The sequence below is a fragment of the Trueperella sp. LYQ143 genome, assembly GCF_046599595.1.
Lineage (GTDB): Bacteria > Actinomycetota > Actinomycetes > Actinomycetales > Actinomycetaceae > Trueperella.
Genome location: NZ_JBKIWR010000009.1, coordinates 1 through 57,671, shown reverse-complemented (window position 1 = coordinate 57,671; position 57,671 = coordinate 1). Strand labels below are relative to the sequence as shown.

The 57,671-nt window shown below is 54.6% G+C and carries 42 protein-coding genes; 11 read left to right on the top strand and 31 right to left on the bottom strand.

The features are described 5' to 3' along the window. Positions 1 to 313 precede the first annotated feature (313 nt). Positions 314 to 1,969, bottom strand: coding sequence for a glucose-6-phosphate isomerase (gene pgi / locus ACLHIL_RS04485; RefSeq protein WP_411296755.1), 1,656 nt, complete (start codon positions 1,967 to 1,969; stop codon positions 314 to 316). Between the two features lie 78 nt (positions 1,970 to 2,047). On the opposite strand from pgi, the gene ACLHIL_RS04480 reads away from it, so the two are divergent. Continuing rightward, on the top strand, positions 2,048 to 4,342 hold the full coding sequence (locus ACLHIL_RS04480) for a 6-phosphofructokinase (RefSeq protein ID WP_411296754.1): 2,295 nt from the start codon (positions 2,048 to 2,050) through the stop codon (positions 4,340 to 4,342). A gap of 604 nt (positions 4,343 to 4,946) precedes the next feature. Here the strand turns inward: ACLHIL_RS04480 and ACLHIL_RS04475 are convergent. The 9 genes from ACLHIL_RS04475 to ACLHIL_RS04435 form a co-directional block, all read right to left on the bottom strand. Beyond that, entirely contained in the window at positions 4,947 to 5,288 is a 342-nt protein-coding gene (locus ACLHIL_RS04475) for a DUF3017 domain-containing protein (RefSeq protein ID WP_411296753.1), read from the bottom strand. A 28-nt stretch (positions 5,289 to 5,316) separates the two neighbouring features. Further along, a complete protein-coding gene (locus tag ACLHIL_RS04470; protein ID WP_411296752.1) occupies positions 5,317 to 7,455 on the bottom strand; it encodes a bifunctional phosphoribosylaminoimidazolecarboxamide formyltransferase/inosine monophosphate cyclohydrolase in 2,139 nt (712 codons plus the stop codon). A gap of 72 nt (positions 7,456 to 7,527) precedes the next feature. After that, positions 7,528 to 8,646, bottom strand: coding sequence for a DUF6350 family protein (locus tag ACLHIL_RS04465; RefSeq protein WP_411296751.1), 1,119 nt, complete (start codon positions 8,644 to 8,646; stop codon positions 7,528 to 7,530). A gap of 116 nt (positions 8,647 to 8,762) precedes the next feature. Continuing rightward, a complete protein-coding gene (gene sucD / locus ACLHIL_RS04460) occupies positions 8,763 to 9,689 on the bottom strand; it encodes a succinate--CoA ligase subunit alpha (protein WP_411296750.1) in 927 nt (308 codons plus the stop codon). 7 nt (positions 9,690 to 9,696) lie between these two features. After that, positions 9,697 to 10,869: an ADP-forming succinate--CoA ligase subunit beta gene (gene sucC / locus ACLHIL_RS04455; RefSeq protein ID WP_411296749.1), complete on the bottom strand. Its 1,173-nt coding sequence runs from the start codon at positions 10,867 to 10,869 to the stop codon at positions 9,697 to 9,699. A gap of 177 nt (positions 10,870 to 11,046) precedes the next feature. Further along, positions 11,047 to 13,308 carry an acyltransferase family protein gene (locus tag ACLHIL_RS04450; RefSeq protein WP_411296748.1) on the bottom strand — a complete coding sequence of 754 codons (2,262 nt, stop codon included), beginning with the start codon at positions 13,306 to 13,308 and terminating at the stop codon, positions 11,047 to 11,049. Positions 13,309 to 13,311: 3 nt separating this feature from the next. Continuing rightward, positions 13,312 to 16,161 carry an ATP-dependent helicase gene (locus ACLHIL_RS04445; RefSeq protein WP_411296747.1) on the bottom strand — a complete coding sequence of 950 codons (2,850 nt, stop codon included), beginning with the start codon at positions 16,159 to 16,161 and terminating at the stop codon, positions 13,312 to 13,314. Between the two features lie 130 nt (positions 16,162 to 16,291). After that, a complete protein-coding gene (gene guaA, locus ACLHIL_RS04440) occupies positions 16,292 to 17,872 on the bottom strand; it encodes a glutamine-hydrolyzing GMP synthase (RefSeq protein WP_411296746.1) in 1,581 nt (526 codons plus the stop codon). Beyond that, positions 17,844 to 18,800, bottom strand: a complete 957-nt coding sequence (locus ACLHIL_RS04435; RefSeq protein ID WP_411296745.1) for a pseudouridine synthase — start codon at positions 18,798 to 18,800, stop codon at positions 17,844 to 17,846. The genes guaA and ACLHIL_RS04435 overlap by 29 nt, the downstream gene beginning before the upstream one ends. A 143-nt stretch (positions 18,801 to 18,943) precedes the next feature. Between ACLHIL_RS04435 and pta the strand changes: the two genes are divergently transcribed. From pta to ACLHIL_RS04420, 3 genes are all read left to right on the top strand, one after another. Beyond that, positions 18,944 to 20,566, top strand: coding sequence for a phosphate acetyltransferase (gene pta / locus ACLHIL_RS04430; protein ID WP_411296744.1), 1,623 nt, complete (start codon positions 18,944 to 18,946; stop codon positions 20,564 to 20,566). Positions 20,567 to 20,679: 113 nt separating this feature from the next. Then, positions 20,680 to 21,861, top strand: coding sequence for an acetate/propionate family kinase (locus ACLHIL_RS04425; RefSeq protein ID WP_411296743.1), 1,182 nt, complete (start codon positions 20,680 to 20,682; stop codon positions 21,859 to 21,861). 245 nt (positions 21,862 to 22,106) lie between these two features. Continuing rightward, complete coding sequence (locus ACLHIL_RS04420; protein ID WP_411296742.1) at positions 22,107 to 22,535, top strand: GNAT family N-acetyltransferase; 429 nt, start codon at positions 22,107 to 22,109, stop codon at positions 22,533 to 22,535. Between the two features lie 366 nt (positions 22,536 to 22,901). Here the strand turns inward: ACLHIL_RS04420 and ACLHIL_RS04415 are convergent, their stop codons facing one another. Continuing rightward, positions 22,902 to 24,332, bottom strand: coding sequence for a class II fumarate hydratase (locus tag ACLHIL_RS04415; protein WP_411296741.1), 1,431 nt, complete (start codon positions 24,330 to 24,332; stop codon positions 22,902 to 22,904). An 88-nt stretch (positions 24,333 to 24,420) separates the two neighbouring features. Then, complete coding sequence (locus ACLHIL_RS04410) at positions 24,421 to 25,521, bottom strand: GuaB3 family IMP dehydrogenase-related protein (protein WP_411296829.1); 1,101 nt, start codon at positions 25,519 to 25,521, stop codon at positions 24,421 to 24,423. Between the two features lie 265 nt (positions 25,522 to 25,786). Here ACLHIL_RS04410 and ACLHIL_RS04405 point away from each other — a divergent pair, with 265 nt between their 5' ends. Continuing rightward, complete coding sequence (locus tag ACLHIL_RS04405) at positions 25,787 to 26,476, top strand: exonuclease domain-containing protein (protein ID WP_411296740.1); 690 nt, start codon at positions 25,787 to 25,789, stop codon at positions 26,474 to 26,476. Positions 26,477 to 26,747: 271 nt separating this feature from the next. Here the strand turns inward: ACLHIL_RS04405 and guaB are convergent, their stop codons facing one another. Then, entirely contained in the window at positions 26,748 to 28,253 is a 1,506-nt protein-coding gene (gene guaB / locus ACLHIL_RS04400) for an IMP dehydrogenase (RefSeq protein WP_411296739.1), read from the bottom strand. A gap of 225 nt (positions 28,254 to 28,478) precedes the next feature. Between guaB and ACLHIL_RS04395 the strand changes: the two genes are divergently transcribed. Continuing rightward, positions 28,479 to 28,763, top strand: a complete 285-nt coding sequence (locus tag ACLHIL_RS04395) for a WhiB family transcriptional regulator (protein ID WP_411296738.1) — start codon at positions 28,479 to 28,481, stop codon at positions 28,761 to 28,763. Positions 28,764 to 29,054: 291 nt separating this feature from the next. On the opposite strand, the gene groES is transcribed toward ACLHIL_RS04395, so the two are convergent. Beyond that, a complete protein-coding gene (gene groES / locus ACLHIL_RS04390) occupies positions 29,055 to 29,351 on the bottom strand; it encodes a co-chaperone GroES (protein WP_411296737.1) in 297 nt (98 codons plus the stop codon). Between the two features lie 193 nt (positions 29,352 to 29,544). On the opposite strand from groES, the gene ACLHIL_RS04385 reads away from it, so the two are divergent. Beyond that, positions 29,545 to 30,879, top strand: a complete 1,335-nt coding sequence (locus tag ACLHIL_RS04385) for a THUMP-like domain-containing protein (RefSeq protein ID WP_411296736.1) — start codon at positions 29,545 to 29,547, stop codon at positions 30,877 to 30,879. A gap of 98 nt (positions 30,880 to 30,977) precedes the next feature. Next, positions 30,978 to 31,805, top strand: a complete 828-nt coding sequence (zupT, locus tag ACLHIL_RS04380) for a zinc transporter ZupT (RefSeq protein ID WP_411296735.1) — start codon at positions 30,978 to 30,980, stop codon at positions 31,803 to 31,805. 105 nt (positions 31,806 to 31,910) lie between these two features. Here zupT and tsaD read toward each other — a convergent pair whose 3' ends face one another. The 10 genes from tsaD to ACLHIL_RS04330 all read right to left on the bottom strand — a co-directional run bounded on the left by tsaD (position 31,911) and on the right by ACLHIL_RS04330 (position 43,890). Continuing rightward, positions 31,911 to 32,954: a tRNA (adenosine(37)-N6)-threonylcarbamoyltransferase complex transferase subunit TsaD gene (tsaD, locus tag ACLHIL_RS04375; RefSeq protein WP_411296734.1), complete on the bottom strand. Its 1,044-nt coding sequence runs from the start codon at positions 32,952 to 32,954 to the stop codon at positions 31,911 to 31,913. A gap of 195 nt (positions 32,955 to 33,149) precedes the next feature. Continuing rightward, positions 33,150 to 34,100, bottom strand: a complete 951-nt coding sequence (locus ACLHIL_RS04370) for a sugar phosphate isomerase/epimerase family protein (protein WP_411296733.1) — start codon at positions 34,098 to 34,100, stop codon at positions 33,150 to 33,152. Between the two features lie 26 nt (positions 34,101 to 34,126). After that, positions 34,127 to 35,134, bottom strand: coding sequence for a LacI family DNA-binding transcriptional regulator (locus ACLHIL_RS04365; protein WP_411296732.1), 1,008 nt, complete (start codon positions 35,132 to 35,134; stop codon positions 34,127 to 34,129). A gap of 11 nt (positions 35,135 to 35,145) precedes the next feature. Beyond that, complete coding sequence (locus ACLHIL_RS04360) at positions 35,146 to 36,261, bottom strand: ABC transporter permease (RefSeq protein ID WP_411296731.1); 1,116 nt, start codon at positions 36,259 to 36,261, stop codon at positions 35,146 to 35,148. Beyond that, entirely contained in the window at positions 36,258 to 37,250 is a 993-nt protein-coding gene (locus ACLHIL_RS04355) for an ABC transporter permease (RefSeq protein ID WP_411296730.1), read from the bottom strand. Before ACLHIL_RS04355 ends, ACLHIL_RS04360 begins: the two co-directional genes overlap by 4 nt. Further along, positions 37,250 to 38,797 carry a sugar ABC transporter ATP-binding protein gene (locus ACLHIL_RS04350; protein ID WP_411296729.1) on the bottom strand — a complete coding sequence of 516 codons (1,548 nt, stop codon included), beginning with the start codon at positions 38,795 to 38,797 and terminating at the stop codon, positions 37,250 to 37,252. Before ACLHIL_RS04350 ends, ACLHIL_RS04355 begins: the two co-directional genes overlap by 1 nt. Positions 38,798 to 38,870: 73 nt before the next feature. Further along, positions 38,871 to 39,899, bottom strand: a complete 1,029-nt coding sequence (locus tag ACLHIL_RS04345; protein WP_411296728.1) for an autoinducer 2 ABC transporter substrate-binding protein — start codon at positions 39,897 to 39,899, stop codon at positions 38,871 to 38,873. A gap of 556 nt (positions 39,900 to 40,455) precedes the next feature. Beyond that, the gene (locus tag ACLHIL_RS04340; protein ID WP_411296727.1) at positions 40,456 to 41,199 is read right to left on the bottom strand and encodes a succinate dehydrogenase/fumarate reductase iron-sulfur subunit; all 744 of its coding nucleotides are present in this window, start codon (positions 41,197 to 41,199) and stop codon (positions 40,456 to 40,458) included. Further along, positions 41,196 to 43,166 (bottom strand): fumarate reductase/succinate dehydrogenase flavoprotein subunit, encoded by a 1,971-nt coding sequence (locus ACLHIL_RS04335; RefSeq protein WP_411296726.1) that lies wholly within the window; start codon positions 43,164 to 43,166, stop codon positions 41,196 to 41,198. The genes ACLHIL_RS04340 and ACLHIL_RS04335 overlap by 4 nt, the downstream gene beginning before the upstream one ends. A 10-nt stretch (positions 43,167 to 43,176) precedes the next feature. Next, positions 43,177 to 43,890, bottom strand: coding sequence for a succinate dehydrogenase cytochrome b subunit (locus tag ACLHIL_RS04330; RefSeq protein ID WP_411296725.1), 714 nt, complete (start codon positions 43,888 to 43,890; stop codon positions 43,177 to 43,179). A gap of 786 nt (positions 43,891 to 44,676) precedes the next feature. Here ACLHIL_RS04330 and ACLHIL_RS04325 point away from each other — a divergent pair. Together ACLHIL_RS04325 and ACLHIL_RS04320 are read left to right on the top strand one after the other, a co-directional pair. Further along, positions 44,677 to 45,402: an ABC transporter ATP-binding protein gene (locus ACLHIL_RS04325; RefSeq protein ID WP_411296828.1), complete on the top strand. Its 726-nt coding sequence runs from the start codon at positions 44,677 to 44,679 to the stop codon at positions 45,400 to 45,402. Further along, positions 45,396 to 47,927: an ABC transporter permease gene (locus ACLHIL_RS04320; RefSeq protein ID WP_411296724.1), complete on the top strand. Its 2,532-nt coding sequence runs from the start codon at positions 45,396 to 45,398 to the stop codon at positions 47,925 to 47,927. Before ACLHIL_RS04325 ends, ACLHIL_RS04320 begins: the two co-directional genes overlap by 7 nt. On the opposite strand, the gene ACLHIL_RS04315 is transcribed toward ACLHIL_RS04320, so the two are convergent. The 6 genes from ACLHIL_RS04315 to ACLHIL_RS04290 form a co-directional block, all read right to left on the bottom strand. Next, complete coding sequence (locus ACLHIL_RS04315) at positions 47,924 to 48,493, bottom strand: GNAT family N-acetyltransferase (protein ID WP_411296723.1); 570 nt, start codon at positions 48,491 to 48,493, stop codon at positions 47,924 to 47,926. The two genes, ACLHIL_RS04320 and ACLHIL_RS04315, sit on opposite strands and share 4 nt — an antisense overlap. An 11-nt stretch (positions 48,494 to 48,504) precedes the next feature. Continuing rightward, a complete protein-coding gene (gene tsaB, locus ACLHIL_RS04310) occupies positions 48,505 to 49,254 on the bottom strand; it encodes a tRNA (adenosine(37)-N6)-threonylcarbamoyltransferase complex dimerization subunit type 1 TsaB (RefSeq protein WP_411296722.1) in 750 nt (249 codons plus the stop codon). A gap of 111 nt (positions 49,255 to 49,365) precedes the next feature. Beyond that, positions 49,366 to 50,238: a hypothetical protein gene (locus tag ACLHIL_RS04305; RefSeq protein ID WP_411296721.1), complete on the bottom strand. Its 873-nt coding sequence runs from the start codon at positions 50,236 to 50,238 to the stop codon at positions 49,366 to 49,368. Continuing rightward, complete coding sequence (tsaE, locus tag ACLHIL_RS04300) at positions 50,235 to 50,753, bottom strand: tRNA (adenosine(37)-N6)-threonylcarbamoyltransferase complex ATPase subunit type 1 TsaE (protein WP_411296720.1); 519 nt, start codon at positions 50,751 to 50,753, stop codon at positions 50,235 to 50,237. Before tsaE ends, ACLHIL_RS04305 begins: the two co-directional genes overlap by 4 nt. Then, positions 50,750 to 51,874, bottom strand: a complete 1,125-nt coding sequence (gene alr / locus ACLHIL_RS04295) for an alanine racemase (RefSeq protein WP_411296719.1) — start codon at positions 51,872 to 51,874, stop codon at positions 50,750 to 50,752. The genes tsaE and alr overlap by 4 nt, the downstream gene beginning before the upstream one ends. Beyond that, the gene (locus ACLHIL_RS04290) at positions 51,867 to 53,738 is read right to left on the bottom strand and encodes a bifunctional ADP-dependent NAD(P)H-hydrate dehydratase/NAD(P)H-hydrate epimerase (protein ID WP_411296718.1); all 1,872 of its coding nucleotides are present in this window, start codon (positions 53,736 to 53,738) and stop codon (positions 51,867 to 51,869) included. Before ACLHIL_RS04290 ends, alr begins: the two co-directional genes overlap by 8 nt. A 144-nt stretch (positions 53,739 to 53,882) precedes the next feature. Here ACLHIL_RS04290 and coaA point away from each other — a divergent pair, with 144 nt between their 5' ends. Continuing rightward, a complete protein-coding gene (gene coaA, locus ACLHIL_RS04285; RefSeq protein ID WP_411296717.1) occupies positions 53,883 to 54,821 on the top strand; it encodes a type I pantothenate kinase in 939 nt (312 codons plus the stop codon). 610 nt (positions 54,822 to 55,431) lie between these two features. Here the strand turns inward: coaA and glmM are convergent. Further along, positions 55,432 to 56,760 carry a phosphoglucosamine mutase gene (gene glmM, locus ACLHIL_RS04280; RefSeq protein ID WP_411296716.1) on the bottom strand — a complete coding sequence of 443 codons (1,329 nt, stop codon included), beginning with the start codon at positions 56,758 to 56,760 and terminating at the stop codon, positions 55,432 to 55,434. Between the last annotated feature and the right edge of the window lie 911 nt (positions 56,761 to 57,671).

Genomic DNA, 57,671 nt, shown 5'->3' with positions numbered 1-57,671 from the left:
AGATCAGAAAAACTGTTCCCTTGGTCCGATGTTCACCCGCCGCGCAGTGCAATTGCGGCTATTACTTTGCGATTATTACCTTGCGACCGTTAATCCGCGAGCGCATATCCGGTAGCACAACACGTCCTGCCTCAGCCCCATAGTTTGGCTACTGCACCCCACATGCACACGTGTATCGGCGCCCTAGCGGCGAAGTAAAAGAATAATAATTGCCTACTAACCGCATACATAAGCGGTGGTTGCCACCCGAAATGCATGGCAACCACCGCTATATAAATGGTCTGCACCCTCGCTATCGCAAGGTTATCCCCCACTACTTATCGCGATGCGCCCGATAATAATCAATCAGCCCTCTGGTAGATGCGTCCTGCTCGGCAAGCGCCTGCGGATCACCAGCAATCGCACCCGTCAATTCTTTTGCCATCTGTTTGCCGAGTTCGACTCCCCACTGGTCAAAGGAATCAATCCCCCAAACCACACCTTGCACGAAGGTAATGTGCTCATATAGCGCGATCAACTGCCCGAGCACACAAGGCGTCAAAGCTGGAGCCATAATCGACGCAGTTGGCTTATTTCCGGGGAACACGCGGGCACTTACTAGATCCTCTGGCGTCCCCTCGCGGCGCACTTCCGCTGCCGTCTTTCCAAACGCCAAGGCTTTCGTCTGGGCAAAGAAGTTCCCTAAGAACAGCTCATGCTGATCGGATTGACCGTCACACAGTGGATACTGCGGCTGAGCGAAAGCAATGAAATCAGCCGGAACAAGCTGCGTTCCTTGATGAATAAGCTGGTAGAAGGCGTGCTGCCCATTCGTTCCCGGTTCTCCCCAGAATACCTCACCCGTCTGGGATGTTACCGGAGTGCCATCCCAACGCACTCGCTTACCGTTCGACTCCATTGTGAGCTGCTGCAAATATGCCGGGAAACGGTGCAGATACTGCGAATATGGCAAAACCGCATGAGTGGGAGCAGCCATAAAGTTGACGTAAAAAACGTTCAATAATCCCATGAGTAGCGGCACATTATCTTCCGGTGCGGCTGCCAAGAAATGCTCATCCATCATCCGGAAACCAGCAAGGAATTCCTCAAAACCCTGCGGACCGATCGCCATCGCTAAAGATAATCCCACTGCTGAATCAACGGAGTAGCGCCCGCCGACCCAATCCCAGAAGCCGAAAGCGTTCTGCGGATCAATACCGAACTCTGCCACCTTTCCCAGATTCGTTGACACCGCAACAAAGTGCTTCGCCACTGCCCCGTCGGTGCTGATCCCTTGCGCCTTGAGGCTATCAAACAACCAAGTGCGAGCTTGACGGGCATTCGTCAACGTCTCCAAGGTGGTGAAAGTCTTGGAAGCAACGATGAACAGTACCGTCTGCGGATCAACTCCGCGTAGTTTCTCGCCGATGTCCGTCGGGTCGATATTCGATACGTATCGACATTCCAGACCATCTTGCACAAAGGGACGCAAGGCTTCATAGGCCATGACCGGCCCTAAATCCGAACCACCAATACCAATGTTGACGATCGTGGTAATGGGTTTACCAGTCACCCCGCGCCATGCCCCGCTACGAACCTGATCCGCACAGGCATACATCCGATCCAGGACCTCACGCACGTCAGCGACGACGTTACGCCCATCAACAACCAGCTCATCGTCAGGTGCTCGGCGCAATGCGGTATGTAAAACCGATCTATGCTCAGTGACGTTGATCTTCTGCCCACAGAACATCGCTTCCCGGCGAGCCGGCAAGCCAACTTCCTCTGCCAGATCCAACAATGCCGCTTTAACGTCGGCAGTTAAATAGGATTTGGATAAATCAACATAGAGATCTCCGGCACTAAAGGTAAAATCCGAAGCTCGGTTCGGATCGGTAAACCAGGACCGAAAATCGACAGTTAGTTCCTTGCTCAGCGCTGTTAAGCGCTCCCACGCAGCGGTGCGCGTGGCATCAACAGGTGCAGACATGACACTCCTCAGTGTTTCTTCACAGCGTAGCTAGTCTAGCGCGTTATGGCGCCCACAAATATGAGAGTATGGGAAGCAATGAGTTCGAGTAAGGGAGTTATCGTGACCGAACAGTCATCACCTGCATCCTCACAGGTTAAGATCGGTGTTTTAACGTCCGGTGGCGACGCACAAGGCATGAACGCTGCAGTTCGTGCTGTTGTTCGCACCGCCTTGCAACTAGGCGCTCAGCCTTACGCCTTTTTTGAGGGCTGGCGTGGTCCGGTAGAGGGTGGCGACCTCATCAAGAAGATGGAATGGTCAGATGTATCCTCCACAATTAATCGCGGCGGAACCGCAATTGGAACGGCCCGTTCTGAGGAATTCCGGCAGCGTTCCGGGATTAAGAAAGCCGTGCGAAATATTGTTGCCCACGGGATTGACCGCCTTGTCGTTATTGGCGGCGATGGCACGCTCTCCGGTGCTGACGAGCTGCGAGAATTGTGGCCTGAACTGTTAGAAGAGCTGGTTGCAGAAGGGGAAATCTCTGCCGAGGTGGCTCATACCCATGCCAAACTCCATATCGCTGGCGTGGTTGGATCAATTGATAATGACCTTGTGGGAACCGATATGACGATCGGGGCAGATTCTGCACTGCATCGCATTATCGACGCCATTGACGCCATTGCCGCAACGGCAGCTTCCCATCAGCGCACGTTCATTATTGAAGTGATGGGCCGACGCTGTGGCTATCTGGCGTTGATGAGTGCTATCGCCGGGGGCTGTGATTATGTGTTTATCCCGGAGCTACCCCCAGAAGAAGGCTGGGAGCAGGGCTTATGTGACAAACTTCGGCGTGGGCGCGAAAACGGCCGACGGGATTCGCTGATTGTCGTCGCCGAAGGAGCCACGGACCGCCAGGGCAATCCGATTACTGCCCAGCAGGTCAAAGACGTTCTCAGCCAGGGACTTGGCGAAGATGCCCGTATCACGTCCTTAGGTCACGTCCAACGCGGTGGTACTCCCTCGGCATACGACCGCTGGATGCCTACCCTATTGGGATACACCGCAGCTTGGGATATGGTCCACGCGACCGATGAGAGCGAACCGACAATCATTGGCACGCGCCACAATAAGATCATTCGTCTGCCCATGATGAAAGCGGTGCAGAATACCCGAGCCGTCAAAGAGTATCTCGCCAGTGGAAACTGGCAGGCCGCTATTGATTCTCGCGGATCTGGCTACCGAGACATGATTAATTTATTCGAAACGCTCTCCTCGCCCGAAGCCCCACAGCGGCAAGAGAATTCGCCGCGCGTCGGTATTGTTCACGCGGGCGGGCTAGCGCCAGGAATGAATCCGGCTGCGCGGGCAGCAGTCAAATTGGGGATGGATCGCGGCTACACGATGGTCGGCGTTGAGGGCGGTTTCCCTGGTTTACTGGATGGGAAGATTCGCGAGCTAGCGTGGTCGGATGTTGAAGGCTGGGTAGAGGACGGAGGCGCGGAGCTAGGAACTCGGCGTACCATTCCCGAGCTCGATCAGTATTACGCGCTCGGGCGCGCCATCGAAGAAGCCCGCCTGGATGCACTCCTGGTTATCGGCGGGTTCAAAGCCTACAAGATGGTGTATAACATGCTTGCAGAAAGCTCCCGCTATCCGGCGTTTAAGATCCCGATGGTGCTCGTTCCGGCTTCTTTGGATAACAATTTACCGGGCTCAGAGTTCTCTATTGGCGCCGATACGGCCTTGAATTTCAATACGGAGACGATTGACCGTATCAAACAGTCCGGTTCCGCATCACGGCGCTGTTTCGTCGTGGAAACAATGGGGCGCAAGTGTGGATTCTTAGCGTTGATGAGTGCGCTAACCACAGGAGCTGAACAGGTCTATCTGTATGAAAACGGGATTAATTTGGCGCAGTTGGCACAAGATACGGCCAAGATGATCCGTTCATTCCAATCTGGACGCCAGTTCTACCTGGTGGTGCGCAACGAGGACGCATCAGAGTACTACAACACGGAATTCTTGCGTGCCATCTTTGAAGAGGAAGGCGGAGATCTATTTGATGTTCGGGCCACCGTCCTCGGGCATGCCCAGCAGGGCGGCAATCCCTCTCCTTTTGATCGGACCTTGGCAGTGCGTTACGTCAATAAGGCCATGCAGGTCCTTGACGAGCAGCTCAGCAGCGGGAAATCAGGCATGTATCACGTAGGGATGATTGACGGATCGCTGGAGGCGCGCCCAGTGGCGCATATGAATGAGCTCATTGATATGGAAGAACGCCTCCCCTACGATCCGTGGTGGCTATCTTTGCTCAATGTCGTATATGTCGTCTCCGATCATAATGCTGACGGCGAGCTGGAGCAGTTGAGTATCGTCACCGAGGAGTAAACCGCAGCGGATAGGCTGTTGCCGGCGGGTGGGTGTCTATAATTTTTCCTAGACACCCACCCGCCATTTTCTTTGGCCCGCCACATTTGCACTCTGCCCTTGCCTATCGCCATCACGCCGCTTAGCATGGCTCGCCTCTTATCCAGCGCGTATCTGCCGCACTACTCCAAGGGCATATGCACCCCGTAGATACTGCGCCCTACTCGCCGCGTTTCCCTGATCCTTTACATATTTTCTCTCCCGAGTTTTAGCGGCGTGCTGCACCTACCACGGCTGCCTAAAACCTTAGCTAAAGTGGCAAGCCATAGACCGCACACATCAGCACAACAGGTATCCCTGCTAATCCGTCTTTTCTAACAGAAGTAAGCACATATTCATGCAGGATCAGCTTCGTAGCCTGAGTAAACTCAACTTAGCTGCATCCCCAGCTCACTAACATTAGCTAACATAAATCGCTTCTTATCCAGCGGGTATCTGCCGCACTACTCCAAGGGCATATCGCTAAGGGCAGCTCAACCACCGCAAATGTGGCGGACATTAAGACCATACACGGATCTGTATATATCAGCAGCACACCGCCTGGACTCCCCTGCCCTTGCACCAGCTAGATATGCGGGGTATTGCCCCAGTGCGCCAAGATAAGCAAAATCACCGCAAAACCGAGGTACATCGTCGCATCGAGGGAACGCCGCCGAATCCGCGGGATATACCCGTCGGGCAAAATAATTCGCAGTACTGCCAGCACAACCATCGTCATCGCTAACGCAATGCTCGCCGTTGCCGCACCCCACTGCACAGCGATCAAAATGAGCACCACAACCCAACCGAGCAGCACCGCGTAATACCACACCGTCGGGAACTTGCGGGCACGCGCATCTCGGCGCGATCGCCACCGCGCAATCGCCTCCCGCTGTCGGCTCATTGTGGAATGTGGTTCAGTATTCATCTCCCCATAGCCTAGCTGGATTACATATTTAATGTGCGAAGTGACGGACGCCTGTCAGATACATTGTTATCCCCGCCTGTTGAGCTGCAGCGATAACCTGCTCATCTCGAATGGATCCACCAGGCTGGACGATGGCACGGACACCAGCCGCTACTAGTACATCAACCCCATCTGGGAACGGAAAGAATGCGTCCGAAGCGGCCACCGCACCCGTTGCCCGCTGTTGACCGGCACGTTGGACTGCCAGGTGGCACGCATCCACCCGATTCACCTGCCCCATACCAATGCCACATGTGACCTGATCTGCACAAATAACAACCGCATTAGATTTCACCCCGCGCACTACTCGCCAAGCGAAAAGGAGATCGCGCAGTTGCTGCTCATCTGCCGCGCAGCCAGACACGAGCCGCCAGGTGGTCGGATCATCCCCAGTGGCAGCCAGTGAATCTCGCTCTTGGACGAGCACACCTCCAGAAATAACCCGCATATCTAGCTCGTCATGCACGCCATACGCTGAGGACTTTATCTCAACACTCTGCGTACTTCGCGGCCATTCGCCTAAGGCATCAGGTATTGATCTCGGCACACTTAGCGGTGGATGTGCCGCCGAACCATCACATAAATGCTGGCCCATACTTGAGGAATTACTCATTGTGCCCGAAGATCCAGCAGCCCCGATATTTCCTCGCTCGCTTTCCCAGGTGGTATCAGCACACGCCAGTATCTCGCCTCTCGGATCACCATCCCCTAATTCGCTGGTGTTTCCGCCCCTGCCAGCCGGCGCGATTTTCGCTTCCTCGTTCGGAGTACTAGCACCAGCAGAAGAAAGGTCACATAACGGTGAGTGCGCGAGAGGAATACGCAAGATCCGCAACCGAGATTTACCCCGCAGAATCTCTAGAGCTTCCGGCGTAAAATCTGGGGCAATCACAACTTCCATAAATACGCCACTGAGCGCCTGAGCCATAGCGTGATCGACGGTCCTATTTGCCGCGACGATACCGCCAAAGGCTGACTGCGGATCACAGGCATAGGCTGCCTGGTACGCCGCGCAAATCTCTTCTCGCACCGCTATCCCACAGGGATTTGAATGTTTGACGATAGCAACAGCGGGGCGGTCATGATCCCCCACCGCTCGCCACGCCGCTTGGGCGTCGAGATAGTTATTAAAACTCATTGGCTTTCCGCCTAGCTGCTGAGCATAGGCTAATCCCACGCCAGATCCATCACGGTATAACGCCGCACGTTGATGTGGATTTTCTCCGTATCGCAGCAGTTGCGTTCGCGTCCAATATGGGCGGAGCTCCTCCGGCAATGCCGCACTCGCCTCAGCCCCTTCATTGCCAAGTTCATTGGCATGCTCACCCCTCGGCCCAGCAAAATACTCTTGATCTGCCTTCGCGCTACGCTCCTCGCCAACATTTCCAACGCCCTCCGTATGCCGCCCCTCGCTCACACTGAGGGCGCGCGTGCTGCGATCGCTGCCACTACTATCCGGATCTGATGGATACATCTGCCCACGAAAGGCCGCCGTATCGCCCTCCGGTCCAACATCACCGTTTCTACGGCTCATCCATTGCGCAATATGCGCGTCATATTGCGCCGTATGAGCAAATGCGCGTGCCGCATAATCACGTCGAATCTGTGCCAGCATTGGTGCCTTATCTACCGGCTGGGGCACTCCGAGCGCAGCCGAGAAGGAACGCGTTAGCTCAATTACCTGGGGATAATCAGCCGGATCAATAACGACGAGCACGTGATCTATATTTTTTGCTGCCGCCCGAATAAGAGCCGGACCTCCAATATCAATCTGTTCCACACATTCTTCCGTCGAGGCGCCACTGGCTAAGGTTTGTGCAAAAGGATACAGGTTGACGACAACCAGATCGAAAGGCGAAATCCCCAGTTCCGCCATTTGCTGCCCATGACGTTCAGGGCGTGCCAGAATCCCGCCGTGAATGGCTGGATGCAGCGTCTTTACCCGACCGTCGAATGCCTCAGGGAAACCCGTCACCTCCGATACCGCACGAACTGCAATGCCGGCGTCTGTTAAAAGACGGAAAGTGCTTCCGGTGGCAACAATCTCGCAACCACTGTGCGCCAAGACCTGAGCAAGCTCAAGCACGCCACTCTTATCCGAAACCGATATTAAAGCTCGGCGGAACATTATTTCCTCCCTGATCGCGCCGACGTTCCACGCCTAACTTATCGGTGAGCAATCATCTGCCAGAGGATAGTGTTATCGCGCGAGACGCTGGCGAAGCCGCTGGATGACCTGCCGATGGGCAGCCATCGATCCGAGAATATATGGAACTCCTCCGAGCAGGAGCACCCACCCCACCATGTGATACGGCACTGGTCCAACTGTTGACATGCGCCCAGGCCCAAGGGAACCACTGGCGAACAGCGCGAGCACCCCTAGACTCACAGCGATAACAAGCGCACAGACCACGGCTCGAATTAGCGTCTGGCGCAAACCTACGGCGCCATCCTGAGATTCTTTACGAGTCTGCCACGCCCCAAGCACAACCGCCCCAAGGACAACAAAAATCACCAGCCATCCTAATCGCAATCCCACAGGGGGCAAGGCACCAAATATTGGAATAGCTGGCAGCGGAGCACTCGTCGTACCGAATATCGAAAACTGCGTGTCAGTGCCGACTGAGAATCCCGCACCGAAAAGCCATGCTAAGGCCCAAATGCCGGCAACAGGCAGGTAACACATTTGCAGGATTACTAGACTAATCGAACCGACTAGCCCGGTTAGGTAGTACCCGTGAATATGAGCGATGCGCGACCACCCACACAGCGCAGCGAGAATGAACAGCAGGGCACTGCAGATGGCTAAGACGCGCGCCGTAGCACGGATGCGGGTGCGCGCGTGTCGAATATGCTCAGCAGGAACAAGTTGCGGCGCGCTAGCGAGGGCAACGCTGGCTGCGCAGAAGAAAGAGATAAAAATGGCGAGCCACCACGCGCCAGCTGGCCGAATCAACAGGCCAATGATGGCAACGACGCCAGCATGACCCAGCCCGCAAGCAACAACCTCTCCCCAGGTTTCCATCTGGCAACGGCGGAAACGCACGTAGTGGGTGTAACAAGTAATAGCTAAAATGCTCAACGGCATGACGGAAATTGGCGCACCAGAAATTTTCATCTGCCCGCCGGTGCTCGTCATCCACCATCCAGTAGCCAAGCGAGCCGCGTCATGCCAGGTACTATCAGCTAACCCGGGCGCAGAAGCCGTCACCACATAGCTGGCCAGGACGACAACGACCATCGCTAACCACGTGAAAAAGGGCGCGGCAAGGGCCGCCCGCACTGCGGCTAATTCGCGAGAAAGATCAATGGTCCGCACGTTTCTATCGTTCCTGGTTCTTGCGCGATACACAGCGAGATGGCTCGGCGTGTTGTTCACACCGAGCCATCTTCACCTCAGCTCGTCATCCGAGCGCCTCTTCATCTAGATACTATCTAGGCGGTTGCGTTGAGGATCTCCCGAGCAATTCGCGCTGTTTCGGTTGGGGTTTTTCCAACGCGCACCCCTACCGCTTCAAGGGCGTCTTTCTTTGCGGCGGCAGTACCGGCCGATCCTGAAACGATAGCGCCCGCATGCCCCATCGTCTTTCCTTCCGGCGCAGTAAATCCAGCAACGTATCCCACAACAGGTTTCGTGACGTTATCCCGAATAAAGGCCGCCGCTCGCTCTTCTGCGTCCCCGCCGATTTCTCCGATCATAACGATCAGCTCAGTTTCCGGATCGGCTTCAAATGCCTTTAGCGCATCAATATGAGTAGTTCCGATAACCGGATCGCCACCAATACCAATACATGTAGTAAAGCCAATATCCGACAGCTCGTACATCATCTGGTAGGTTAATGTGCCAGATTTCGACACCAGGCCAATCTTGCCAGGGCCGGTAATATCTGGCGGAGTGATCCCCACGTTAGACTGACCTGGCGTAATAATACCTGGGCAGTTCGGGCCGATGAGTTGTACCCCGCGCTCCTGGGCATAGGTGAAGAATTCCGAGGAATCCTTTACCGGAATTCCTTCCGTAATAATGACCACCAAGCGCATGCCAGCATCGACTGCTTCAATAACTGCGGCTTTAGCAAAAGCTGGCGGCACAAAGATAACTGATACCTCTGCGCCGGTGGCTGCCTTAGCCTCAGCTACTGTTCCATATACCGGAACAGAAACTGTTCCTGCTGAACATTCCTGCGCACCGTAGCCAATCGGCGTCACGTCAAAATCGACGCTCTGACCGGCTTTTCGTGGGTTAGTTCCGGCGACGATATTCGTTCCGGCGCCGAGCATACGGCGGGTGTGCTTTTGCCCTTCTGCTCCGGTCATGCCCTGGACGATGATTTTGTCATTCTTGTCTAAGAAAATCGCCATCTGTTTCTCACTTCCCAGCCAGTTCCGCAGCCTTTGCGGCAGCGCCGTCCATTGTTTCTTCTAGGATGACTAACGGGTGGTTAGCCTCGCGCAGGATACGGCGCCCTTCATCCACGTTGTTTCCGTCAAGCCGGACGACAATCGGTTTGGAGGCATTATCACCGAGGATCTTTAAGGCAGCGACGATTCCTTCTGCTACTTGATCGCAGGCAGTGATGCCGCCAAAAACGTTGACGAATACTGAGCGCACATCTGGATCTCCAAGGATGACGTCAAGACCATTTGACATGACGGTGGCGTCTGCTCCACCACCAATATCGAGGAAGTTTGCTGGGCCGACGCCGTAGGCCTCGCCAGCGTATGCCACCACATCCAGAGTTGACATCACTAAACCAGCGCCGTTGCCGATGATACCCACCTGGCCCCCGTCAAGTTTGACGTAATTCAGACCTAGTGCTTTAGCCTTTGCTTCCAGCGGGTTTTCCGTGCGCTTATCGACGAGCGCAGCGTGGGATTCATGGCGGAATCGGGCGTTATCATCGACAGATACCTTGCCGTCAACTGCAATGATCTCTCCGGTCGTCGTTTTCACGAGCGGATTGACCTCTACGAGAGTGGCATCTTCTTCGGTGTACACCTCCCAGAGTTTGACGATAGCTTCAGCCACCTTTTCGCCACATTCTGCGTCAAATCCGGCGGCTTGGGCGATGTGCTCAGCCGTGTGCGCATCGATTCCGGTAATCGGGTTAATGGGAATTCGGGCAAGTGCTTCGGGGCGTTCTACTGCTAACTGCTCGATTTCCATTCCGCCTTCTTTGGAGCACATTGCCAAATAGCGGCGTTCTGAACGATCAAGCAAGATTGAGAAATAGTATTCCTCGGCAATATCAGCACCCAGAGCAATCAGTACGCGATGGACGGTATGCCCTTTAATATCCATTCCTAAAATAGCCTGCGCATGAGTGCGGGCTTCTTCGGCAGAGCGGGCGAGTTTAACTCCTCCGGCTTTCCCGCGCCCTCCCGTCTTTACTTGAGCTTTAACAACGACGAGATCGCCGTGCTGTAGTAATTCTTCCGCTGCGCAGTATGCTTCTTCCGGCGTTGCAGCTACCTTACCGGGGAGCACGGGAACGCCGTGCTCGGCAAACATATCGCGAGCTTGGTACTCGTAGAGATCCACGCTGGGTCCTTTCGCTCGGCGGACTACCGAATAATAAATTGTCTCGGCGTCGAGACATCTCTTTGAGCATACCGAAAAATATCGTCAGTGACACGGTTTTCGGCAAAATTGCGATGGGATGTCATTAAGGAAAATCGACAGCCGCCATATCGAATCCCCTAATGCAATGCCACCAGCCTAGCGCTTCGCCCGAGGTAACGTGGCAAGATGTTCACCGGCTTGTCCGATTGACTGCCGAAGAAGAGCCGCAAAAGCAACATTTCCCTCCGGCAACGGATGGATGGTATCAATCTTCAAAAACTCCGGATGTTCAGCGATAAGCCCATGCCAGTCCACCACAAAAACATTCGCATAACCGGCAGCAATATCACTCAAGGTGCGATTGGCTGAATCCACATCCTTACTCGTCGTACCCACATTAACGAGGAATACCCACCTGCGGCATCCCAGTTGCTCGATATTACGACGCACCTCATTCGGATCGGGGACACCACCATTCGTTCCATATTCCAGCACCACTACCCGACCCACATGCGCCGTCGCCCGATGCTGAGCAATAAAGGCATAGGCCTCCGCCCACGTCATCCCCGGCTGAGCATAGACCTGAGCTCCCGGCATCTGGGCCGTCAGTTCCGCGCCTGCACCCGCAGCAATAGAATCCCCGAAGATCGTCACATCTTTCCATTGCGGTTTCGAAGCATCAAAGGCTGAGCACAACTGAGCGCCTGGCGCTGGTTCATCCCCGCGATGCAGCGCATCACCGCCACTGTTAGGCGCAACTGCAGGCTGAGAAGGAGTCATATTCCCCTGCGCCGACGAGGGATCGCCACCAGCTTTCGAACCGCCGATCTCACCAGCAGTTCCTTCGGGCTCAGCCGCCACCTGCACTGGCGCCGAAGAATCAGGAGATGCGCCCTGCGCCAGCAAAACCGGATTCCGGATCAGCACTGCTATTGCCCCTACTGTTACCAGGCTCGCTCCAATGGCAACAATCCGATAGCGGAGGGAACGACGAACTGCCAACACCGCACGAGCACACGCCACGCTTAGCCCATACCGGCGAATCGGACGCATTATGTAGCGATACGTCAGTTCCGCACATGCAAAACACACCATGAGAGCACACATATCGCGCACCCCGCCTTGCCACCCTGAGGCATGCCAACAAGCTGCAGCGATCACCAGGAGCGGCCAATGCCACACATATAGGAGATAGGCCCGCTGACCAAGCCAACGCAATACCCCAATCTGCCCAATCAGCGAAAAAATAGAATGAGGAATGACGATAGTTGCTAGCACGATCCCTGCCAGCAGTGAAACCAACAGCATCCCACCCATGTACGCCCAAGGCCCATCCATCGGAATGATGAATAAAAATACAACGAGCATACTCAAGGCTGCCCAGCCGTACCACGGGTAGGTACGCCGCCAATGCACAGCACCTAAAATGCTGGCCTGTGGATCTGCCCATATAATGGCCAGCACAATGCCCAATGCAACCCCAAACAGATGCGTATGTGGGCCGTAGAGCAAAGCGACGGAATTCTCCCCGTTATAGAGCACCATCATCAGGCCAGCAGAAAAAACAACCACGACACTAGCCACGAGCGCCCGTAACCGCCATGAATCAAGCAAAGCCAGCATCACCAGGGCAATGAGAGGCCACAACAGCATAATCTGCGCTTCCAACGCCACGTACCATAAATGCGAGAACAAGCGACCCGAGCCAGCATCGCGCACATACCCCTGGCAAATATCAAACCAGTTCGTTGAGTAGGTCAGTGCCCCCAGAGTTTGCCGACGAATATCGCCTAACGTGCTCCGCGCAATAATACCGGCCAGCGGGATCACCGTTACCACCAGCACTAAGAGCGGAATAAAGCTGCGAGTAAAGCGGGTGCGATAGCATGACAATACGTCAATATATCCACGGGTGCGATCGGAACGTAGCAGCGTCATCGTCACTAAAAATCCCGATATTACGAGGAAAATATCAATCCCTAAAAAGCCCCCACGAACAACACCTGGCATGAGGTGATGAGCCAAAATCGCTAGGATAGCCACTGCGCGCAATCCGGCAATCCCCCAGAGGTACTCCCCACGGTCCGTCATATCCGAACGCGATAACCCCGTTGGGCTTTCACTATCGTGCTGAGGTGGCTGCTGGTGCACCCGAGAAGCACCTGCCCCCGAAGCACCGCCACGCGAAACGGAATACAACGATCCTGACCGCTGTTTCTGCGCCACCGGCTTTTGCGTATTTGCCCGCGTAGCAGGATCGGCAGTGCGAGAAGAGAGCGCACTATCCCCAGACCCTTGCGGCGATGATTCAGCTTCCTGATTACCAGACCGCCCCTGAGCCCCTGCGTGCGGTGAGCGCTCCGACCGCCCTGATTGACCAGGTTGCGGGCGTACAGTACGTAGCCGGTAATCCGTCATGGCTTACACCTTCTCTAACGGGGCAAAACGTAACATCAATCGTTTGGTCGCACCGGAACGGAATTTCACTTGAGCAACCGTTGATTTCCCAGTGCCGTCGAAAGCGACAATCGTCCCCATCCCGAAAGAACGATGCCGGACGCGATCACCAACTTTCAAACCATGCGTCTGGCGAGCTGCTGCACTAGACTGCGCTGGCGAAGCGGATTGCTCCTCCGAAGAAAGCCGTTGAGCCTCAGATACCTTCGACCCCGACCTGGCAGAACGTGAGCTCTGAGCTGCCCGCTCCCCGAAGAACTTCCCCGCTGGAACCTTTTTCCCGCCAATCGGGGGAGCAAATTCGTTCTCGTGATACCTGGCGGCACTAGATCGCGGTGCAGTAGCAGAAAAGCCAGCAGCTGTACCTGCAGATGACGCCCCTACGCGACTAGATGAGGAACGACTAGCCCACCCACCAGTGCGAGATGAACCACCATTCCAACCGGCATACCTATTGCGCTCGGACCATTGATCCTCACTATATGAGGAGGAATCACAATCCCAGCTATCGTCCTCATCGCCCCACTGCAACTGCCGTAATGAATCCATTGACGATTCGCTACGCCGCCAATCGATCAGCTCCTCAGGTATCTCTGCGATGAAGCGCGAAGGCCCTAATAATTGCGGGGCACCCCACTGAGTGCGGCTTGCCGCCCGCGTCAAATACAGCTTCTCGCGCGCACGAGTCAAAGCCACATAAGCTAGTCGCCTTTCCTCAGCTAACTCCTCTGGCGATTCCTGGGAACGCGCATGCGGGAACGTGCCATCTTCCATGCCAGTGACGAAAACAACCGGAAACTCTAAGCCTTTGGCCGTATGTACCGTCATGAGCACAACTTCCCCACTATCAGAATCGGGAAGCTGGTCCGAATCAGCCACCAAGGATACCTGATCCAGGAAATCAGCCAAGGTGCCCTCAGGATTAAGGACGCGAAACTCCGACGTCACGGCGTGAAACTCCGCCAAATTCTCCGCTCGTGCCTTATCTTGCGGATCAGTCGATTTCTCTAAACCGGCGAGATACCCCGTGCGGTCCATAACCTCAACGTAAATATCTGCCGGATCTGCCCCCAATTGTGCCTGGTCACGTAATTCCTCAAGCATCTGCACAAACTGAGTAATCGTTGCCGTTTGCCGCGCCCCCAGCACAACCGGCTCACGCCCAGCCTCGTGCGCACGCTCCGGATGAGCAATATCTGCCAAGGCCTGCCCGAACGAGATCTGATAGGTGGCCGCATACGCCGCGAGCGCACCCTCCGTCGTCGCCCCTAAACCACGCTTGGGCACATTGAGCACCCTGCGTAAAGACACTGAATCATCCGGATTGGCAATAGCATGCAGATATGCCAAGGCGTTCTTAATCTCTGCCCGTTCGTAGAACTTCGTCCCCCCGACAACACGATAAGGAATCTCCGACCGGATGAAGGCCTCTTCAAGCGCACGCGACTGCGCATTAGCCCGATAGAAAACGGCAATATCCCGATATGCCACCCCAGCACGGGCCAGATCTGTGATTTCATCGCGTACAAACACAGCTTCGTCGGATTCTGCGTCTGCCACATAGCCGACGAGTTTCTCTCCAGCTCCGGAATCCGTCCATAACCGCTTAGCACGTCGGCCCGCATTATTCGAAATCACCGCGTTAGCCGCCGACAAAATATTCTGCGTTGACCGATAGTTTTGCTCCAAAACAATCGACTGAGCCTGGGGAAAATCCTCCTCAAAACTTTCGATATTACGAATCGTTGCCCCGCGGAAAGCGTAAATTGACTGATCGGCATCGCCAACCACCGTCAAAGCCCCATGCGGATCATCGCCCCTGCTCCCAACCAGCAAACGCACCAGCTCGTATTGGGCCATATTGGTGTCCTGATATTCGTCCACCAGAATGTGGCGGAAACGCTGCCGATATACCTGTGCAACCTGCGGGTTATCCCGCAACAGCTCAACCGTCAGCATAATTAAGTCATCGAAATCTACCGCATGGGCAAGCCGCAGACGTTCCTGATACGTTTGATAAACTCGCGCAACCATGAGCTCATCTTCGCGTTGCGCTAACGCTAAGGCCTGCGCCGGAGTAACGAGATTATTTTTCAGATCAGAAACGCCATTAAGGAGTTTCTTCGGCGGGTAACGCTTATCGTCAATCTTTTCTTCGCGAATGATAGCGCGCATTAATGCCTGTGAATCAGCTGAATCGTAGATAGTGAAACCAGAATTTAAGGAGAGGTGACGATGTTCAGCCCGCAAGATTCGCACACATGCGGAATGGAACGTCGAAATCCACATATACCCCGCGCCTGGACCAATCATTGATTCCATGCGCTCGCGCATTTCTTTCGCTGCCTTATTGGTGAAGGTAATCGCCATGATTTGCGTCGGCCGTAACTGACCAGTGGCAATAAGGTAACAAATTCGGGTCGTCAACACCCGCGTCTTTCCGGAACCCGCCCCTGCAATAACTAAAAGATGCGACCCACCGTAGGTGACGGCAGCCCGTTGCTGTGGATTGAGCCCGCGAATAATCTTTTCCACCACCGCCGGGTCGGCTGCTGGCGCATACGAGGTTTCAGGCACAGCCTCGTCTGCAGCGGCAACGGTGGTTTTTGGGGCAGTGGGGTCGGAAATATCAGCACCAGAAACGACTGAGGTAGATACACATTCACGCCGTGATACCGCCGACGTGTTATTTGGGGCAATACTGGCGCTATCTGCGCCAGGCATAGCAGGCGCAGCAGCCGCCCCCTGCGAGTTCGAGGCAGACACCCGTGCACGAATTCGATCTAAAGCTGCGGTTAATTTATCTTCAGGCATATCTCTTTCAGCCTAATAGAGGAGGCGACGCAACGCATTGGCGACGCTCAGCATCGATATACGCCACATAACAGCGATGCCGGTTGCTGTGCAACCGGCATCCCGATCCGCACTCACACAAGCGCGCACATTACTCCCATTCGATCGTCCCTGGGGGCTTAGAGGTGACGTCAATAACCACGCGATTGACATCACTGACCTCATTGGTAATTCGGTTAGAGATCCTGGCAACCAGGTCATAATCTAACCGAACCCAATCCGCACTCATTGCGTCTTCCGAGGCCACCGGGCGCAATACAATCGGGTGACCGTAGGTGCGTTCATCGCCTTGGACGCCAACCGAGCGAACATCAGCCAGCAAAACCACTGGGCACTGCCAGATCTGGCGATCTAATCCGGCTGCGGTGAGTTCTTCTCGAACAATCGCATCGGCTTCCCGCAACGTAGCGAGACGATCTCGGGTAATCTCCCCGACAATGCGCACCCCGAGCCCTGGCCCGGGGAAGGGCTGACGCCATACCAGCCGCTGTGACAAGCCGAGCTCACATCCGATCGCACGAACTTCATCCTTAAATAATTCCCGTAGCGGTTCCACCAGCTCAAACTCAATGTCTTCTGGCAGACCGCCGACATTATGATGGGATTTAATATTTGCTGTGCCGTCTCCCCCACCAGATTCAACAACATCCGGATAGAGAGTGCCCTGGACGAGGAACGCATAATCCTTATCTGGATTTTCTTCCCGCAATCGCTGTTGCGCCGCCTCAAAACTGCGGATGAATTCGCGACCAATAATTTTGCGCTTCGTTTCCGGATCACTGACGCCGGCTAAGGCCTGCAAGAATCGCTCGCTTTCATCCACTGCTAGAATCCTCATGCCGCGAGCGCCCGCATAGTCGCGAACAACCTGATCGAATTCACCCTTACGCAATAGTCCGTGATCGACGAATACACAGGTTAATTGATCGCCGATAGCGCGGTGGACCAAAGCCGCAGCAACCGAAGAATCAACACCACCTGAGAGCGCACAGATAGCGTGACGATCGCCCACTTGGGCACGGATACGCTCGATTTGTTCGTCAATGATCGACGCCGGATCCCAGTTCGGGGTCAACCCGGCACCCTCAGTCAGGAAAGCGAGGATCTGTTCTTGACCGTTTTCGCAGTGACGCACCTCCGGATGCCACTGCATCCCGTAGTGCCGCGCCTGTGGATTTTCGAATGCGGCCACGCGTGCGCCGGGCGTTTGCGCGGTGACGGTAAAGCCCTCCGGGGCCTGCGTAACAGAATCAAAATGGCTCATCCATACGGTTGGCCGGTTGTCCGACGATCCGGTGACGACCCCATCGCACAGCATTACCGCTGGCGTCGGGCCATATTCCCGCACTCCGGTTCGTTCCACTTTCCCACCCAAGGCGTGTGCCATCTGTTGAAATCCGTAGCAGATACCCATAACTGGGATACCAGCGCTAAGGATGGATTTATCAATTTGTGGCGCTCCTGGCTCATAAACCGACGCGGGACCGCCTGACAGAATGATGGCGCTTGGGTTGCGCTCCAGGATCTGGCGGGCTGGCCAGGAATGTGGGACAAGCTCGGAATAAAAACCGGCTTCGCGAACACGGCGAGCAATAAGTTGTGCGTTTTGCGCGCCATTATCAATTACTACAACGGGGCGAATCTCAGTCACGTTCCCAGCGTACCGCCCCATTGCCAGCGAGAAAAACTCGGTTACTGTAAACCGTGACCGGCTGGGCGGTATATGGGTCGATAAAGGATAATTGCGCCGCGATGAGCTGCAACGGGTAGGGCCGATTAGCTGTTTCCTCGGCATCTAACACCTGCGGATAAAGCGGATCTGCGAGAATGGGAGTTCCCCGATGCGCCATCGTTGCGCGCAGTTGATGGGTGCGGCCAGTTATCGGGCGTAATTCGTAGCACCCCAGTTCCCCATACGTGCTCACCAGGCGCAATCGCGTTTGGCTATTCGGCTCTCCTGCCACCACGCTAGCGACTAAATCTGTATGCCCGCGCTCAAGCCGCACGTCGCTGCGTTGCCACACCCCGATCGGATCGTTCGGAGCATATCGCGCCAGGGCGTAATACGTCTTTTCCACACGTCGTTGCTCAAAGAGTTTCTGGTAAGCACCACGCCACTGGGGATCAGTTGTTAGCAGCACGCATCCGGCTGTTTCTGCGTCCAGACGATGTGCGGCCACAATGTCATCGTTTTTCATCTGGCGTCGCATAACCACAGTCAAGCTTTGTGCCACATGGGATCCCCGCGGAATGGTAGCCATCTGGTGTGGTTTATCGACGATAATGTACCGTTGTGTTTGTGCCAGGATGGGCACGGTGATCGGTTCTGTTGGTTCGTCGGGCACGGGGCGAAAAAACCACAGCCGTTGCCCTGGTCGATAGCTCGCTCCTGGCCACACGCACTCGGCGTTATCAGCGAAAATATCGCCATTGTGCAGTAGCTCTCGTCCTTCTTCGCCAAAGCGCTCAAAAATCCACTCATCAACAGTGGCCCACGCTCCGTGCGGCAGCCGCAATGGGCTGGCATTAATCCCGTTGCGCATCGGCGGGCGAACCGCCCGAATCCGAGCGGCACGGCGCCAATGTCTTTTTTGCCGCATCCCGTCTCTCCTACACATCAAATGGTCAACGTGACAATACTAGCGAGGCAATATGTCACCTTTGCTGCTGTGAACGTGGGACTATGGAAAGGTATAGGCTGTTTCTGCGCCATCTTTAACCGGCGCACAGATGAGAGGATGATATGACCAAGAGCGTCTATTTCACCGCAGCGGAAGGAAATTCTGGAACCCGCCCAGTGACCCATGCAGTCGTAGCAGAACTGAAAAACAGCTACCCTAACCTCGGCATTTTCCGCGCATTTACCAATAATTCGATCGACGATGATCGCGATTTTCTCGACCTGCTTGATCTGGTGGGACGCCCCGAAGATCGAGATATTGCCTGGGGAACAACCCATCAGGCGTACATCCATGACGAATCCGCCGCCATGACGGAACTCGTCACACGCTATACCGAGTATGCACGTTCCTGTGATGCCGTCCTCATTCTTGGTTTATTGGATGGAGATCCCATATACCCTGGAGCTCTTGCTCGCGCTGGTCGGGCCGCAGCCCATCTTGGCACATCCGTTTTCCTGGTGATCTCCGGTGCTGTGCGTACAGACGAGCAGATCGTGACGCTATCCCATCTGGCTGGCAAAGAGATCATGACGCAACACGCCCCCATCAGCGCGGTGGCGGTTACTTCAGCGGCTCGCAATCATGCTACCGAGCCACACAGTGAGCATATGCCCATCATGTATTTCTATGATGACGAGGATGCCACGGTGGGTGAGGCAGATCGTCATCTCCTCGTCAGCGCTATGGAGCACGGCTCGAAGGTGGTAACACCGCTCTCGTTCACGGCTTCGTTAATTGCCCGCGCTCAAGCGGCACGCAAACGTATCGTCTTGCCAGAGTCCTCCGATGACCGCATTTTGCTGGCTGCCAATGAGCTTATTCGCCGCAAAGTCGCCGATATTATTTTGCTTGGGGAATCTGAAACCGTTCAGGGGCGGGCCGCAGAACTCGGATTGGATCTATCGCAGGCACGTATCGTCAGCACGAAGGATCCGGAACTGGTGGAGAAGTACGCGCAAGAGCTGGCGCGGCTGCGCGAGAAGAAGGGCATGACGTACGATAAGGCCCGCGAAACCCTGAAGGATCTGTCATATTTCGGGACTATGATGGTTCATATGAATGACGCTGATGGCATGGTTTCGGGCGCGGTAAACACCACCGCCAACACCATTGTTCCGTCATTCCAAATCATCAAGACGAAACCAGGGGCCTCCCTCGTCTCCTCGTGTTTCTTAATGCTGATGGAAGATCGCGTGTACGTCTATGGTGACTGTGCCGTCACAACGAATCCCACCCCAGAGCAACTGGCCAGCATCGCGATTTCTTCCGCAGAAACGGCCCAACAGTTCGGCATTGAGCCGCGAGTGGCAATGCTGTCTTATTCCACAGGTGATTCCGGCAAAGGTCCTGACGTTGACGCGGTTATCGAGGCAACTCGTTTAGCGCGCGAGCAGCGCCCAGATTTGCTGATCGAAGGTCCTATCCAATACGACGCTGCCGTTGACGCCAAAGTTGCGGCAACGAAACTTCCGCACTCAGCAGTTGCTGGGCATGCAACCGTCTTCATTTTCCCATCATTGAACGCCGGCAATATCGGATACAAAGCTGTGCAGCGGTCTTCCGGCGCAGTTGCCGTCGGGCCAGTTCTCCAAGGCTTGAATAAGCCTGTCAACGATCTATCTCGTGGCGCGTTGGTGGAAGATATTATTAACACCGTCGCGATTACGGCAATCCAGGCGCAGTAGCCTGAGCCGTATTCACATGTACCTAGCGGATATTCGGGTGTCATGAGCAATGAGTGTGCACGGCATCCGGATATCCGACCAGAGTCCCTATGTAAGAAAGTGAGGTCCGCACTATGACTGTTTTAGTTATTAATTCCGGCTCATCGTCTATCAAATATCAGCTTATCGACCCAGATACCCGCACATCGCTCGCTTCCGGTCTAGTTGAGCGTATTGGTGAGGCGGAAAGCCATATCGAACATTCAGCACATGGCACTACTGTCGAGCTGGACGAACCCATCACCGATCATGCGCACGGGTTGCGCGAGGTCTTACGGCTCTTTGAGGAAGTTGGGCCCTCGCTGCTGGAAGCTAATGTGAAAGCAGTGGGCCATCGGGTAGTGCAAGGAGGAAAATATTTCAGCCGCGCTGCCATCATTGATGACGAGGTTCAGCAGCTTATCGCCGATCTCGCGCCACTTGCCCCGCTGCATAATCCGGCACACTTAAAAGGTATTGAGGTTGCCCGTCAGCTCCTGGCTGTTCCACATGTGGCTGTCTTTGATACGGCATTTTTCCAAGGGCTTCCCCGTGAAACTGCCACCTATGCTCTCGACCGCGAGGTGGCTGCAAAATATCAGATTCGTCGCTATGGCGCACATGGCACCTCCCATCAGTATGTTTCACGTGCTGTGAGCGAGATGATGGGCCGAGAGGATCTTAAGCAGATCGTTTTGCATATTGGGAATGGCGCCTCCGTATCAGCGGTGGTCAACGGGCACGCCGTCGATACCTCGATGGGTCTAACCCCGCTCGAAGGTCTGGTCATGGGAACGCGCACCGGCGATATTGACCCCGCCGTCGTTTTCCATCTGGCTCGGGTTGGCGGTATGTCGATTGACGATATTGACGCCCTCTTCAATAAGCACTCCGGACTGAAGGGGTTGGCCGGCAATAATGATATGCGCGCGGTATGGAAGTTAGCTGACGCTGGCGATGAGAATGCCGCTGAAGCTATCGAGGTGTACGTCCATCGGCTCGTACACTACATCGGCGCTTACACCGCCGTTATGGGCGGAGTTGACGTCATCACTTTCACTGCTGGTGCGGGCGAAAATGATGACCGGCTGCGCTCATTAGTTATCGGCCGTTTGGCTCATTTTGGGGTGCGCCTCGATGCGGAAGCTAATGCGGTGCGTTCGAAGCAGCCTCGGTTTATTTCTACTGACGATTCAACCGTGCGAGTCGCCGTTGTACCGACGAATGAAGAGCTTGCGATTGCTCAGCAGGCGATGGAGTTACTCGCCGAAGCGTAATTCTCTGCCGCGTGACGCACCGAGGAATATCCGGTGCGTTACGCGGTCTTTACGCTCAATGCTGTCCCCTCCACACCTCAGCGCCATGCGCCTCGGTAGCGCCGCTAGATCTGTTTATAGCGTTTTCTAGTGCCAACCGGAGGATGACCCGAGAGGGATACTACAAGCACCTGAGGGTACACCGAGCATTTCCTGCCTATTTATCCCCGATCGCGTCTTGCGTCCCGAACCATGAGGAGATACCTATGACCATCGAACATATCACGTCCGCTACCCCCGAGATTGAGGCCGCTTTTCAGCGCCTGATTCCTCAGCTTTCCCGCAGCGCCGCGCCGATGAGCGAAGCAGAAATCCGGGAATTCATCGCCCAAGAGGCAATTGATCTCTTAGCGTTTCGCACTGAGGAGGGCACGATTGCCGGCATGTTGACGCTCGTGACCTTCACAATTCCCACTGGGGTGCGCGCCTGGATTGAAGATGTCGTCGTAGATGAGGCAGCTCGCGGCCAAGGAGCAGGGCAACAGCTCGTTGAACAGGCCGTGCAGCTCGCACATAGCCGTGGCGCGAAAACCGTTGATCTGACCTCTCGCCCCTCGCGCGAAGCAGCCAACCGGCTCTACCAGCGCTGTGGTTTCCAGTTGCGCGAGACGAACGTCTACCGCTTCGCACAGTAATCCGCTTACACATACACATACACATACACATACACATACACATACACATACCTGCCCGGCAAGGGCTATCTAGCGTGCATAATAGTGGGTGTAGGCCTCTGCTGGTCACCTCCTTGTCTTAAAACCAGCAGGGGTCTACACCCTCTTTCAGTAAATCAGCCACTGTAGGCTGGCACCGCAATGGCAGCCGTACCAGTGCAGTAACAGCTCGACCTCAGGCACAGAAAGATCGCGCCAAGGGTAGATACCGGCGGGCGACCGTGGGGAGAAATTTTCCCACGGTCGCCCGCCTCATCATGTTGGGGTGAAGAAACCCCAGTTTCTTCACCCCAACATCACAGTAACTGCGCTAACGATGGTAGCGATTTAGTAATCCCCTACCATCGTGGTGACGTCCAGCGCCGCGTTAAGCGTCTCTTCGTCAATCTCACCGCGCTCCACAAAGCCCAGATCAATTGCCGCTTCCTTCACCGTCATGTTTGCCTTAACCGAATGCTTCGCAATCTTCGCCGCATTCTCGTAACCAATATGGCGGTTAAGCGGCGTAACAATAGACGGAGAGGATTCAGCTAACTGCAAGCAACGCTCTTCATTAGCTACCAAGCCATCAACCGTGCGCTTAGCCAAGACCTCACAGACGTTACCCACGATGTCAATAGACTCCAGCAGGTTCTGCGCCATAATCGGCAGCATGACCAACAGATCAAAGTTCCCCTGCGCGCCAGCAAAAGCAATCGTCGCGTCATTGCCGATAACCTGAGCTGCCACCATAACAGTCGCCTCTGGCACAACCGGATTGACCTTACCTGGCATAATCGACGATCCTGGCTGCAAATCTGGCAATGCCAACTCGCCAATACCTGTGCGCGGGCCAGAGCCCATCCAGCGCAGATCATTAGCAATCTTCACCAGCGAAACAGCCACGGTGCGCAGCGCGCCCGAGGTTTCCACCAGCGAATCCTGCGCGGCCTGCGCTTCGAAATGGTTCGCTGCCTCCACGAACGGCAGATCCATATGCTCAGCGATCAGCTCAATCACACGAGCTGAGAAACCAGCCGGAGTATTAATCCCTGTTCCCACAGCGGTACCGCCCAACGGCAGCTCAGCCAAGCGCTTTTCGGTATCCTTAATGCGCTCCATGCCGTAACGGATCTGCTGGGCATAACCAGAGAATTCCTGACCCAAAGTAATCGGCGTCGCATCCATCAGGTGAGTGCGGCCAGACTTCACAATATGCTTGAACTCTGCTGCTTTCTTCTCCAGGGATTCAGCCAAAATTTCCATCTTCGGCAGCAAGCTCTGGCGTACTGCCGCGAGCGCCGCAATGTGAATCGAGGACGGGAAAACATCATTGGAGGACTGCGAACAGTTCACGTGATCGTTCGGATGGATCTCCACGCCGGAAGCCTTCGTCGCAATCGTGGAGAGTACCTCATTGGTATTCATATTCGATGACGTGCCCGAACCCGTCTGGAATACGTCAATCGGGAACTGGTCGTCATATTTTCCGGCGATGACGTCATCAGCAGCGGCGACGATTGCCGCGCTCCGCTCATCGTCCAGTACTCCTAGCTCATTGTTTGCCAGGGCTGCGGCCCTCTTGATCTGCGCCAAGGCGTGGATATGCGGGGGCGTCAGCGTCTTGCCCGAAATTGGGAAGTTCTCTACTGCGCGCTGGGTCTGTGCCCGATACAATGCATCGACTGGAACTTTGACCTCGCCCATCGTGTCATGCTCGATACGGTATTCCGTCATTACTTCTCCTTTGGCAACCTTGCCGGTATTATTCCTTGTCATCTTCTCACAATGCCCACGAAAGACGTGGGACGTGCGTCACTGTTACACCTGTTTATTATGCCGCACAGCCACCAAAATCGGCGCCTATTTAGCCACTAACAGAGATTTCTACCCGCTGGAATTCCTTCAATTCCGAGTATCCCGTCATCGCCATAGCGTGACGTAGCGCCCCCACAAGATTCGTATGCCCATTGGCGTTAGTGGATGGCCCGTGAATAATCGTCGCCAAATCAGCTACCGTTCCTACCTCGACCCGCTCACCACGCGGCAGCGAACGATGATAGACCTCAGCACCCCAATGGAAACCGCGCCCCGGAGCCTGTATGGACCGTGCCAATGCGGTTCCCAACATGACGCCATCTGCCCCACAGGCGATCGCTTTAACGAGATCACCGGAGGTCGATATTTGCCCGTCGGCAATGACGTGCACATAGCGTCCGCCCGTTTCGTCCATGTATTCCCGACGAGCCGCGGCAACATCTGCCACCGTCGTCGCCATCGGCACCGCCACACCGACCGTTCGCCGGTTAGCACTCGTTGCTCCGCCACCAAAACCAGCAAGCACTCCGGCCGCTCCGGTACGCATCAAATGCAAGGCGGCAGTATATGACGCGGCGCCGCCCACAACGACTGGAACATCAAGCTCATAAATAAAACGCTTTAAGTTCAGCGGTTCACGATTGGACGAGACGTGCTCAGCAGAGACTGTCGTCCCGCGAATAACAAATAGATCAATGCCTGAATCGGCCACCGTTTTCCAATGCTGGTGTACCCGCTGCGGGGAAAGCGCACCCGCCACCGGCACGCCAGCAGCACGAATCTGAGAAAGCCGCTCCACAATAAGCTCGTCCTTAATCGGCTCCCGATATAGGTGTTGCATCAGCGTGGTAACGCTATCGGCAGGCTCAGCGGCAATCTTCTCAAACAGTGGCGTCGGATCGGCATAGCGCGTCCATAATCCTTCGAGATCCAGAACTCCCACTCCACCAAGGCGCCCAATCTCAATGGCAGTATCCGGTGAAGTCACCGAATCCATCGGCGCTGCCATAATCGGAATATCTAACAAGGTGGCGTCCAACTGCCAAGAAATGGATACGTCTGCCGCATCGCGGGTCCGTCGGGAGGGAACGATCGAAATATCGTCAAAAGAGTATCCCACTCGTGCGCGCCGCCCGCGCCCAATTTCCATCTCACTCACGCTGCTAGCCTACCGCCTCTGGCTGTAGTGCACCGGCATGACCGCGCGGATACGCATTCCGTATGTGTTATTCTCCGACGTTTCCTGCCGAGACATTTCATAATCTTTCCGATCAGATATGCGGTTCGGTACCGAATTTTCTGGCTAGCTCCTGGTATGCGCTTTTAGCACAGCGCATTGTCGTCATTTCTCGTGCCTGACAGATCTGCCGAGCACGATACCCATTACACTGGAGATACCAAGCAAAGGAGAATTCATGTGGGTTTCCCGACCACGAGCAGGATTTGATACTGAAACAACAGGCGTGCATATCGCTCAAGACCGGATCGTCACCGCCGCATTCATCACGAGCACTAACGGCGATATACACCGACGCACTTGGTTGGCCAATCCCGGAATTCCTATCCCGCAAGCCGCTGCAGCAGTGCATGGAATATCAACCGAACAGGCCCAGCGCGATGGGCGGGCGGCTTGCGAGGTCGTTGCGGAGGTCGCCGAGGCGGTAGCTGCGCATATGCTAGCTGGAAATCCGCTGGTGGTTTACAACGCCACCTACGATTTGAGCTTGTTGGACGCGGAATTGCGCCGATACCATTTACCGTCGTTAACCGACCGGCTTGGTCCAAGTAACACATGGCCCGTCATTGACCCATACATGTTAGATCGATATGTGGATCGTTTCCGCCGCGGGCCACGCAAACTCATTAACCTTGCCCAGCATTATCAGCTCAGCCTTGACGAGACGTTCCATGACGCTTCCGGTGACGTCATCATGACCTTGCGCGTCCTCGACGCTATGGTGGAACGCTATCCTCGGTTAGCGCAAATGTCGCTGGCGGATCTACATGCCGCACAACGAAGCGCATATGAGGACTTTATGGCTTTCATTCAACGTCGTTACCCCTCATCTGAACCACGCGGATGGCCTATCGTCTCCGCTGCTTAAAGCTGTTATTTCCATGCGCATAAAACTCACAGTAGCTAATACGCATGGCTCGTTACAGCGTGAAGGATCTGACATAGCAGTGCGTTGCGAATTGTTGCCCTCGTCGCGCACCTTTTCGCGCTGACGGCACGGGCGCACACGCTACGGGATACCTGCAGCGATTTCTCACATCGCACCATCTTGCGAACAGCCCAACACATATAGAGGCTGATCGCGCACCGCTGCCCACAAACAGTTCTCGATGGGCAGCAGCTACGTCGCGCTATTTTCGTTATTTCTGTTGCGAGGTGTAGTTCGGCGCCTCGCTGGTCATTTGGATGTCATGTGGATGCGATTCTCGCAAACCAGCGGCGGTAATCCGCACAAAACGCGCTTTACTCGTCAGTTCCGGAATCGTGCGAGCGCCAGTATAGAACATTGTCTGATGCAAGCCACCGACGAGTTGGTAGATAACTGAGGAGAGCGGACCACGGAACGGAACCTGACCTTCAATCCCCTCCGGAACGATTTTGTCATCCGTTGTCACATCGGCTTGGAAGTAGCGATCCTTTGAATACGAGACGCGCCCGCGCGAACTCATTGCCCCCAGCGAGCCCATCCCACGGTAGCTCTTATATTGTTTGCCGTTGACAAAAACCAACTCCCCTGGGGATTCCTCACAACCGGCCAGCAGCGAGCCCAACATGACTGTGGACGCCCCGGCAGCAAGTGCTTTACCAATATCGCCGGAATACTGCAGACCACCATCAGCAATCAGCGGCACATCAGCAGGTTGGCATGCCTGCGCCGCCAAGGTTATCGCCGTCATTTGCGGTACACCCACACCCGCGATAACACGAGTTGTACAAATTGAACCCGGGCCAACCCCCACTTTAACTGCGTCAGCTCCCGCATCAATGAGTGCTTGGGCGCCCTCACGAGTGGCAACATTTCCGCCGATAACATCCACCCCAGCAAAGCCGGAATCTTCTTTGAGCGCCTGAATCATTTGGCAGGCTAAGGCAGCTTGCCCGTTCGCGGTATCTACGACGAGGACGTCCACCCCAGCATCTGCCAGTGCTTCGGCGCGTGCCCGCGCATCACCCCAATATCCGACGGCAGCTCCGACGCGCAAACGCCCGTCGCCATCCTTAGTGGCCAATGGGTATTTCTCTGATTTAGCGAAGTCTTTAACGGTGATAAGACCAGTTAACCGGCCATCATCGTCAATCAGTGGCAGCTTCTCCACTTTATGTTTCGCCAGCAACTGGGCAGCTTCTTCGCGCGATATGCCGGTACGTCCAGTCACTAACGGCATGGGCGTCATCGTCTGGGCGACGGTGCGCTGCTCCCATTCTCCCGTCGGGATAAAACGTAAATCCCGATTCGTGATAATGCCGATCAGCGTCCCCTCATCGGTAATAACCGGGAGGCCAGACACCCGATACTGACCGCACAGCTCATCCAGTTCACTGAGGGTCGCCTCTGGGCGGATCGTCACCGGATCTGAGATCATGCCTGATTCGGAGCGTTTCACCCGCTTGACGTGGTGAACTTGATCCGGGATAGAGAGGTTGCGGTGAATGATACCGATACCGCCTTGCCGTGCCATACCAATAGCCATGCGGGCTTCCGTTACCGTATCCATCGCCGCTGAGAGAAGCGGGACCTGCAAGGTGATGGAACGGGTTAAGCGAGTTGCGGTATTCACCTCTGATGGGATGACGTCAGTTGCGCCAGGGAGGATGAGGACATCGTCATAGGTCAGGCCAATCAGGCCGAAAGGATCGCTGCTCACGGCCCTATCCTAAAATGTTTTCCCGCTCCTGGCTAGCGCGCCCATTTTTCTGGAAAATAACGCACTGACCTGCACATATATAACCATCGCGCATTTCGCTCACAGTGGGATAACACGGGGATTTTCGCCTCTGTCAGAAAAAAGAGGGTAGGTAATTGGGCGCCAAGTTGGTAACATACTGGACGATAAGCTAAATAACCGCTGCGCCGTGATAGGAGCAAACTCGTGCGCATTAATGTGCAGACAGTCCATCTCACCCGTTGGGACTGGCAATCGCAGGGAAGCTGCAACTCTATGGACCCCGACTACTTCTTCCACCCTGAAGGAGAGCGCGGTGGCCCGCGACGGCGGCGTATCGAACGCGCCAAGCAGATTTGCCATACCTGCCCGGTCGTCGAAGAGTGCCGCAACTATGCGCTGAACAATAACGAGCCATACGGCGTATGGGGAGCACTCTCAGAAGAAGAACGCTATAACATGTCGGCGCGTCGCCGCCGCCAGCCAGTGTAGCGATAACAACCTAATAGCCTAATCACGGCGGAATACTCCGCACCAGCTTCCGCAATTGCGCTCTAATTCGTTGCGCACACCTGCCGCACACATAGTAATTCAGGCACATACCGCCGAGCGTCTTGTCAAGCATCTTCAGCTCAACATGTTTGCGGTCTTCCCCTCTCTTTATGACTGTGGGCCTCCCTTTCCAGGGAGGCCCACAGTCATAATACACAACCGATAATCAGGCTGCCGAGTTATTTCTCAGTATCCTCGTCGTTCCTAGCTTCACCTAGGAATACACAGCGACTAGCGAGTCACAATAGCGAGGACGTCACGCTGAGAGAGAATGATGTAATCCTCTGCACCGTACTTAACTTCCGTGCCGCCATACTTGGAGTAAATCACAACATCGCCGACGGAAATATCCATCGGGATGCGGTTGCCCTTATCGTCAATGCGACCTGGGCCAACTGCCACAACAGTACCCTCCTGCGGCTTTTCCTTTGCCGTATCCGGCAAAATCAGACCAGAAGCAGTGGTTTCTTCCGCATCAAGTTGCTGAATCACAATGCGATCATCAAGCGGCTTAATGGAGACCGACATTCGGCTCCCCCTTCTATCGTTCCAAAAACTCAATCGCTGGCTAACCGCCGTCGCGGGGGCCGGTACCAGGACGTAGCAAATGCTACCGAGATAAGGCTAAGCAGATTTTGGCACTCGGTCAAGGTGAGTGCCAAATGGGTGTGGAAAACCTCGCTAAGCGCGAACTACACGATGACTATGAGACGATAGGAGGGTGATTTCTCCCCTGCTCACTCCCGACGGGCGCGCCCTCTTAGAATCCTTGCCGCCCTACGACAATGCGCAGATTTTCGCTCTCTCCGCGCGCTTACGGGAAGCTGGATACCACCCAGAACTTATCGCAGCAGCCCTCACACAAAGCCGGCTACGCGAGCGGGCGCGCGCAAAATTCGGAGATTTTGCTGAGCGAATGTTTTTTACTGCCGACGGCCTCGAACAAGCTACTCGGTTATCTGTCGCAGCTTTTCATGCCGCTGGTTTACGCGCAGCCGGAGCACAACACATCATTGATTTTGGCTGCGGAATTGGAGCAGATTCACTTGCCTTTGCCGGATTGGGGTTGCACGTCAGCAGCATAGAGATGGACGCTGAGACAGCCGCAGCCGCCAGCGAAAATCTCTCCATCTTTCCCCATGCACAGGTTATCGAGGCCGACGGGTTAACCCTTGACCTGCATACTTTAGGTGCCGACGCCCTATGGCTCGATCCGGCACGTCGCACAACTGACGCCGGAGGCTCTCCAGGCACAATACCGCCCAATCACGCTGAGGGCACATCCCAATCTGCTCATCACTCCGGATCGGCGCATCGTTCGTCCTCTGCTCCCCGCTCATCATCTGGGAGAATCCTTCACCCCGAACTGTGGACGCCCCCGTTATCACACGCCCTCGACCTTGCCCACCAATTCCCCTGTGCCGGCATTAAAGTCGCACCTGGTATTGACTACCAGCACCTACCATCTGATACTCGCGTGGAATGGGTGTCAGTTAACGGTTCGCTTGTCGAAGCAATTATCTGGTGCGGCACCGCCGCCACCATCCCAGGGAGATGCGCGCTCATTATAGATAAAGACGAACAGGCGTATCGCCTATCAACCCTCCACGGCGATCCAGCCACTCCACCGGATCACGTCGCCCCACGCGAACTGGCTCGCTATATCTACGAACCCGATCCTGCCGTGATTCGCGCTGGGGGAATCCGTACCTTGTGCCGCGATTTCCAGCTAGCACCCGTCGCCAGCGCAATTGCATATCTCACCGGCGATCAGCCGTTATCCTCGCCATTTTTCCGAGGTTTTGAAGTCATCGATGTGTTACCTGTCGATGTTGCCCGCCTGCGCAAACGCTTACAATCTGAGGATGTGGGGCGCGTCGAGATTAAGAAACGCGGCATAGACCTCGACCCAGAAGTACTGCGTAAAAAGCTCCGACTTCGTGCCAAAGGAACGCAAGAGATGACCCTAATCATCAGCCCGACGATTTCTGGTCAGCGTCGAGCAATCCTGGCACGACGCCTGCCTACCTCCTGCACTGATCTTGGCACTTTGTAACAGCCGACCTTAACGGTATCTAACCCGCATTACGAGCTCAGATTTGACTAATCACCTATTCTCCCAGCAAAATTTCGGTTAACCGAAAGGAGAATATTATGTCGGGCGAAGTTATGGCGTGGTTTTTGACGTTACTTGCCGGACTCGCGACCGGCATCGGCGCTGCCTGTGCCTTCATAGTCCGCCAGCCTACGCCTAAACTACTTTCCATCTCGCTGGGATTTTCTGCCGGAGTCATGCTGTATGTTTCCCTCGTTGAGATCCTGCCAGAGGCTCGAACCGCGATTTCCCACGCACATCCTAACGCCGCTGCCTATGCCGTCGGCGCATTCTTTGCCGGAATTGGAATCATCGCCGCCATTGACGCCGCTCTGCCAGAATTTTCCAACCCGCACGAATTCCACAACACCGACCAATTTCTCCGCCCACCTGGGGCACAAAACCAGCTTTTTCAAGCCCATCCCCAGGCTCAAGCGAAGCTCATGCGCATGGGGTTATTCACCGCCGGAGCCCTGGCATTACATAATTTCCCGGAGGGATTCGCAACCTTTCTTTCCGCCATATACGACGTAAAAATCGCAATTCCCATCGCCGTAGCAATCGCAATCCATAACATCCCTGAAGGCATTGCCGTCGCTATGCCGATTTACTATGCCACCGGATCTCGAATACGCGCCTTTGTGTGGTCTTTTATCTCTGGACTATCCGAACCCATCGGAGCATTAATCGGCTGGCTTATCCTGCGCGATATGATGAGCGATACCGTATTCGGCCTCGTATTTGCCGCAGTAGCCGGCATTATGGTCTACATCAGCTTGGATGAACTATTACCCTCCGCCGAAGAATTCGGCCAACATCACCACGCCATAGGAGGGCTCATTGCCGGTATGGGCGTCATGGCAGCTTCCCTATTACTGCTGGAATAGGCAACACAGAACACGCCACTGCTACACCTTAGGCACAACAATTAACGCATCCACACATCCGCACAGCCCGACGCTGAAAACGTAGCAGGGAAAGACACTTCTCAGCTAGCGAACGACAATCGTCTCGCGCGATAACCCCGTATCCACCGTAATATCTAAGGGTGAGGGTGCGACCCCAGCACGAACCAGGGACCACCCCAAAGCGGCAATCATCGCCCCATTATCCGTGCAATACCGGATCGGCGGAATTCGCACCTCAATACCATACTTACGCGAGCCTTCCTCAGCCATATCCCGCAACTGCGAATTAGCCGAGAACCCACCCCCGATCACTAAGGTGTCACAATCATTGACCTGGCACGCAGCAAAAGCTTTCTGAATGAGAACCTCACACACCGCATCCGAAAAACCTGCTGCAATATCCGCCTTCGGCAGCTCTTCACCGCGCGCCAAACATCCCTCAATATGCCGAGCCACTGCCGTCTTTAAGCCAGAGAAGGAATAATCATACGGATGACGTGCCTTATCTTTGCCACGCGACAACCCCCGAGGGAACCGAATCGCCCGACGATCCCCTTCACGGGCTAACCTGTCAATATGCGGTCCTCCCGGATAGGGCAAACCTAAAAGGCGCCCCACCTTATCAAAGGCCTCCCCTGCCGCATCGTCCAAGGTTCCGCCTAGCTCCTCGATTGACGTCGCAATGTCGCTAACCTTCATCAAATGCGAATGCCCACCGGAAACAACCAGACCAATAAAGCGATCCGGGAACTCTCCATGCACCAACTGATCCACAGCAATATGCCCGACGATATGATTCACCGCATAAAACGGCTTATCCAACGCTAAAGCCAAGGCTTTCGCAGCAGTAACACCGACGGTTAACGAGCCAACCAACCCTGGGCCAGCAGTAACCGCAACAGCGTCAACATCATCGAGAGTTACCTGGGCCACCTCCAACGCCGCATCCAAGGTCGGAATGAATGATTCCAAATGAGCCCGCGAAGCAATCTCCGGGATGATGCCACCGAAACGCGCATACTCATCCATAGAGGTCGCCGTCACGTCAGCGAGCAGCTCCCCGTCACGCACTAACGCAATACCCGTCTCGTCACACGATGTCTCAATACCAAGGATCAGTTCATTCACAGCGCTAAGTCTACTGATGTTCACCCCTCAGCCGCTAAACAGGAAAAGGTACACTCGACCACTACGAAAGTGGTATTGGCACCGGCTAGCAACTCCTGACCGTTAGTGCACAGCCACTTCCCGCGTCCTTTCCTACCGTGCATGCCGACCACTAGCGATAACCGCACCGCACACGCCAGATCGCAGCCACATCGACTAGCTCAGCGCTCGCACCGCCTCTTCTCGCTCACGGAAATACGCCACGCTGTCATGGACCAACATATCGAGCTTATGCGCGTCAGCCAGACCGTTACGCGCCGGATACGGAGCACTCCCCGGGCCAAGCGGCTCCGGCGTAAGGAATCTGCCCTCGCGATTCATCCCGACGAGATAGCTCGCCATAATGACGGTATCCAAATCCATTGATCCTGCCCCAAGCGCCAAGCGATTAGAATCAGCCAAATGCAAATTGACCAACCGCTCACCCGCATCCAAGATAGCCTGCGGAATATACACTTCCTCCACCTGCATGTGGTAGACGTCCCCGTTAATATGCTGAATGCCCGGATGGTTGACCGCCTCAATATAGCGTTTCGCCTCGGCAACGGTATGCACAATCGACACTTCAGCCGAGCGAATTGGCTCAATAGCTGCCTTGACGCCATATTCCACAAATACGTCGGCCACCTCGCGCAACATCCGCCATGAGCGTTCAAACTCATAGGCATCTAACGCCTCCGCGCGACCACACGAAGCCGGAACCACCAAGAGGTAGTGCCCGCCCATTTCCGCAGTAAAGGCCACCTCTCGTTTAATATAATCAACTGCTTCTTGCTGCTTAATCGGGCGATTCGAGGATAAATCATTGTCATCTGAGAACATGCCGCATACCCCAGACACCCGCAAGCCTGCCTCTGTCAGGATTGCGCGCGTCGCCTCCACATCGTAGCCAATCGTCGGCCCATAGTGATTGCCATGCAACTCAATAAATTCCAGACCATTATCCGCCAACCGCTGGGCACTAACCCGTAGATCTTCCAAGCCGAAGCCCCAGTTCGACCAGGACAAATCAATCTTTCGCTCAAAATCCTGCGGATTGCGCTCCTTATGAGCGATAAACCGTTCCTGAATCTGCTGCCGCCACATATCAACATTCTGCGGTTTCATAACATGCTCCTTTGCCGTCATATCACTTAAGCAGAAGCTCGAATAACAAGCTCTGCGGGGAAAATTTTGGTTTGGACGCTATCGGAACGCCCATTAATAACATCAAGTATTTGGTGAACAACGTATTGCGACATCTGAGCAATCGGCTGCTTTACCGTTGTGATCGGAGTACCTAGTACTGCTGCATAGGGCACATCATCAAAGCCAGTCACAGCAATATCTCGCCCTACTACCATCCCCAGATCCGTCAACGCTTTAGAAGCCCCAATCGCCACGAAATCATTGAGGCAGACGAAACACTGCGGCAAAGCCGCCGTATTCTGGGCAGTTACCTGAGCTACTGCGTCATATCCGTCATCCCACGTCGGGCTGGGAATCCAGGTTTGAATAATCGAATCCGGATCAATCCCACACGCAGCCACCCCAGCGCAAAATCCTCGCCACCGATCCTGGTGCTGCGGGGCATCGGAACGCTCATGGATAAAACAGAACCGCTCCATCCCCTGCTCGCATAAATGATGCGCCATTTTACGCATACCGTCATAATCATCAACCGAGACGAATGCCAGCTTGGCATGAGCAGCCCGCTGAGCGAATAACGCAATCGGAATATGCCGACTCAACGCGATCAACTCTTTACTCACCAAGCCTGTAGAAGTGATGATTAATCCCTCAATACCGGCATTAATCATCCGAGCGATGGCCGCCTGTTCCAGATCTACGCGCTGTTCCGTATTTCCATATAAAATTGACGTCCCCAACCGGCTGACCACCGCGTCCATATCATGGGCAGCTAAAGCAAAAAACGGATTAGCAATGTCGAAGAATAGCGCGCCAATAATATTTGTATGCCCCTTCGATAAGGCGCGAGCTGCCGCATTAGGCGAATACCCATACTCCTTAATCGCCGCCTCAACACGCTCGCGTAACTGCGGCCGGACTCGGTGGGGATGGTTCAACACGTTTGATACCGTCCCCACCGAAACCCCGATGCTTTGAGCAATGTGGGAAATGCTCGCTCGCCGTTCTTTCACCAGATCTCCCGCTACATTCGCAGGTTGTACTTCTTTGCAGCAAAACTGTTGAGCAAAATAGATCCGATTAAGATGACGCCCAATGCCAGTAGCTGCATGCGCGGGCCAGTTGACCCTTGGAAAGAAATCAGCAGGCCAGCATTCAGCCAGGTCACCAGCAAAGCCCCAGTGATGACGCCGCTGACCCGACCGAATCCGCCTTGAATCAGAACCCCACCGAGGGCTGCTACCGTAATCGCAGGCAAAGCCATACCCGAACCGGCCGTGCCAGCATCCGGGCGCGCCGAAGCAAACTGTGCCACATTGACTACCGCAGCCAATCCACACAGCATCCCCGACACTGAATATGCCGAACAGCGCACCAGCTTCACCCGCTGTGCCGCATAACGCGCTGCCACGTCATTCGTACCAATAGCAAGCAAAGAACGCCCCCAGGCGGTGCGATCCAGCACAAACCAGGACACCACTACCATGGGGATCAACACGGTCAAAACCTGGAGCGGAATGGGAATATCTCCGATCCGCACCTTTGACGCCAAGGTTTCATTTGCCCGAGCAATATGCGGACCCGAAATCGGCGACTGCCCCGAAAGTACCATCGCTAAGGAGGCATAGGCATAGGAGGTAGCCAAAGTTGCGATCAACGGCGGGAACCGGAGATACCCAACTAAGATTCCATTGACGCTCCCCAGTATCGTCCCAAAAATCACGGTGATAACCAGCGCTAATCCCACCCCCATCTCACGATGCTGGATGAGATACCCGAATAGCATGCCCGCCAGTGATACCGTCGCGCCAACTGATAAATCAATACCAGAACGCCCAGAAATAATAACGAACATCTCCGCTAAGGCCAGCAGTGCAATCGGCACGAGCGCTTCTAAAGACGTGCCCATATAGCGAAGATTGAAAGGAGCAAATAGATACCCGTTATTCCCCAGATACATAAAGGCAAAAACCAAAATAATCATGAGGATGAATAACGCTGCCGCGCGTTCAGTTAACACCAGACGCAATAACCGCGCTCCAGTTCCTGCAGCCCCCGACTGAGCTTTTGTTACTTCCGGCTCACGCGAGGCAACAGTGGGCGTATCCGAAGCTATCGGCGTAGATTGATTAGCTGTCATTTTCGTGCTCTCCTTACCTGTCGAGCCAGATCAACGCCAACTGCAACAACAATGATGACGCCAACGATGAGCAGGGTCAGTTGGTTGGGCCAGTGGAGATGGATGACGGCGGCCTGTACTGAACCGACGAGGATGGCCCCGAGAATCGTCCCAAAAACTGTTCCTCGACCGCCCATAACCGAGGTCCCGCCAATAACGCATGCCGCGATAACAGACATCTCCAAGCCATATCCGACGTTTTGCTGGATAAGGCCACCATTTCCCAGGGAAACCAGCGCGGCAATTCCCACTGCCACTCCGGTTCCGATATAGACGGAGAATAACCGTCGGGTCACTTTCACACCGGCGAGTCGGGCAGCGTTCATATCATTACCGATTGCGTAGATATGACGCCCCGAGGCGTACTCGCGCATGTATATCCAGACGACCACCCCTAATACCAACGCAAGCCACATCGCATTGGGAATCTTTCCCAACGAAGCATTAATTCCGCCACCAATCACAGCAAAAGTCGGCGGCACCCCGGAAATCTGATTATCACCAAAGATTTGCAAGGCCAACCATCGAAAGATGTTCAGCGTTCCGAAGGTACACACCATTGCCGGAACCCGCCCGAAAGCGATCAGCGACGCGTTCACCGCACCAAGGCATGCGCCCACACCAATAGCAATGAGAGCGCCCACTAGGAAACCGACGTGATAATCCCGAATTGCCCGAGCCACAATGACCATAACGACGGCCATCATCGATCCAACCGACACGTCAATACCGGCGGTACACATCACAGCCGTCATCGCGATACCGATAATGGCAATGGGGGCAACCGAATAGAAGATGTCAAAGATAGATCCAGCCGTCAGGAATGTGGGCGAGACGAACCCCATGACAACCCACAACACAATGATGACGCCCACGAGAACCATCTCTTGACCTTCAACGAATCGCCGTCTAACTCCAACGGCTTTCGTATGGCGGGAACGTCCAAACATTATTCGACACCTCCTGCTGGATCTTTCGCCGTAGATTCTCCAGAAGCGGCCGCCAGCAGCTCGGCTGCCGAACAATCCCCGGGGAGCTCTCTGGCGCTCACCCCGTTGTGCAAGACAACAATGCGATCACACAGATACCGGATTTCCTCCAGATCAGTCGAAACCACTAGGACCGCATTCCCTTGTGCCGCGTGCTCCAAGATAAGCGAATGAATCTCTGCTTTTGCTCCGACGTCCACCCCTTGTGTTGGCTCCTCTACGAGCAGGAGGTACGGATCTTGAACGAACTGGCGAGCCATAACAACTTTCTGTTGGTTGCCGCCTGATAGCTCATTAATCAGAGCATGTGGCCCTCGGGTTTTAATGCGCAGACGCTGGATGGCCTCCTCCATCGCGCGCTTCTCTTTGCCAAAATTGAATATCCCGAGCCGCGAAAAGTACCCCAGATGCGAGGAGGACAAATTAAAACTCAGCGACTTAGGTAAGAAGACGCCTTGCGCTTTCCGGTTGCCCGGCAACATCGTAATCGAATGACGCATTGCCGCTTGCGGAGAACGGATCGTCACCGGCTTGCCATTTATTTCGATTTCCCCTGAACTTGCCGGTTCAATCCCGTATAAGGCTCGGATCACTTCCGTCGTACCAGAACCAATCAGCCCATAAATACCCAGGATCTCTCCCCGTCGAATATTAAAACTCGCCGACGCCAAACGCTTACCGGCGCGCATATCGCGAACCGAGACGGCGATTTCTGATTTCTTTTTCCCCTGGTCGCGATCTCGATGCTCCACTTGGAATTTATCGCCGACCATCAAGGTCGCGATTTCATTCGTCGTTAATGAATGTGTGTCGTATGTGCCAATCCGACTCCCGTCACGCAACACAGTGATGCGATCCGTGATCTCGCCTAGCTCATCAAGCCGATGCGAAATATAGATAACACCAATGCCACGGGCGGTAAACGTCCGGATAATATCGAACAGCCGATCAACGTCACTATTGGCAAGGATGGCGCTGGGTTCATCGAGAATCAGTAATTTAACGTCTGTGACGAAGGCCTTTGCGATGGAAACAAGCTGTTGCTCTCCAACAGATAAATCCCCAACCCGCTCCTGAATTGCTTCTGGCCGCAAACGGAGATCCGTCAACAATCCAATAACTTTTTCGTGCTGTTCATTCCACTTGACCCGCCCAGCACGGGTATGTTCGCGGCCTAAGAAGATATTTTCTTCTACCGTCAAATCCGCAAAAAGTTGTGGCTCTTGATAGACCGGAGAGATCCCCGCCTCTAATGCCTTTACCGTATTTCCTAACTCAATCGGCTCGCCAAGAAGCGTAATTTCTCCAGAATCTGGGCGTTCTGCCCCGCTAATCATTTTGATAAGGGTGGATTTACCTGCCCCATTCTCTCCTACCAGTCCATGTACTTCGCCAGCTCGAACCTGGAAGGATACATCTTTTAACGCATGGACGCCGCCATAGCGTTTGTCAACGTGCTGCACATCAAGCAGAAGCTGCTCAGATGCTTTCGCGGTGTGGCTTCCCATTACTATCCCCTAATTGGCTGCTGGGGCTGAAAGGTGGTACAGCCCCAGCAGCAGATGATGTGTTCCGGATGAGTTAGTAGTTGTACTTTCCGGCGTTATCCTTCGTGAGGATGAGTGGCTCACCGAGCAGTAAGGTCTTCGTTTTGGCGTCATAGGTGACGTTCTTCAAGTGACCGACATCCTGCTTTTCTGCGAATTCCTTACCCTGAGCCAACTGCCAGCCAGCCCACGCGGTCAGGTATCCATGATCCTCCACGTTCCACAGAACTGAAGAGTAGGCTGCCCCGTTTTGCAAATATGGCAACATTGCTTTAGGAGTACCGACGCCAACCGTCTGGACTTGACCGATCTTGCCTGCTTCTTCAACGGCTTGGGCGACACCAGGGGCTGCCGTGGTACATGGCCCAATCAGACCCTTCAGGTCTGGATTTGCACTCATGAGGTTCTTTGCCATAGTCACGGCGCGAGCTTGATCTTCGTCAGCATAAACGACATCCACAATGGAGATCTTGGGATAATCCTTGTCGACCTTCTTCTTGATGATGTCGATCCAGGTATTCAGATTTGCTGCGGTCTGACCACACGAGACAATGGCAATCTTGCCTTCATTATTGATTGACTTTGCCATCTGGTCGATTAGACCATCACCGATTCCCTCGGGAGAAGCTTGGGAAACGAATACTTCTCGCACAGAATTTGGCGCATCGGTATCAGAAGTACCGACGCGAATACCGCCATCTTGTGCTTCCTTCAAAAGCGGAGCTAATGAGTCAGGATCGTTTGGAGCTGCCATCAGTGCCGAGACGTTCTGTTGAATCAGTGAGCGAACGACATCTGCCTGAGCTGCTGGATCTGCTGTCGTCGGGCCAGAATATACCCATTTGAATCCAAATTCTTTCGCCGCCTCCGCGCCGCCGGTATTCATTGCTTCAAAGAATGGAATACCTTGAATCTTTGGCACAAACGCAACGGAGATTTCGCCAGAGCCGGAACCTGAGCCAGATTCTGCACCTTTATCGCCTTCCTTTGCGCCACCCGCACATCCGGCAAGCGCAAGAGCAATTACCGCGCAACTCGCGGCGAACGTTTTTCTTATCTTCATTTCACAATCCCCCTCGATTGTTAGAGTGAAAAACGCGTTTTTGAAGCGGTTCAAAAACGTTATTGCAATTGTGCGCCTGCCCCCCCCCCCCCGCGCAAGCGCAAACGACGGGGAAGCAACTGCAACTCATCCCAGCTCAAATATGAGCACGTTCACAGCGGAAAAATTAACAACACTCTAGGTCTTTAGTCCTAATTCTGTGTGTTAGTCATTCTTTAACAGGTGGCGATTACGTTGAGAACACGCCAAAAACTAGCTCTTCGCAATTAACTATAGATACGCAGTATCAGGAAATATATATTGTTTTCTGGTCTTACTGTTGAAAACCTACTCGACCGACGTACCTCATTAAAATCCTATAACGTATCGCGATCGCACAGGATATTCATTCCGCCTCTCATTCCCCTGCTCAGCAAAGCGGAAGATCTATACAAGGCATAGGTACTGCACTAAGCCCAGTACCTACAGCGCCAGCGTGGCGTACCGCCAAGAAAAGCGCATAAAACAGTGGGCCTTCCAAAATAGGAAGACCCACTGATGGCTACCGAGATGAGGTTTAGCGACCGTGTACCGACGCAGACATCAGTTCGCGGTTGAGCAGTGAGATCAGCTCAAGCGGAACCTGCTTGGGGCACGCCTCATGGCATGCACCAACATTCGTACAACCGCCGAATCCCTCAGCATCATGCTGTGCCAGCATGTTCACAACGCGATCGTAGCGCTCCGGCTTACCTTGTGGCAGTAAGCCAAGATGCATGACCTTTGCAGAGGTGAACAGCATTGCCGAACCATTCGGGCACGCCGCCACACATGCACCACACCCAATACAAGCCGCAGCTTCGAAAGCCCGATCCGCATGCTCTTTGGGAACTGGAACAGAGTGCGCATCTGGAGCTGCACCCGTATTGACGGAAACGTAACCGCCCGCCTGAACGATACGATCCAAGGAGGAACGATCAACCACAAGATCACGCAAAACCGGGAAGGCAGCCGAACGCCACGGTTCAATCGTGATCGTATCGCCATCCTTGAAGGTGCGCATATGGAGCTGGCAGGTAGTTGTCACCTGCGGCCCATGCGGATCACCATTGATGACAACACCACACTGACCACAAATGCCTTCACGGCAGTCAGAGTCGAATGCAACCGGCTCTTTGCCTTCCGCGAACAGTTCCTCGTTCAGTTGATCGAGCATCTCCAAGAAGGAAGCCGTCTCATCAACGTTGTCGATGGTATGCGTATCGAAATGACCGGAATCCTCCGGACCGTTTTGACGCCAAAATTCAAGGTTAATTTTCACTTGTAGCTCCGCTGCTTCATCTCGACGAATTCGTACTTGAGGTCTTCCTTGTGCAGGACCGGCGGGTTACCTTCGCCCGTCCACTCCCAGGCTGCGACATAGGCGAAGGTGTCATCATGACGCAGTGCTTCGCCTTCTTCCGTCTGAGATTCAGCGCGGAAGTGCCCACCACAGGATTCCTCACGGTGCAGGGCGTCGATACACATCAACTCACCGAGCTCGAGGAAGTCAGCCACGCGCCCAGCCTTCTCCAGCGACTGATTCAACTCATCCGCCTTACCTGGAACACGAACGTTCTTCCAGAAATCAGCCCGCAATTCGCGGATCATGTTGATGGCTTTCTTCAAACCATCTGCAGTACGTTCCATTCCACAGTATTCCCACATAATGTGGCCAAGTTCCTTGTGGTAGGAATCCACTGAACGATTGCCCTCGTTGTTAATGAAGAAGCTGATGCGCTCTTCTACCGAGCGACGAGCTTCCACCACAGCCGGATGATCTTCCGCAACCGGCTCAAACGGGCCATCTGCCAGATAATCGTTGACGGTATTCGGGAGAACGAAGTAACCGTCTGCCAGACCCTGCATGAGCGCCGACGCGCCCAAACGGTTCGCACCGTGATCGGAGAAGTTTGCTTCACCAGCCACGTACAGACCAGGAATCGTGGACATCAAATCGTAGTCAACCCAAATGCCACCCATTGTGTAGTGGACAGCCGGGTAGATACGCATCGGGACCTCATAGGGGTTCTCGCCGGTGATCTGCTCGTACATATCGAACAGATTGCCGTACTTAGCGGAAACCTGATCCTTGCCCATACGGCCAATTGCCTCAGAGAAATCGAGGTACACGCCACGAGCAACGCCACCGATCTCCGGCCCCACTCCGCGACCATCGTCGCACATGTTCTTTGCTTGCCGTGACGCAATATCACGCGGAACCAGGTTACCGAAGGACGGATAGATACGCTCCAAGTAGTAATCGCGATCCTCTTCCGGAATATCGCGTGGATCCTTCTTGCAATCCTCCGCCTTCTTCGGAACCCAAATACGCCCATCATTACGCAAGGACTCCGACATCAAGGTCAGCTTCGACTGGGATTCACCGTGTTGCGGAATACAGGTCGGATGGATCTGGGTGTAGCACGGGTTGCCGAAGTATGCACCCTTGCGGTGGGCACGCCACGCAGCCGTACCGTTGCAGCCCATAGCGTTGGTGGACAGGAAGAACACGTTTCCATAGCCGCCGGTTGCCAAGATGACGATATCGGCAATGTGTGTTTCAATTTCGCCGGTCTTCATATCGCGGGCAATAATTCCGCGAGCGCGACCGTCAACCACGATCAGCTCAACCATCTCGTGACGGTTGTACGTCTTGACTGTGCCAGCCTTCACCTGCCGCATCAGCGCCTGGTATGCGCCAATCAGAAGCTGCTGACCCGTCTGACCACGAGCGTAGAAAGTACGCGACACCTGGACGCCACCAAAGGAGCGGTTATCAAGCAAACCACCGTACTCTCGAGCAAACGGAACGCCTTGCGCCACGCACTGATCGATAATATTGGCCGACACTTCTGCCAAACGGTAGACGTTCGACTCTCGCGAGCGGAAATCACCGCCCTTGATCGTGTCGTAGAACAGACGGTAGGTCGAATCGTTATCGTTCTTGTAGTTCTTCGCCGCGTTAATACCGCCTTGTGCCGCAATGGAGTGGGCACGACGAGCGGAATCCTGGTAGAAGAACGCTTTAACGTTGTAGCCCATCTCGCCAAGCGATGCCGCGCCAGCGCCGCCAGCCAGACCCGTTCCTACAACGATGATATTCAGCTTGCGACGGTTTGCTGGATTAACCAGGCGCGCCTTGAACTTGCGCGTCTCCCAGCGGTCAGCCAAGGGGCCGGAGGGCGCCTTGGTGTCCGCAATGGGATCACCTTCGCGATAGAGACCTTCAATAAGTTTTTCAGTCATTTCCCTCACCTTACGACAGATATCCGACCATAATCGCCGTCGGCGCAGCCAAGAAGCCAACCACGACTGCCAGTGCAACGAGAACAGCAATCGTCTTATACACCCGCTGACGCGAGGTACGTGACGTTCCTAAGGTCACCAATGCTGACCACACGCCGTGCTGAATGTGCCATGCCAAGCACAACATTGCGACGAGGTAGATCAGATACAGCCACCAGTTGGCCGGCTGGAAAGCCGCCACCATACGGGCATACGGAGTCATCTCCTTGTAGTTACCACCAACCTGAACCGTCAAGGTGGTGAACTGCAAAATATGGAAGATGATGAACAAGAACAGGCCAATCCCGCCCCAGCGCATAAGCGAAGCAGTGTAAGAGTGAATTGCCGTAACCTTACGACCAGTATTCACCTTGTACGCCTTGCCGCGTGCCCGATTTGCCCGACCCCACAGCGTCATTGCCGCATATACGTGGATAATGATCGACAAGAAGAGCACAATGCGGAAGATCCACAGAACTCCCTCATGCGGAACTGCCGGATACCCTACCTCGCGCAGGAATGCTGCATAACCATTGAAGGCATGAGCGCCGGCAAACATTTTGAGATTGCCGAACATGTGCGCGAGCAAGAAAAAGACAAAAAGCAGGCCAGTAAGCGCCATCGCGACTTTTAGCGCGACGGTCGTCCTCCGGCTCTTAATATGATCAACATTTGTAGTAGCCACGATCCCAATTTAGCAAAGTAACTAGCGGATTTTACGGGAGCTAAGACCTGATTTTAAGCAATTTTTCTTTGCCAAATTGAGAAAATTCCCGTGCTTATCGGGATTATTTAGCGCTAACACGCCAGCTTACAGCTAGCGCAGCTTTCTGGTGCGATAGCACTATTTTCGTAATAGTTTTGGTGCGTTAATCAGAATATTGTGGCTTTGTACCTAGATTGCTCGACTCTTAGGACGCTCGGCTAGCGAACCTATCTATCGCTTGGATTTATCGCGTAGCAATCTGACGCAGCTATATTTACGGCGATTATATTCGCAGCGATGCGGTTCTTCGTCAGCCCCTCTTTTCATAATCAACCAATAATAAGGACGGCAAATCCCTCACCTTTTCCCCTCCCCCAAAAAACACGGGTATATCCACATCAGACATCAATTTCCTACGTCATCATTTTCCACAGCAACATCCGATTACCTCAGCTAGCCAGGTATTCCGGCATATATGCGGTTTCTTCGCAGGTTATAAGCCATGATTCGCGGCTGCGCAACAGCGCGGATGGGAAATAGCTGGTGGATAAAAAACCTTGCAGAACCCAAGATTGTTACCATAACAGCATGGGACGCCACCTAATGCATAAAACGAACTCTACAGCTACCTCACCGCTAGAAACGGAATCCCCCTCAGAGTGCTCCGCAATCTCACAGGATCTCACCGATCGCTCACAGATCACCGCCACCGATATTGCTCACCCCAACGAGAGTGACAACCCGCGCACAACGTCGAGCCACAACATTATTCACGCCCGCGACCTGCGCAAAACCTACGGCAAAGGCGATACCAGCGTTGAGGCGCTACAAGGGATAAATGTCGATATTCCCGTCGGTGAATTCACCGCCATCATGGGGCCATCCGGTTCTGGAAAATCCACCCTCATGCACTGCCTGGCTGGATTAGATTCTGTCACCTCTGGTCAGGTGTATCTCGACGGCATTTGCCTCTCCGAACTTTCACAGCGAAAACTGACTAAACTGCGACGGGATAAAGTTGGCTTTATTTTCCAATCTTTCAACCTACTTCCCACACTGAGCGCCGCAGAAAATATCACCCTCCCTGCCGATGCCTCTGGCCGAAAAGTTGATCCAAAACGCTTCGCTCAGCTCACCGAATCAGTCGGAATCGCCGACCGCCTACACCACCGCCCTGCCGAGCTCTCTGGCGGGCAACAGCAACGTGTAGCCTGCGTGCGCGCCCTTATCACCGAACCGGCGGTCATTTTTGCTGACGAACCCACCGGAAATCTTGATTCAAAGGCCAGCCGGCAAATCCTAGCGTTCCTCCATCAAGCCGCCCACGATTTTCATCAAACAGTGGTCATGGTGACTCACGATCCCTCCGCTGCCGCCTGGGCAGATCGCGTCCTATTCCTGGTTGACGGTGAAATCGTCAAAGAACTAACCGAACCAGAAACGGATACCGTGCTCGACACTCTGCGGGAGATTGGCGCAAGCGAATGTTGATAACCCTGAAACTCGCTTGGCGAGATGTTCGCGCCCATCTGCGTCGTTTCTTACTCACCATCGTCGCAGTAATGTTAGGGATCGCGTTCTTGAGCGCCACCTTAGCGCTGCGCGAAACAATGTCCACTAACCTGGTATCTGGCCTTTCGGGAGTGCAACCAGGAGATATTCAAGTTCGAGGGCCAGCAGTTCCAGCACCCGCCGTCGGTTTTCAGGACATACCCGTCGGGCTGACGCAAGAGGTCGTGAAAATCCCCGGAGTAGCACAAGCCCAACCGCGGTATGCCTTATCTGTCACCGTCCTTGACGAGGATAATCGGCCAGCAAGCAATGCCGGTATATCGAATACCCTCGCCAACGCACTGGCTGATTTCAACATCGAATACCACGGCAACCCGCCCAGTAAAAACGATGAGATAGCTGTGGAGAAAACTGCTCTTGAGCGCCTCGGCTTGCACGTCGGCGATACGGTGCGGTTGCTCGTCAATGACCAGGCCCTTACCTTCCGGATCACCGCTACCATTGATTACGGGCATCCGGTTCCCGTCTTCAATTTTTTCTGTGCAAGTGACGCTCTTGTCCCCACCCTCGTCGATAATCCAGACGTCGCCAGCGCAATCATCGTCAAAGTATCCCGCGGGTCAGATCCTGCTAACGTCACATCGGCAATTACCCAGGCGATTGGCAGCAGCTATAACGTGAAAACGGCCGATGAAATCAATCAGACGAATCAGGAAAACCTTGACGTACAGCTCGGCTTCCTCACCACGTTCTTGTTGATATTCGCGGGATTGGCACTGCTGATCTCCACTTTCATTATCACCAACACCTTTAATATGGCCATTAAATCGCGGCTACAGGATTTTGCTTTCCTGCGTGCGGTTGGCTTTGCGCCACAGCGAATCTTCTCCCTGGTCGCCTGGCAGGCAGTGGTCATCGGGCTTATCGGCGCAGGAATCGGGTTAGCGCTCGGAACAGGTCTATTGCGGATCGCCACCTGGGCACTCGATCATTTCGGGATTTTCACCGGGTTACATGCTGAAATTTCCGTTCGCGTCATACTCACTGCCGTATGCGTCGGTATCGTCGTCACCCTGATTGGCGCGCTCTTTCCGGCACGGCAAGCAGCAAAAACTCCCCCAATAACTGCCATGCAACAAGCCAGCGGAGCCAACGAGCGCCCCGTCTGGCTGCGGCTAACTATCGGCCTCGCCCTGTGCGTCAGCGCAATTATCTGCCTACTGATCGTCGGTTTGACCGAGGTCAAACAATCGGGAACCATTCTGGGATGCGGCGCCCTCGGCCTCATCATCGGGTTACTCATCGCTGGCCCAGGGCTTGTTAAATTCATACTTGGCGGTATTTCCTGGCCGTTACTTCGCCTTCGCCCGCTGTGGATTCGCCTCGGTGCCGGTAACGCCCTGCGCAACACCCGACGCACCGCAGCAACTGGCGGGGCAGTCATGATTGGAATGCTTTTAGTCAGCGCCGGTTTAGTCGTCGCTGATTCCCTGCGCGCCTCAAGCGTTGACGTCATCGACAATGAGTTACAAACCGACCTCATGGTCCTTCCAGCTAATCTATCCAACCCCAATACCACGATCTCCGATGCGGTATTCGATAAGATCACTCATACCCCTGGGGTTGCTCGAACGCTATCTATGAAACTGGCTATGGCCTCCGCGATTTATCCTGATGATCCACAGCCAGAAACCCTGCTTGTCGTCAGCTCTGATTTAGCACACCTCAGCGACGCTTTCCGAATGAAATTCATCGCCGGAAGCATGGAACATCACGGCGCAGATAGCATCATCGTGCCAGAACAGTTAGCACACGCACATCATCTCGCACTGGGAGATACCCTGAAGATCGCCACCCAAAAAGGCGAGCAGAGCCTACACATCACTGGCATCCAGGACTCCAGCCTTGCCGCTGCATTTATAGACGATTCACAACTTGAGCCATTAGGAATCAGTTCACTTGGACGAATGAGAGTCCTCATCCACGTTGATCCACATGCCAATGTGGAAACGGTGAAGGCTGCAATCCATTCCGCTCTTCCCACCTCCGGCTTAGTGGCTGTCATGGATAAAGAAGAGCTGAAAGGATTTGCCGCTTCTGTTCTTTCGCAAGCCCTGGCAATTATCTATGCCCTGGTGGGGCTATCCCTTTTCATCGCTGGACTCGGCATTATCAACACCTTGAGTTTGTCCGTCAGTGAGCGACGACGAGAGATCGGGCTATCACGAGCTATCGGGATCTCGCGAATCTGCCTTGCCGCTGGCGTCGGGGTCGAATCCGTCCTAACGGCACTATATGGGACTGTCCTGGGCGTCAGCAGCGGAATCGGATTAGCTGCAGCCTTGGCAAAGTATCTATCCAGCAGCGGAATAAAAGTATTCTCGATTCCCGTGCCAGCGCTTTTCGTCGTCAGTGCCTGTGCTCTCCTAGCCGGGTTGTTAGCCGCATTGCCACCCGCTATCCGCGCTAGTCGGCAACCAATCCTGAGCGCTATTCGCGATTAGTGAGATCTAGAAAGCTCATAGCGCATTATCAGGGCATCATCGTCGTGATAATAACGTGGGCGACGCCCAACAGTTTCAAATCCGGCACGCTGATACATCCGCTGTGCTTTCTCATCGCGAGCGCGCACTTCCAAAAAGACGGCCTCTGCCTCGTGGCTCTGCGCAACCGCCAATAGATCCGCCAATAATGCGCTACCTATACCTCGGGAACGTTGCGCCCTGGCCACGGCGATCGTCAAAATTTCCGCTTCCGGCCCGTGCGAGATCCCACCGAGTGCCACGAGGGAAGGTCGGGGATGTAATGGGCCATCATCCCGAATGACCGCCAGGTAGCTCCGATCTTGAGCTAATAGTTCCTGTTTCCACACCCCAGGAGGCCAGGCATCCACTCCAAAATTATCTGCATCAAAACTCGCGAGATATGCCCACCACAAGAAAGGCACTCGTACCAGTTGCCCTGATACTTCGTCATATACCTGTTTTGATGCCGGCTGAGCCGCCACTTCGTGCGGAGTATCATCTGGCGTGCGAAAGAAACGTTCCGGATTGTGTACTCGCCCGTCCATATCGGCGTTCCCTATGACGCTGGCTGGGATTGATTCGGCTCACCCTGCTCAACCTCAGACTGAGCCGGTTGAGACTGGCTTGGCTGGGGATGACCACCGTGAATATCCGGCCGTCGGAGATAATGCGGCTGCGTTCCCATGTCAATATCCTCGCCAGCCGCACGACGAGCACAGTGAGATAGCGCCAGGCGAGTCATGACGACAGGGCGATGCTCCACCGCAACCCGACCCCCTATCGTATCCACACCAACATGCGGATAAACCTCATCAATCGCCGCAACGACTGCTGGCTCGCGGCTCAATTCCGCATGCAGATCTGCCGGAGCGACGATCCGTTCCGGAGAAAGAATGGCGACGTCATCGGCCCCCATCGGACGCGCGCGCAATGCGTAGACCTCACGGCGACGAGCATCGATCATAGCGACGACTTCTTGTGCCCCTGCATCTGCCCCAGCCAAGGCGAGAACCTCTAGCGAGCTGACGCCATAGAGCGGAATTCCCCAAGTACGAGCCAGCGTCCGTGCCATCATCAGGCCCGCCCGCAACCCAGTAAAAGCACCCGGACCGCTACCCACCACAACCGCGTCAGGACGCTCAATACCCGCTTCTGATAACACCTGCTTGACCATCGGCGCCAAAGCCTCTGCATGCATACGATTCGAGCGCATGAGCTGATAACTCAATTCGCGCACCTCACCGTCACGTTCGACGGCCACTCCCACGGCGATCCACATCGACGTATCAATCGTTAAATAAAACATCTCTCTCCTTCATTTGAGCTGGCAGATCGACGCACGCTTTGCAAGCAGTTAACGTTAGATCTACGCCCGCTCCCGTATCCTTGCGGTATCCGGTGCTGTGATGGTGGCCTGCTATTGCGTCGATTCCTCACTGGGCGGAGTTTTATAGACGGATACTTTCCCTGCAGAACTGCGGAAACGTACCTTTGCCTCACGTTTACCAATGATTCCTTTGCGTTCCACATGCCCTAAATCGTCATGTGGCACCTCTGGCGTATCTTCTTGAGGATCATCTGTATGTTGATCCCAACGCAGCCATACCAAGGAGCCGATAACCACTGCTAACGCAATCAAAATCCGCACCAAATGCATGAGAACGTTGTGGGATTCCGGTTCACTCGCCGGCGTTGTTTGAGCAGGAGCCGGCGTTGAGGTATCGGTATTTTGGATAATTCGCTGACGTTGAGCGAGAAAGTCATTGAGCGGGATTGAGCCGAGAACAATGTTTGCGGCTGCCTCATCAGCCGGTTCAATAGCGCTCTCATTGAGCAAGAACCACGCCTGCAACCCGCTGTCGTAGATCACGGCAACAGAGGCACCACCAGCCGTGACGGCAGAGCCTAATCGAGCATCACGTCGGATAATTTCCTCTCCTCCCGCAGGCTGATCGAAATTCACCGACAAGGCCCCAATTGCTGTTCCGCCATCAAAGATCGGGGCAATCCACCGATTCGTTACGGTAATACTCTGAGAAGCTGGAACGTTTTGTGCAAAGGTGCTGACCCGCACTGGATTACCGATCGTATAGTGCGATACTGCTTCCAAGGAGGCATCCGGGAAAGCGTCTGCAGCGTGGGAACGCACCGACGCCAGCGCACGCTCAGCGAACCATGCCGTGACCTCTTGCGGTGGCGGCCCTGGGTCAGGAGCCGGTGACGGCGCCGCCAATGCTGGAGTAGCCAGCCACAACAGTGCCATCATCACCGATACCAGTATGCGTTTCATACAGAGATCACCATATCTGCTAACGCGGTGCGAACATCGTCCATATAAGCCGTCGCACGCGGCCCAATAGCTCGGAAGGTCAGGGTGCGAGGAGCATCATCAAAAAGATCATCCGGCTCGTTGCCGGCTTCTGATCCGATTGGTCGCTCAATATCTACTTCCACTCTGTCCTGGCTGAGTACTTCCACCTTTCCGGCGCCCCACTCCACGACCGTTAGAGAGTCATCTAAGCTCGCGTCGAGATCCAAAGCGTCAAGTTCATCGAGAGACGAGAGGCGGTAGGCATCCACATGCACTAAATCGATCTGTTGCCCGCGATAGATTTGCGCAATGACGAAGGTCGGGGAAGAAACCTGCGCCGCGATATTCATTCCACGGGCAATCCCCTGAGTTAACGTCGTCTTGCCTGCTCCCAATGGGCCATTGAGCATGAGCAGATCTCCCCCGCGTGCCCACTTTCCTAATGCTGAACCGACTCGGTGCATATCGTCAACCGTCGCCGCCTGGATTTTCACTGGGTATCCTCCTGATAGATCCGCCTAACTCGAGAGCCAACTCGGGTGAGCATCTCATAGCTGATCGTCTTGCAGGCCATCGCCCAATCATCCACGCTCACGTAGGGCGGCTCCCCGAAAATCACCACACGATCTCCTGAACGAATATGCTCCCCGCTAACAACGATCTGATCCATGCATACCCGACCACGAATCGGGCACAGCACCCCGCCAATATCAACACTGCACAGATTTGACGCAACACGCGGAATGCCGTCAGCGTAGCCAATCGGGACGACCCCCACATGTTCACCCTCATAAGAGCGATACGTATGCCCGTAGGAAATGCCCGTTCCAGCTCGCAACTGTTGATCCGACATCACGATGGATTCCACACGCATAACCGGGGTCAAGGCACACTCTTTGCCCGTCGCACGTTGCGGATTCGGGCTTAATCCATACAGCGCAATACCGATGCGAACCATGTCATAGTGGCTATCCGGATGCCATAACACCCCGCCAGAAGCTGCCAGATGTAGGATCTGCGGGCGAATCCCCTCCTCCTGTAACCAGGAGCGCGCATCTTCAAAGGCATCAATTTGAATTTTGGTTGTGAGATCATCCTGGCTATCCGCACACGCCAAATGTGACCACAAACCGACGATCTCGCAGCTTCCTTCGGCAAGCGCTCGTGCAAACTGTGAGCTGGCGAGGCATAACTCTTTGCGCGAAAATCCCGAACGAGTCATTCCGGTATCGACGTTAATGTGCACTCGGGCAGTCTGCCCACACTCCTGAGCTGCGGCTAACACTGAGTCCAACATCCAGGGGGCGCCGACGGAAATATCTAAATCGGCCTGCACGGCAGCTCTCAAATCAGCATCCGGCGTATAAATCCACGTGAGAATACGCGCATGTGGCCCTAACTGTTGGCGTAATTCCAGCGCTTCCCCAAGCTGTGCTGCCCCAAACCAGGACGTTCCTTTTTCCTGCGCCCAGCGAGAGATCGTATCTCGACCGTGACCATACGCGTCGGCTTTCACAACCGCCATTACTTCCGCAGTAGTCGCCTCACGCATGCGGGCCAGATTCGCGTCAAAGGCCCGACGGGAGATGTATGCAGATGCCGAGTAGTTATTCATCGCTGTTAATTCTACCGATGATCTGCGCGATAGCACGGATAATATCGCTGGCAATGATCGGATGCCCACCGCGATATTCACGTGCCCCGCTCGCGTAACTAGCCGCATAAGCATGGATTGTGGACGCCGCTGCAGCAAGCCAGGCGATCCCTCCGCGATCCGCGATCTCTTGTTCTCGATGTGCGTACATGGCCAATAATGCGCCAACCATGCCGGCATACACATCGCCAGCTCCTGCAGTGGCCCGCCAGCCCGGCGCTCTCACTCCGACGCACACAACACCATCTGGATGGGCGACAATATCGGTAGCCCCTTTTGCCACCACGCACGCCCCCGTCAACGAGGCCGCACGTTGCGCTGCCCGCAACGGATGCTGGTAGACCTCGTTTCGGCTCGTTGGTTCTCCCAGATCTGTCAGTAACCGCGCTAGCTCTCCTGCATGTGGCGTCAGCACAACTCGATCCGTTAATCGGCGGTGCTGTTGTGTGGGGCGTTGCGCACAACTATTTTGCACTTTTGAGGAATCGGAGGAAGCTACCCCTAAAACGCAAGGGGTATCAGGAATCGGCACCAAAGGCGCATCTGGATATTTTTCTGCCTCCGACGTACCAGGAACCGACCTCGCATATTCACTATCCGAGGCTGGTACAGCTACTGCCCGCGCAACAGCCAAGGAGATTGCCCCGGCATCTAACACAACCGGACGATCCGCTGCGAGCGCCTGCTCTAGTGCTCGCTCAGCTTCGCGCATATCAACTAACCCAGAGCCAATCACCCAGCCATCAACCTGCCCCGGCTCAGTGACCACCTCAGGATATTGCCCTAAAACAAGCGGGCTTTCCCCCAGGTAACGCACCATACCTGGGCCCATCGCTAGCGCCCCGCCCACACCTAAAACCGCCGCACCAGGATAGGTGGACGAACCCGTCAGCATGCCAAGAACTCCTCGCGAGTATTTATCCGCGTGCTCCGTCAGATCCCATAGTCCACGTAAATCTGATAGCTGTACTGATACCAGCGCTGGCTGGGCTGGCAGATAGCGTTCTAATCCAAGAGTCATCAGCTCTACCTGACCGCAGCGTACACATGCTGGAGCAGCAAAATGCGCCGCCTTATACCCGCCCAAGGCCAGCGTGTAATCCGCACTCACGCATACCCCTGGTATATCTGCCTCATCAACCCCTACTCCTGAGGGAATATCAATCGCACATACCCAATGACAATTCGGACGCTCGGCTCGTATCTCATTGAGATGTTTCACCCAAACAGCGTAGGGATCGCGCATCGGACCACGCGCGCCATTGCCCAGCAAACCGTCAATCCACACCCGATGGGAACAGCCAAGTTCTGTTAACGTCTGATCGGTATGTTCTGCCGGTATCTGCCGCATATCCACATATCGCACACCACAGCGAGTGGCGTATTCCTGCGCCGAGGCGTGAATGGCTGTGCCATATAATGCCGTGACACAATAGCCGCGCTGTGCCAGCAAAGCTCCAGCGTATAGCGCGTCACCACCATTATTTCCGGCTCCGACCAGGATTAACACACTATCTGCTGGCGGTTTCACATAGGGAAGATCGCGCTCGTGTTGTGTTACACCAGCGTGTGGAACCGATTGTTCGGTATGCACCGACGAAGTCGCATAGCCTCTGGCAGCATGTGAATTAGAAAACCCACTAGCTTTGCTCTCTTGATCCGGCTTTTCCTCAGCAATACTCGCAATATAATCGACCACTCGTTGCGCAATTGCGTGAGCAGCGTACATCATCAGCGGTTCTCCAGCAGCTAACGGGATCTCTTCCGCCCTGCGCACCTCAGCGGCTCGGTATCCGTCCATCGCTCCCCCACTGTTTGCAACCATTAACGTCGTTCTTTATGTTACGCGCTTATGTAATGCGCATCGGAGCCTCACGTCACTCTTAAAACCTCATGGAGCACCGCAGGGGAAATCCACTGTTGCCGCATTTGATGTGCGAAATGCTGGAATTATTGTCAGACTAGGAGAATGACGACATCCGAACTGACCCCGTTTATGACTTTCACCCATGAACAGTGGGCAGAACTGGCAGGTAATGCTGCGCTGCCGCTCACCGAAGGCGATGTTACTCGGTTATCCACTCTCGGCGATCCTATTGATTTCGCCGAGGCAGACGCCATCTATCGCCCATTATCTGCGCTCATGCAGACCTATGCACACGGCAAACGCAGGCTCTACACCGAAACCAGCACGTTCCTTGGGCGCCAGCCAGAGCGCACTCCGTGGATCATCGGCATTGCCGGATCCGTTGCCGTCGGTAAATCAACGGCTGCCCGTTTACTACGCGAGTTGCTTTCTCGCTGGCCGCACACACCGCATGTCGCACTCGTCCCCACCGATGGCTTTTTATATCCCAACGCCGTTTTGCGCGAACGCGGAATTATTGGGCGCAAAGGCTTCCCCGAATCCTATGACCGTCGGGCCCTCCTTGAGTTTTTACATCAGATTAAATCCGGTGCCGAATCTGTGCGCGTTCCGGTTTATGACCATGTTTCTTACGACATCGTCCCCGATGCGACGATCGAAGTGCGTAGCCCGGATATTCTCATTCTCGAAGGGCTTAACGTGCTACAACCTGCCGGCAATACTGCTCATTCCCAGATTGCCGTCAGTGACTACTTTGATTTCTCCCTGTATCTGGACGCCGCCGAATCTTCGCTGGAACGTTGGTATATCTCGCGCTTCCGTTCGCTACGCAGCACCGCTTTTTCCCATGAAAACTCGTATTTCCGCGCCTACGCGAATCTATCTGACGAAGAGGCAGAAGCCACGGCCCGCCAGATTTGGTCCTCCATCAATCTGCCAAATCTTCGGCTCAATATCGCTCCTACTCGTTGTCGGGCCGACGTTGTGCTCACAAAAGGGCCGACGCATGCGATTGAGAAGATCGAGTTGCGCAAAATTTAGCACACGCGCCCTGCCGCATCCGCATAGTATTGCCACGAGGCATACGCCACTAACTGCTATCTAGCGCAGTGCGTGGAAAGTCAGGTACCGCCAGCCGACACAGATACCTGTCATTTTCAGCGCTATGTATCGCAGCTCGGAGCATCTGCGGCGGGTATAGGTATGACGGGGAAGCTTCCTTATCCTTAGCGCAAACGAGGTATCCGGCTGTAGTTACCTCAGATATACCCGCACCAGATATAGATACAGCAGCTAGAGCGAGGCGGATTCCGGCATAGGGTCAGCGCTCGCTGGCACAATCAGGGATATATGCCTGGCGTCTTGCGAGCGCGCACATAGACGTACACATAGACATCCGGCTACTCGATTTACCTTATCTATGCTTCGATAGGCATGACGGTTTATGGCGCACCCGCAGGTATTTCATGAATGTGCCGGCAGATATTCCATCAGCTACCCGCAGGCTTCCCTGCTACCTGTAGGCATTTCATGCCAATGCGCTGCACATTTTTCTTCACCACCGAATCGGATCTCACCGGATCGTTAGTGTGCGCCCACGCCTATTTCATTCCTGGTTTGTTGCCGTATTGACGTTATCTGTTGCGCTACCCTACAGAGCCAATTTATCTGCCACGATTTGTGCCAAACGTTCAGCAACCTCGTCCGTCTGTTCTTGCGTCTTTGCCTCAACCATCACTCGCACGAGCGGTTCGGTTCCTGAGGCGCGCAATAACACTCGCCCGGTTTCTCCCAATTCGGCTTCGGCGCGAGCAACATCTGCAGCGATAAGCTCCGTGCGCGTCTTATCCACATTGGGAACGTTGATAAGACGCTGTGGCAGAGTCTGCACAAAACTGACGGCCTCTGCCAATGCTTGCTGGCGACGGGCAATCTCACTCGCCACCAGAACAGCAGTCAGCGTACCATCCCCTGTGGTGGCATGCCGCAAAGAGATCACATGCCCTGATTGCTCACCACCGAGCATGTGCCCGTGCGCCAGCATCTCTTCGAGCACGTAGCGATCTCCCACCGCAGTAACCGCAAAATCAATACCTTTTTCTTGACACGCTAAACGCAAACCAAGGTTCGACATCACAGTGATAACTAAAGTGTTATTCGCCAGTTCACCGCGTTCTTTCATGGATAGCGCCATTAACCCCATGATTTCATCGCCATTAACTAACCGACCTGTATGGTCAACAGCGAGGCAGCGATCTGCGTCGCCATCAAAGGCAAATCCCATATCTGCTTCGGCGGCTTTGACCATCGCCTGCAAACGTTCGGTATGCGTCGATCCACATTCTTTATTGATGTTGCGACCATCCGGCGAGGCGTTAATAACTACGACATCTGCGCCTAACTCCTGGAATACCTTGGGAGCAACTCGGGAAGCCGCACCATTGGCACAGTCCAAAACAATGCTCAACCCGCGCAGAGAATCACCGATTGACACCAGGTGATCCATGTAAACCCGATCAGAAACCGCGCATGATTCAGAGATATGCCCCACTGCTGCACCAACCGGACGGTCCCACTGGGTATTCAAACAGGCTTCAATGCGGTCTTCAATCGCATCGTCAAGTTTGAAACCTTGAGAGTTGATGAATTTAATGCCGTTATCTGGCATGGGGTTATGCGAGGCGGAGATCATAACGCCGAGGTCATAATGACGTGCCGACGTCAAATAGGCAATGCCCGGTGTTGGAATCTCGCGCACATGCTCAACGTCCACTCCAGCCGAAGCCAACCCGGCGCCGACTGCGTGAGATAGCATCGCTGAAGACTGCCGCGTATCTCGACCAATGATCGCTTTGGGGCGCCCCGTCGCTTCTTCAGCAAGAACCCGAGCCGCTGCTTGACCGAGTTCTAAAGCAAATTCTGGGGTGATCTCTGTATTTGCTAATCCGCGAACTCCGTCAGTTCCAAAAAGTCGAGCCATCTCGCTGCCTTTCTAGCATCTATCCCCTCTTTTGATGACGCTTGCGCTAAGGGGCTACCTCTCCTGATTATGCCACGCTCTCCCGCAACAGCGGCATATCCTCACATCCCCGCGCCGCGTTTATGCTTAGCCGGTTTTCTGCTGTTTCTTTTTCCTCGCTATCTTCTTAGGCTTTGTGCCCGACGTTATTCCTCACCTGTGGCTGCGCGGCTGGGTATTGGACTGTTTTAGCTGCCGACGTTGACTACCGGATGAATGACGTTCTCCGGCTGCCGCGTTATTCTCGCGCTTCTCTGCTCTTTTCGCTTCAGGTATTTCTGTTCCCGTACAGTGCAGGCTTGCCGAGTGCCGTCGATCACGGGTGTATGACCTGTGGGCATTGCGGAATATTTCCTCTGCTATCTTCGCCAACTTCACCCCGACTTCCGGTACTACATCAACAAAAACAGCACTAAAGCCCCACAATTCGCCCTATAGATCGCAACAAGCACGCGACGTAAAACTCGATTTCCCACTATCTACCCTGGGAAACTCACTCACACTCACAGATTACATCCGACCTCAAAATTGCCCTGCGCCAACTCCTGCTCCGCTTTCCGAACTAGGGCACGGAAAACCTCGAGCAAAACAATGCATTTTATTCAATAACCACACCCAAAAACGACATAAAACTCATGCAATCTGTCCGATAGCTCAGATATGTCAATGGAGAAAATACGCACTGCTCTCATATACTCATGGGCTGCTTCATGGACGCCGATTTATCCAAACCTGCAAGGCAGGGTTATAGGACAAAATGTGTTGCTTGTGGGTTAGTCCCAGGTGTTGTGGTATGGGGTGGTGTGGTGGAGTTCGTTCCTCCAGCAGATTGCGTCGCCCCAGGTGGGTATGGTGGTGTTGGCTTGTTGGTG

Bases quoted from the DNA above. Each gene is read 5' to 3' on its own strand.
- pgi (WP_411296755.1), bottom strand. From the start codon at position 1,969: ATGTCTGCACCTGTTGATGCCACGCGCACCGCTGCGTGGGAGCGCTTA.
- ACLHIL_RS04480 (WP_411296754.1), top strand. From the start codon at position 2,048: ATGAGTTCGAGTAAGGGAGTTATCGTGACCGAACAGTCATCACCTGCA.
- ACLHIL_RS04475 (WP_411296753.1), bottom strand. From the start codon at position 5,288: ATGAATACTGAACCACATTCCACAATGAGCCGACAGCGGGAGGCGATT.
- ACLHIL_RS04470 (WP_411296752.1), bottom strand. From the start codon at position 7,455: ATGTTCCGCCGAGCTTTAATATCGGTTTCGGATAAGAGTGGCGTGCTT.
- sucD (WP_411296750.1), bottom strand. From the start codon at position 9,689: ATGGCGATTTTCTTAGACAAGAATGACAAAATCATCGTCCAGGGCATG.
- ACLHIL_RS04450 (WP_411296748.1), bottom strand. From the start codon at position 13,308: ATGACGGATTACCGGCTACGTACTGTACGCCCGCAACCTGGTCAATCA.
- ACLHIL_RS04445 (WP_411296747.1), bottom strand. From the start codon at position 16,161: ATGCCTGAAGATAAATTAACCGCAGCTTTAGATCGAATTCGTGCACGG.
- guaA (WP_411296746.1), bottom strand. From the start codon at position 17,872: ATGGGGCGGTACGCTGGGAACGTGACTGAGATTCGCCCCGTTGTAGTA.
- ACLHIL_RS04435 (WP_411296745.1), bottom strand. From the start codon at position 18,800: ATGCGGCAAAAAAGACATTGGCGCCGTGCCGCTCGGATTCGGGCGGTT.
- pta (WP_411296744.1), top strand. From the start codon at position 18,944: ATGACCAAGAGCGTCTATTTCACCGCAGCGGAAGGAAATTCTGGAACC.
- ACLHIL_RS04425 (WP_411296743.1), top strand. From the start codon at position 20,680: ATGACTGTTTTAGTTATTAATTCCGGCTCATCGTCTATCAAATATCAG.
- ACLHIL_RS04420 (WP_411296742.1), top strand. From the start codon at position 22,107: ATGACCATCGAACATATCACGTCCGCTACCCCCGAGATTGAGGCCGCT.
- ACLHIL_RS04415 (WP_411296741.1), bottom strand. From the start codon at position 24,332: ATGACAAGGAATAATACCGGCAAGGTTGCCAAAGGAGAAGTAATGACG.
- ACLHIL_RS04410 (WP_411296829.1), bottom strand. From the start codon at position 25,521: ATGGAAATTGGGCGCGGGCGGCGCGCACGAGTGGGATACTCTTTTGAC.
- ACLHIL_RS04405 (WP_411296740.1), top strand. From the start codon at position 25,787: ATGTGGGTTTCCCGACCACGAGCAGGATTTGATACTGAAACAACAGGC.
- groES (WP_411296737.1), bottom strand. From the start codon at position 29,351: ATGTCGGTCTCCATTAAGCCGCTTGATGATCGCATTGTGATTCAGCAA.
- zupT (WP_411296735.1), top strand. From the start codon at position 30,978: ATGTCGGGCGAAGTTATGGCGTGGTTTTTGACGTTACTTGCCGGACTC.
- ACLHIL_RS04370 (WP_411296733.1), bottom strand. From the start codon at position 34,100: ATGAAACCGCAGAATGTTGATATGTGGCGGCAGCAGATTCAGGAACGG.
- ACLHIL_RS04360 (WP_411296731.1), bottom strand. From the start codon at position 36,261: ATGACAGCTAATCAATCTACGCCGATAGCTTCGGATACGCCCACTGTT.
- ACLHIL_RS04355 (WP_411296730.1), bottom strand. From the start codon at position 37,250: ATGTTTGGACGTTCCCGCCATACGAAAGCCGTTGGAGTTAGACGGCGA.
- ACLHIL_RS04350 (WP_411296729.1), bottom strand. From the start codon at position 38,797: ATGGGAAGCCACACCGCGAAAGCATCTGAGCAGCTTCTGCTTGATGTG.
- ACLHIL_RS04345 (WP_411296728.1), bottom strand. From the start codon at position 39,899: ATGAAGATAAGAAAAACGTTCGCCGCGAGTTGCGCGGTAATTGCTCTT.
- ACLHIL_RS04335 (WP_411296726.1), bottom strand. From the start codon at position 43,166: ATGACTGAAAAACTTATTGAAGGTCTCTATCGCGAAGGTGATCCCATT.
- ACLHIL_RS04320 (WP_411296724.1), top strand. From the start codon at position 45,396: ATGTTGATAACCCTGAAACTCGCTTGGCGAGATGTTCGCGCCCATCTG.
- ACLHIL_RS04315 (WP_411296723.1), bottom strand. From the start codon at position 48,493: ATGGACGGGCGAGTACACAATCCGGAACGTTTCTTTCGCACGCCAGAT.
- tsaB (WP_411296722.1), bottom strand. From the start codon at position 49,254: ATGTTTTATTTAACGATTGATACGTCGATGTGGATCGCCGTGGGAGTG.
- ACLHIL_RS04305 (WP_411296721.1), bottom strand. From the start codon at position 50,238: ATGAAACGCATACTGGTATCGGTGATGATGGCACTGTTGTGGCTGGCT.
- alr (WP_411296719.1), bottom strand. From the start codon at position 51,874: ATGAATAACTACTCGGCATCTGCATACATCTCCCGTCGGGCCTTTGAC.
- ACLHIL_RS04290 (WP_411296718.1), bottom strand. From the start codon at position 53,738: ATGGTTGCAAACAGTGGGGGAGCGATGGACGGATACCGAGCCGCTGAG.
- coaA (WP_411296717.1), top strand. From the start codon at position 53,883: ATGACGACATCCGAACTGACCCCGTTTATGACTTTCACCCATGAACAG.
- glmM (WP_411296716.1), bottom strand. From the start codon at position 56,760: ATGGCTCGACTTTTTGGAACTGACGGAGTTCGCGGATTAGCAAATACA.